Here is a 57671-nt window from a genome sequence, read left to right on the forward strand (position 1 = left end):
GAGATAGGTGGCAGCCACGGCGGTCATAAACGTCGCCGGTACCGTGGCGATCCAATGCAGCTTGCCCTGCTTGATCAGATAGGCGGCAGCCGTCCACAACACGATGGTCGCCAGGGTCTGGTTGGCCCAGCCAAAGTAACGCCAGATGACACCGAACTCCGCTTTGGAGATCAGGAAACCAATGGCAAACAGGGGAACGGCCAGCAACAGACGACGTCCGGCCTGACGCTGTTCCATATTAAAGAAGTCGGCAATGATCAGACGGGCACTGCGAAACGCCGTATCCCCCGAAGAGATCGGCAGAATGATAACACCGATCACCGCCAGCAAACCACCAACAGGGCCAAGCAAGGTGGTGGAAATTTCGTTCACCACGTGAGCCGGACCACCAACGGCCAAAGCCTCATTGAGAGCACCGGGCTCGTGGTAGAAGGCCATGCCGAGGGTTGCCCACACCAAGGCGATCAAACCTTCGCCGATCATCGCCCCATAAAACAGCGAACGGCCATGACGCTCGTTAGACACGCAGCGCGCCATGAGCGGCGACTGAGTGGCATGAAAACCACTGATGGCGCCGCAGGCAATGGTGATAAACATCAGCGGCCACAGCGGCAGCTCTTTAGGATGCACGTTGCTCAGGGTCAGTTGCGGATAAAACTCATAGCCCTGCACCATCAGGGCAATGGTCAGACCGACAGCCATAAAGATCAGCACCGCACCAAACACCGGATAGAGGCGACCGATGATTTTCTGGATCGGTAGAATAGTGGCCAGGAAGTAGTAGCCAAAAATAATGGCCACCCAGGCGGTGACATTGAGACCGGACATATTGCCGAGAAGTTTGGCCGGGCCGAGGACAAAGACAATGCCGACCAACAGCAACAACACAATGGAAAACAGGCGCATGAACTGCTTGAAACCGTTACCGAGCTGAACGCCGACCACATCGGGAATGCTCTTGCCGTTATGACGGATCGACAGCATGCCGGAAAAGTAGTCATGCACGGCTCCGGCAAAGATGGAGCCGATGACGATCCACACCAGAGCCGATGGGCCATACAGCGCCCCGAGAATCGGGCCGAAGATCGGGCCGAGTCCGGCAATATTAAGCAGTTGGATCAGGAAGATTTTCCTCGGTGAAATCTCGACATAATCAACACCGTCGGCCAGGGATTGGGCCGGAGTCGGACGATTGGGGTCGGGGCCGAAGACGTTATCGACAAAACGGCCATAAAAAACGTAGCCGAGAATCAGAGCGAGTACACAAGCAAAAAAATACAGCATGGCGAGCCTCCTTGTCGTCATGCGGTTCCAGTCACGTCAGCGCGCCGGACACCGCTGTTACCATAAGGATAATCAAGGAAAACAAGGAAGAGAAAAGGTTCCCGACGAGTGGTTTGATCTGTCGGGTAAGTGGTTGTCCAGGCCGGGTAAGTGGTCAGGGGCGGAACGACCCTCCCGCCCCCGAAAGAAACCGGTCACGGGTTAATGGTTCTGCGCCACAAAACTCAGGGAAAGGATGTACCGGGTTTTATCAAAAGGAATGTCTTTGACCGTTCCGGAGCGATCCAACACCGAAGAGGTCAGCAGCAGATAACGGCCGTGTACTTGGGTGTCAATAACAACCCGTCCCGAATCGTCCGTGGTGTAAACCTGCTTTGTTCGCTCGGGATCATACACGGTAATTTTGGTCTTGGGCAGCGGCTGTCCTTCGAGAAGCAGCTTAAACGTATTACTGTCAGGCGCCTCAGGCACCAGATCCAGATTCAATAACGCAACGGTTTGCCCATTGCCGCAACGGGCCATGAAGATATTTCGCAAAATTTCCTGTTTGGTCCGGCTTTTGCGCGGCAGCATCGCCTCTTCCAAGGCCACATCACCGGCGTGGCCGACCGTTAAGGCAATATGATCCTGCAGACGTTGCCGGGAAACCAGCGCTCCTGACGGCAAAACGGTTTCAGCTTTGATGATATCCAGCCGTTCCCCGGTTTTCTCAACCATACCGTTGTCGTAATGACCAAAATACACCCTCACCGGGCCTTGCCCATCACGTTCCAGCCACACATTGTGGGCATACACCTGCGATGTTGCCATGAGCATTATGAACACACTAAAAAAAAGACGCATTGAGATTAATCCTTCCACCAACAGTGTTAAACACCACGTGAACAGAGTGACCTCCACCCTGATCCGCTTAACCATGGCCGGGGCAATATCACCTTTTCCCCCACCATGGTACATCGTGCTGACACGTTATTACCGTGTCAGACGAAAAGACGCCGTGACGACAATCACGATTTTGATTATTGTTTTCATAACGCTGAGAACAACTTGTTTTGGCAGGATTATTTTACGGCAACAGAACACTGCAACAGAGGAAAAGGCAGGAACAGCAACGTGCCGCCTTCAGAGAGTGGCACAACCACGCCGCATCTTCGTCAAAAAGAAAGCTGTTCTTTGAGCAAGCGCAGATAACGGCGACTGACCGGCACGTCATGACCACTGCGGGTCAGCACGGTTGCGGTGCCCCCTTCATGGAGCTGTACTTCGTCGATAAACGTAAGATTGATCAGATATTGCTTATGGCAGCGCACCAATGGCGTACGTTGTTCCAATACTTTGAGGGTCAGGTCGGTGCACAGATCACTGTCCGCTGTAAGCAGATGGACACCGCTGAGATCGGTAAACACACATTCCACCTTATCGACGTCCACCAGTTTCACCCGGCGGCCACTACAACAGGGAATCCGCTGTAGATCTGGCGTCTCATAGCGCGGCACCTGTCCCTGGTGTAAGATCCGTTTCAATTTTTCCAGAGTCAGAGCCAACCGCTCCGGCTCCACCGGCTTGAGCAGATAGTCGAGAGTCTTCTCCTCAAACGCTTTGAGGGCAAACTCATCGTAAGCGGTAACAAACACCACGTGCGGCATGCGCTCCTCATCAACCATACTCAACAACTGAAACCCATTAATCACCGGCATCTCAATATCAAGAAACATCACCTCCGGGCGCTGTTCATTGATCATTTTGACCGCATCAAAACCGTTGGCGCACGGAGGCAACAGCTCAAAAGCACCGGTCTCTTCCAACAGCGCCTGCAGCTCTTCACGAGCCATCTGCTCATCATCGACAATCAGGGCACGAATCATTGCTCTGCCTCCTTCCCCTCCGGCGCTGGCAAGGTCACCGTCACTTGAGTTTCTTCGCCGGGAAGACAACTCAATCTGACGCCGTATCCCGGGCCATAAAGGTTCTTGATCCGTTTATCAACAATCTGCAACCCGAGGCCATCACTGTGTTCATGGTCGGCACAGGTGCCGGCATTATCGCAAATGACAATCTCGACATCCTGCTTTATTCGCCTGCCGGTCACCGCAATCTCCCCCGGTCCGATAATGTTCGAAATCCCATGTTTAATCGCATTTTCGATCAGCGGCTGCAGGGTGAACGCTGGCAACTTGAGAACCATCAACGTTGGATCAACATCCATGGTCACGGTCAAACGGTCGCCAAAACGCGCCTCCTCGATATACAGATACGAACGCACATGGTCCAGCTCCTCTTCGAGAGAGGCGATATCACTGGTGCGCTTAAGGTTCTTGCGAAAAAAGCGCGACAGATGCAACAGCAGATCACGGGCACGGTCCGCATCCTTGCGCAACACGGCGACAATAGTATTCAGCGCATTAAACAGAAAATGGGGATTGACCTGGGCCTGGGCCAGCTTCAGTTCCGACTGGGCCAACAACGTCTTCTGCTCCTGATAGCGGCTGTGGACCAGTTGCTCCGACAACAGGGCAGCCAAGCCCTCGCCCAGAGAACGGTTGATATTGAGAAACAATTTGCGCCGCGGCTCATACAGTTTAATGGTGCCGATCACATCCCGATCCACACGCAACGGCACCACCAACGCCGAGCTCAGCGGGCACTGATCACTGATGGAGCAATGATAGTGCTCGCGCCCGCCATCGGCAAACACGGTCTGATTCTGGTCAATGGCACGCCTGGTCAACGGCGACATGATCGGATTCCCAGCCAGATGGTGATCTTCACCAAGACCGACAAACGCCAGCACCTGTTCACGGTCGGTGATGGCCACCGCACCGACCCCGGTCCAGCGATGAATCAATTGGGCCATCTCCAGCGCACTTTTATGGTTGAGGCCATCGCCGAGAATCTCCAACACCCGCTCGGCCAACTCAAATGCCTTGGCCGAGAACAGTGCGCCGAAATGATCATACATGCGCCGTTGATCGCGGATAATACTCATAAACAACGCCGCTCCGGCGGAATTAGCCAAGATCATCGGCGCGGCAATCGCTTGCACCAGTTGCACGGCGTCTTCGGTGGGCGTTGCCAGCAGCAGAATGATCACCATCTGCATCCCTTCGGCGACCAGGGTGGTCAACAAGGCAATACGCGGATTAAAGCGTTGTTCCGCCTGCCCACGGCGCAGCAGCACCAGACACACCAGACCGCCGATCAGCCCTTCAACGGTCGTCGACACACCACAGGAGAAGGCGGTAAATCCGCCGAGAAAATAGCGATGAAGTCCACCGGTCAGGCCTGTGGCCAATCCGAGCACAGGCCCGCCAATAAGACCCGCCAGCACCGGGCCAATGGCACGGGTGTTGGCAATGGCATCCTGCACCGGCAGACCAAAATAGGTGCCCATAATGGAAAAGGTGGAAAAAATGACATAGAGAAGCAGCTTATGACGATGGCTGAGGCTTTCACCGGTCAGCGGGCGGAACGCCGGTGACTTCGTAAAAATATAGGCGATGACCAGAAACACGGACATCTGCTGCAACAGATCAATAATCAGCCCCATACCGATCCTTTCATTTCGGGGAGTTGTGTCTTCCAGCTATTTTAGCCATTAGCACCCCCGGTTGCAAATGCTCCAACCGGCAACAAAAATGCCCTGCAACACGACCATCGCGTTGCAGGGCAAGGAGAAAACGAACTATTCCTTTTACTTAGCCGGACCTTTTACAAAAAGCCACGAACGACTTTTTGCAAAGAATCAGCCGAGATATTTGCGAACCAGGGCGCCATTTTCGTAACAGCGCGATCCATCGGAACGCTCAAGAATGGCACAGTCTGTCGGTGAATGAACACGCAAACCGGCAACCTTATAGGTGAAATTACCCCGTTCAAACGATTTCCCCAACCAGTTGGCCTGCATACCGAAGCTCTCGGCGTAACAGACGAAATCCTCTTCCTCTTTCTGGCTGGCCACGGTTTTTTCCCGCTCCGGCACCGAAAACTCACTGCGAGCAACCATTAACGTGCCATCAGGATAATGGCTGCTGTGCAGTAGCTCGAATTGCAGGCCGTATTCCTCGGCAATGGGTTTCATTGCCGCAGCAACTTTTTTTTCGATTTCGGCGCAGACTTCTTCGGTAAGATTTTTGACAGCGGTCATGAGCGTTCTCCTTTCTGAGTGTAAGCAACAGCACACACAGAGAATTCAGTGGAGGACGTCATTGGCCGCCAGCAGGTTCCACACCGGAGTGGTTGACACCCGGGTCAAGGCTCCGGGTTGAGATCGGCTGCCATAGCCGAAAGTGGAACTGAGTTCTCAAAAACAATCTTTTCCAGTAAGCCCCCAAGAGGGCCATCTGTCAAGGGTAAACAGGGGCTTTTGTTGGTCATTCTCAATGGAATAGGACTCCTGCTGATGAGTAATTCCTCTTTGCATTTACGCCATGACTTTTTTTAATTTTTGAAATTCCCGAAAGAAGCGGCTCCAGTAACCTGCAACGGTCAAACGCCCCTCACTCCACTCGTCGTCTCAGCCACGTTCTTGATCCGTTTCAAAAAATGGCATCAGAAACCACTCAGATAGACCTCCGTGCTGATGAATAGGAAAGACTCTGTCTTGCGTGTGTAATTAAAAAATTACGGTATATTTATTTGTAAGTTGCACACGGCAACAATTTTGGTGCTTTTCGCCCGACACGCTCAAGGCGTCACGAACCACCGACGATCACTTCAGGAAAATTTTACGATCCTGAATTTGCAACGCACGGGCTCTACTGCGACGCTTTTGAACTGAATTTTAAACATCCCGCTAAAAATGATCAGAGAAGCGTTCACAACCGAAAGTCTTACAAAAGTCATCACTGAAAAACCGAGCAATTAAGGCGTCCCCCCCCCCCAAGGAAGGAAGGCGATCATGTTCAGAAATTTAAAACTACGCAATAAGATACTGATTCCGACAATGCTGGTGGTCATGTTCTCTCTGACTCTAGTCTCCGTATTGCTCGTCTATTGGGCCAGTATGTCTGCCATTAAAGAGGCGAAACAACTGGCACAAGAAACCGCTTCACATAATGCTGTCGTGGTCAAAGATTTTATTAACCCGATTATGGAGCAGGCAAGAAGTCTGGCCAGCATCTACGTTGCAACCATTGAGAACGGCCACACCCTTGATCGTGCAGTTTTTGACGACTTCCAAACGGGCATGCTGAAACACGAACCTGAATTTCTCGGAATCTGGACTGTCTTTGAACCAAATGCTCTGGATGGAAAGGATAACGAATACAGCAACGCCAACGCTCACCATGATGCCACAGGGCGCTATGAACCCTATTTTTTCCGCACCAGTGATGGTCTCGGATCACGCCCGTGCAGTGAGGCGGAAGACGGTCTATGGTACACCGTTCCCCGCGCCACCAAGAAGGATTACCTGACCGCGCCCTATTCTTATGACGTCGACGGACGGCTGGTTCTCGGCATTGACTCTGCCATTCCGATCATTGTCAACGGCAAGTTTGTAGGCTCGACAGGAATCGATTACGAAGTCACTGATTTTGTTAAACTTTCTCGTTCCATTACCCCTTTTGAAACAGGCCAAGCTTATATTGTTGCAGATGATGGTCAATTTGTCGGCCATCCCTCCGACGAATTGATCACCAAAAAGCTGGCGGACGGGCTGGGACAGGCCATGGCTTCCGAGATCTCAACCGCGATAAAAGCGGGAACGATTTTTCAAAAAGAAGTTGAAAACGAAGAGGGCGATATCTACCGAATTTTTGTTCCCGTCCCGGTCACGGAAACTCAGAACTGGGCTCTGGGTATCGATATCCCCATGGACAAGGTCCTGGCAACAGCGCATAGCATGTTCTGGCGCAGTTTCTGGATCGGTCTTTGTGTCGTGGCAGGACTGGCCGTTATTCTTTTCTGGCTGGCACACTCCATTGCCGCCCCACTCGTCAGGGCGACCGAACTGGCAAAAACGATCGGCAATGGTGATTTGTCTCAGCGTCTTTCGGTCGACACTAAAGATGAAACCGGAATGCTGGCAGGTGCTCTGAATGCTATGGCCGACAACCTGGAGAAAAAAGCCGAACTGGCAAAAAATATTGCCGCCAACAACCTGACCGGAGACGCCGAGGTTGCTTCAGAAAAAGACACCCTCGGCATCGCACTCAGGCAAATGACAGAAAACTTGAACAATGTGCTGAATTCCGTACGTGGAGCCGCCGAAGATGTGGACAGCGCTTCAGGACAGGTTTCATCAGCAAGTGACGCACTGGCTCAAGGAGCAACAGAACAAGCCGCAAGTCTGGAGGAGATTTCCAGCTCGCTCGCTGAAATCACCTCCCAAACCAAAGAGAATGCCACCAGCGCCGCCAAAGCCAATCGGATGGCCGGTGATGTACGTGGCGATGCTGAGAAAAGCAAACACGACATGGATGCCATGACCAACGCCATGGCGGAGGTCAGTGATGCTTCTTCAGCCATTGCAAAAATCATCAAAGTGATTGACGAAATTGCCTTTCAGACCAATTTGCTGGCCTTGAATGCCGCAGTCGAAGCCGCACGTGCCGGGCAGCACGGTAAAGGGTTTGCCGTTGTTGCTGAAGAGGTGCGCAGCCTTGCCAGTCGCAGCGCTAAAGCCGCGCAGGAAACCGCCGATCTGATTGAAGGCTCGGTAAACAAGGTGGACAACACCAACCGTCTGGTGGGACAGGCAGCTAACAGCCTTGAAGGCGTGGTAAAGAGTATCGACGATATGGCCACTCTGGTTGACGCCATCGCCCACGCCTCCGACACGCAATCGACGGGTCTGATTGAGATCTCCCAAGCACTGCAACAGGTTGACACGGTCACACAGCAGAATACCGCCAGCGCCGAACAAACCTCTGCTGCAGCACAAGAGCTTTCGGGGCAGGCATCGGCTCTAAACAGCCTGATCAGTACATTTGAACTTAAACAGATGAACCGGGTCAAACCCTTAGCACTACCGAAGAGTGACAACCCCATCTCTGGAGAGTGGGGAATGTCCTCCGGCCTTATCGCCTCTGACGATTAGGCACTTTAACAGTGCGTCCTCAAGAGCAGACGCCGGAGTGACAACCCGACGTCAACGCGTTAAACCACTGTAAACAGACACGGCCCAAGGGTAACAAACTCTTCCTTTGGGCCTTGTCTTGCACCAGCATATAACCACCCGCAAAACGTTTTCGAAAAAAACAATCTTGACAAGGTGCGCTTAAAACACGTAGTTTTTTCAGACACTGTTTACACTTTTAATGCAAAGGCTTTCCCTGATGCTCAACACTACCCTCAACAACATTGCTGCCGTTTCTCTGAGCGCAGTCGTGGTGTGTGTGGTGGTCGTGAGCGTGGTCGTGGTGATTTAGCGCCAACGGGGGAGAGTCAGACACAGTACTTTCAAAGCCCCGTCGGCGCATACCGGCGGGGCTTTTTTGCATTTGCATCAGTGCCTCCGCCGTTGTGCCCCTCGGGAACAACTCAAGGAGGAACCAATGCACCACATGAACGGAGCCGAGCTCACCATCGCCCTGCTCGAACGCCAGGGGATCACCACCATCAGCGGTATTCCCGGCGGCACTAATCTGCCGCTCTATACCGCGCTGTCCCATTCCCAACACATTCGCCATGTCCTGGCCCGCCATGAACAGGGGGCCGGATTTATCGCCCAGGGCATGGCACGCTCCACCGGTCAGGCCGCGGTCTGTTTTGCCACCTCCGGTCCGGGTGCCACTAACCTGCTCACCGCCATTGCCGACGCCAAACTCGATTCGACACCCATCGTCTGCATTACCGGCCAGGTGCACAGTGACATGATCGGCACCGACGCCTTTCAGGAGGTGGATATCTACGGCATGTCCATCCCCATCACCAAGCACAATTTCCAGGTGCGCAGTGCCGCCGAACTGCTTGAGGTGATTCCGCAGGCGTTTGAGTTGGCCCTGTCCGGTCGGCCCGGCCCGGTTCTCGTTGATATCCCCAAGGATGTTCAGACCGAAATTCTTGAGTTTGCCGACTGGCCGGTTCCGGGACAAGCCGCTGCCATCGCGCCATGCAACGCACGGGCGCTTGAAAATGCGGCGCGCATGATCGCTGCGGCCCAGCGGCCGATTCTCTATCTGGGTGGTGGCGTGGTCAGTGCCGATGCGGGTGCCACAGCCTGCACTCTGGCTGAGAATAATGACATCCCCATGGTCACCACCATGATGGCCCTTGGTGCCATCCGTTGCGATCATCCGCTTAACCTGGGTATGTTCGGCATGCACGGCAGCAAGAAAACCAATTTGCTCATGCAGGAGGCCGATTTGCTCATTGTTGCCGGGGCCCGTTTTGACGACCGCGCCACCGGTAAAATTGGCGAGTTCTGCCCCCAGGCCAATGTCATCCACATCGACATTGATGCCAGCGAAATCCATAAACTGCGCTCCGCCCATATCGGTGTCCATGGCGATGTCGGAGAAGCCTTGACACAGCTCAATACCCTGCTGCCCCAGCACTCCCGCCCCGAGTGGATCGGTCAGGCCAAACAGGCACGCCGCGACACCTCCACGGTGGTGGCACTGACCGGCAAAGACCAGATCCGGCCGTTTGAACTGATTCGCGACATTGCCGAACACGTTGGCGAACAGGCGTTTATCGCCACCGATGTCGGCCAGCACCAGATGTGGACGGCTCAGCATTACCCGTTTTGTCGTAACCGGCACTGGCTTACCTCCGGCGGACTCGGCACCATGGGCTTCGGCCTGCCCACCGCCATTGGCGCGGCATTGGCCAACCCGGAAAATCCGGTGGTCTGCTTCAGCGGCGACGGCAGTTTCCTGATGAACATTCAGGAACTGGCCACCCTGGCCCAGGAACAACTCAACGTCAAAATCATCCTGCTCGACAATCAGGCTCTCGGCCTGGTGCGTCAACAGCAGAGCCTGTTTTACGACAACCGTCTGTTTGCCTCCGAGTTCGCCCAGGCCATTGATTTTGTCGCCATTGCCCAAGGGTTCGGCATCAAGGCCATGCGCCTGACGACCACCAATGCCGACACACTGGCGGAGACGTTGCAACAACCCGGCCCCTGTCTGATTCATGTCCCCATCGACCGGCGGGAAATGGTTTTCCCCATGGTCCCCCCCGGAGCCGCCAACACCACCATGCTGGAAGGAGAGTGCCATGCCTGCGCCTGATACCCGTCGTGAAACCGTTCTTGAATTGAGAGTGAATAACCACCCCGGCGTCATGTCGCACGTTGTCGGCCTGTTTGCCCGACGTCGCTATAATGTCGAGGCGATCCTCTGCCTGCCCGTGGATGATGGGGCGCAAAGTGATATCTGGTTGCTGGTCAATGAGAGTGATCGGCTGTCGCAGATTATCAGCCAGGTGGAGAAGCTTGCCGATGTGCGTACGGTTGTGCGCCATGCGGAGGATAGTTGCCTGTTTGCTGATTTGCGGCAGCAGATGTATGGAGGTGGGGAGCTTAAAGAGAGTGCTTAGATGATGAATCTGTCGGGGCTTGAATTGTTTGTTGAACACGATGCAATTCTAGTCCCGACCTTATCTTTTATCATGGTCGCGTTGAGGGACTTCATCCGTTTTCGTGGATTGGTACGCACGTGACGTGGGCTTCCGCGCCCACACGTCGGGCTACTTTTGCGTCGACAAAAGTAGCGCAAAATCGACTCCCAAGGGCTGTCATCAATCAGACTTCACGGAGGCATTGCAGATCTTTTCCGCGCCAGCCGCGTTACCCCTCTTCGCCATAGAACCACTATGGCTCATCACTCTGCCTTGCTGACTCAAAAAATCTCTCGCAATATCTCTCGTTCACCTGATTAATAACAACCCCGGTGCGCCCTTCGGGTTCCCTCTCTGCGGTCACGAACACCGCGATGTCGGCAAAAACTCGGCCTGTGTGCCACAGTCCTCAAACAGTTTGCCGACGATCATCCCGACGACGCACCTTGCGTTCGGTGCTGCTGAACGCAAGGGCTGGACGCTAAATAACACACGAACGTAGGGTGGGCACCGTCCCACCCGTTTGATCGGTGCCACGAAAAAGATAGAAAGCAGCGTCAAGCAGTTATCAACGTTTTACGCCAGAGATGATGGAAAGCATGATTTGCCGAGCTAAAGGGAGGCAAGCCGAATCCGTAACGCATATCGGAAACAGACCCAGTGTAGGTTGATCTAGGGTCAGGAGAAGTTCAGCCGGTTTTTGCATACTTTTGAGCGGCCAGTCAAAAGTATGTCGCCTGCCGGGGCGATTCCCGGCGGTCTTGATTTTCAAAGGTACATCAAAGGCAGACCCCTTTGACTTTCTCAATTGATAAAGAGATCAATTTAATTTTATGCAGAATCCCATTCGTTTTGTATCCGGCCAAGAAGCCCCCTGCCAAAATGAGACTTAAATGGAAAAGGATTGCAGGCATTAAAATGATGCCCATATTAAAATCCTCCTTGTCATAGATATTCTGGTAAATGAGATCTTTTATGAATCCATGAACCTCAAGCTACCTAGGCCGAAGCTAATGATCAAGGCCAAAATCTAGGACCCTCCATGGACAGTAAAGAAAGATCAGACCAACTCAGAAAAGGTGGATCGTCTCACGATCAAAAAATCAACGACATTTCATATTTTCAAACCTTTAAGACCCTACCAGATCGACACAGCTAAAAACAGAAATAATAAAAAGCTATTGACAGGAAACTTTCAGCGTGCGAGAAAATTAACTCTTTGCAATATATGTTGGGTTCCTGCACCAAATCATTAGAACCGTCTTCAGCAATACACCTATTAAATAAAAGCGACTCCCCACTCCAAGAGAGGACTTCTGGCACGATGAATAAAAAGGAAATAACCGCGAAAGTGCATGAACTATTGGCCAGCGGCATGCATAAATCAGATGTCTTTACTCAACTCTCCGGCCAAGGGGTTAAGGACAGTTATCTAGCTCATGCCATCGCCTCTTACCCCAACCCAATCCTTTGCTCGAGGCATGGGCTCAAAGTCAGTATTCTCGTCACGATTATGGTTATTGAGGCGGGGCTGGGGCTTTGGCTAGGATATAGCATCGGAGCCCTGATTGGCCCTAACGCCAAGTGGATTGCAGGCTTACTGACCGCAGCAATTCCTTTGCTTTTCGCCTGGGGGTTTTATAACCACTTTGCCAAGGCTTACAATATTTTCATCATCCTGACGATCGTACAATTTCACAATGTGCTTCGGGGTTTTACCGAAGAACCAATCTCCACCTCCATCGCCGTGGTCATTAATATTGGCGTGTTAAGTTACGTCTGGTATGTCCGGCAAAAACTATTTCCTGATTTTGCCTTTATCACGCCCAAAAAGGTTCAGGGTGAATATGTGTTTAAGGAAGAGCCCTTCAGCACGCAACCGGAGCACTCCTGATATTCGCCCCAAAATACGATAATCAGTTCCCAACATTTTGGAGAAATTATGTTTGAGACAACAATGCTATGTCCCTACTGTGGGACGATGAATTCTATTTTTAGTGAAAACTTACCCTTCCACTCGACATCAATTTTATGCCAATCCTGCAACAAGCAGCTCCACTTTACTGCTCCCCCTAAAGACGAGGAGGAACAATTTATCGCTGAATCTGTCCACGAAATTGAGGGGAGCTTCCCTGAAGAGTTCAAAAGAAAAAGCTGGTTCGGAAGTGTTTTCTTAATCGCATTTTCTCTTCCCCTACTCAAAACCGCCATTTCAAACGCTATGTTGGCATTGCAGCCAAATATCCACGGTGCCGGCAGCAAAGCTTTGTTTTTTGCTCTCTTAGGCGGTATCCCTTTTTATTTCGGCGTTAAAGGGTTGATAAAGAGAAATAAGCAGTGACATTTTAAAAAAGCTCAATAAATCTTGGTGCTTTTGAGCGGCCAGTCAAAAGTAAGTTGGCTGCCGGGACGAAACCCGGCTACCTTGGTTTTAAAGGTACGTCAACGTAGATCTGACATCTTTAGCTGTCTCTCTACCTTACAAAGCTCTATCAACATCTGCTCCTAAAAGTTCAGACTCTTTTGAACTGCTCGAGGTTTCAACATGAAAGAATTAAACGATTGGAGATTTTTCTGGCCAAAAATCAACTCTGTCGAAACCGCCAGAAACGCAGCGGGACAAGGCGTGGCAGCAGCGATTTTTGCCGCTTGTGCCGCTCCAATTCCTTGCCTACTTTATTTAATCCGCCAGGGGCAGCAACAACACTTTTATCTCATATTTGCCCCAACTCTCTTCTTTGGCCTGTTTGCTTTCTTCATTTATAAAATGTCTCGGACAGCTGCAGTCAGCGGATTGATTCTTTACCTGCCCATCGTTATTAGCATTCTCAATAGACCAGGCGGAGGCAGATATTCAGGTTCGTCCTTTTTTTATTTTCTTGCGCTTGCCTTCGTTCTTGCCTTCATCAATTCAATTCGAGGAACTTTTTTCTACCACAAAATAATAAAGCAAGATGGGGTTCAGTAAAATTTGCCCTCTTTTGCTGGTAGATAAAAAAATTCTCTCAAATGACAAATCCGCCATCCCCAATATTCCCGTACGGGAAATAACCTTTTCATTTCAACCTTCTAAAAGGCATAAAACTCACGTACGTGAACAAAACGTGGAGAACATATTGTGGCGCAGGTGAAAAGCACACATTCAGAGGGATTGGGCAAACTATTGAGAAAATAAGCGCAAAATCCCAAAGTTAATCGTGTGCTAAAGCGGATTTTTCAAATAGCGATAGTAGCTGTCATACTGGTAAATCGCGGCCAGCGGGTTATGTGCCAATAAGCGATCTTTACTCGCCAGAACCGTACTGTAGCCTTCGGCATATTTGAGAAACAGGGCATCGTGACCGACGCAAAGACCGAACAGGACGTTGAGGTCGGACTGATGGTGATTGGCGGTCAACGCCTGCAGGATCGGATTGCACATCGCTTCAAAATTCGTCACATCGATCTGCTGCTCGCGTAACAAGCCGATCTCCTCTTTGGAAACCGCCCCCGCCTTGCACATCACTGAAATTGTCTCAAAACCGTTGTCTTTAAAAATCCGGTGAATAATCTCGGCTTCCTTACGCATGCCGATGCAAAAAATCAGGCAGATGCGCTTGAACTTCATCTTCTGGGCAAACTCGATGGTTTCCTGAATACGCGGTTTGATCGGGCGAATGTTGGCGTAGCCCTTGTCGCGGTCACCGTAGGCTTCCCCCTCCTGAATCGACGCCTGACGCACCATCTCCATCACGTCCGGGTCTTTCATAATTTCCAGAGTCTCGCGCAAAATTTCCGGGGAACGGGTTGTCGGGCAGTTGGCCGGTGCTTTGCCCTCTTCCTTGCGGCAGATGCGTTCAGGGACTTCCACGGGGCAGACCGCACAGGTCGGCAATGGGTTTTTCTCGGTCATGGTTGTTCTCCTCTCTCATTACATTCAAAGAGCATCTTCGCAGTTTCGGCGAGCTTGCTCCGATAGCAGAATCACGGCAAAACTCTATAAGAGTTGCCAGTAGATTGCCAACAGTTATGAGAAAATATTTTGCGCTGAAGAAGACCTCAAGACCAAGGGAGGCAGGATTCATCCGTTCTCGTAGCTTGTACGCACGTGATGTTTGACCCCGATGAACGGGAGGGCTGAGGTACAAAACAACAGACAACCGAAGGGTGGGCACCGTCCCACCCGTTTGATCGGTGCCACGAAAAAGATAGAAAGCAGCGTCAAGCAGTTATCAACGTTTTACGCCAGAGATGATGGAAAGCATGATTTGCCGAGCTAAAGGGAGGCAAGCCGAATCCGTAACGCATATCGGAAACAGACCCAGTGTAGGTTGAGCTAGGTCCAGGAGAAGTTCAGCTGGTTTTTGCATACTTTTGAGCGGCTAGTCAAAAGTATGTCGGCTGCCGGGACGAAACCCGGCGACCTTGACTTTACAAAAAACAAGTCTGAATTGAATTACATCCCTCCAGTAGCAACAGCGATGAAATCCCGCAGCTCTGTGATGATCGCTTGGTGCTCTCGCGTAAAAAGTTGTGTCCCGTGAGCATCGCCAGGGTAGAAAAGCAGCTCTTTTGGTTCTGCAAGCAACTGGAACATTTCGCGAGTATCGTCGGCACCATCATCTAGTTCCGAATTGATCAACAGCTTGGGCATTTTAATTCGGCTCAACTCTTCCTTGCTGTAAAAAACGATCCCCTCATATTCAATGGGAGCAGAAAGCGCCACAACGCCGAGAATACAATGGTTATCTTTTGTATTTGCTGCAACTTTAATCGATGCAACACCACCCCGGCTGGCGCCAACCAGGATGACGCTCTTTACCCCGGCAGTGCAAACAAATGAAATGACATCTGCCAAAATTGATGACTGGTCATCCTGCTGCTGCAGATAATCATAGGTAACAACCATCCTGTCATTTGCAACAAGCTCCTCAACAACCGCATCCCACTCCGCCTGGTCATTGGTGTCCATATTGGAAAGGATAACAGCCGTTTTACCCGAACCATACAGACAGCCATTTGTCGTGCTATTCCCAGAGGTAGACGGTTTAACAGGTATGCTTACCGCTTGCGTGATCACGGATTTCATAAGCGCTCTTCCTTTTAATGTTTGTAAAAATAAGTCGTTTCAGAAGTAGTTAACGAACTGATTATTTCTCAATGATGAGCAATGGGCAACGTTCAATCGTTCACAAGCTTCGTAAGGGAGAGGCCGGGGCTAAATAACACACGACTGTAGGGCGGGCACCGCCCCGCCCGTTTAACTGGTGCCACACCAAAAATAGAATGCAGCGTCAAACAGTTATCAACGTTTTACACCAGAGATGACGAGTTGCATGATTTGCTGAGCTAAAGGGAAGCAATCCGAATCCGTAACACACATCGGAAACAGACTCATTGCATGTTGATCCAGGTTCAGGAGAAGTTCAGCCGACTTTTGCATACTTTTGAGCGGCCAATCAAAAGTATGTCGGCTGCCGGGGCGATTCCCACGGTTTTGATTTTCAAAGGTTCCTCAAACGTAGACATGACCCCTTTGCCAGACACGGAATTCTTTTAGGCGATGAGTGAATTAGTTGGGTCTTGAATTCCCTTTGTCGTAATTCAAGACCCAGCCTTTATTTCTTCATGGTAACGTTTGCAAGCCTCATCCGTTCTCGTAGTTTGGTACGCACGTGACGTGGGCTTCCGCGCCCACACGTCGGGCCACATTTTGCGTCGACAAAAGTGGCGCAAAATCGACTCCCGACCATTGCGCCCTTCGGGTTCCCTCTCTGCGTTCACTAACACCGCGATGTCGGCAAAACTCGCTAACGCTCAAACAGGTTGCCGACGACCATCGCGGTGACCGTTCTCTTCGTTCGGCGCTGCTGAACGGGAGGGCTGAAGTGCAAAATAACAGACTACTGTAGGGTGGGCACCGTCCCACCCGTTTAATCGGGGCCACACCAGAGATAAAGAAAGACAAAACTGTGTTATCAACGTTTTACGCCAGAGTTGATGAGTTGCAAGATTTGCCGAGCTAAAGGGAGGCAAGCCGAATCCCTGGGTTAGTGCGAAAACAGACTCATTGTAGGTTAACCTAGGTCCAGGAGAAGTTCCGCCGGTTTTTGCATACTTTTGAGCGGCTAGTCAAAAGTATGTCGCCTGCCGGGGCGATTCCCGGCGGTTTTGATTTTCAAAGGTGCGTCAAACGTAGACCTGCCCCCTTTGGCGTCACTAGCTAGGAATCACCCCCCCTTTAATTTTCGAATAATTCCAGGCAAATCGATTTCGAACCCATTTCCACTGTATTTTGTTATGGAAATAACCCCTCCCAGCAACTCCTCTTTGTCCTCCTTTTTTCCTTCAACAACAGAGTATTCTACAGCATCCAACAAAATTACTGATTTATCATTCTCTGGATTGGTTTTGTGTATATCGTTATTGGAGACACAATTGCTGAGTAACAATTGTGATTTTAAATGTAATATTTGTGCCTGAAGCCTCTGTATATTTCTTTCAGAATAAACTGACCCAATTTGACTTGAATAGTCGTATGAAGGCAACTGTAAAAAAATATTAAGTGCTAGCCTGACTTTTTCTATTGCTTCTTTCTTACAGTCCGGCACAACTGAAAACAACACGTTATTGCCTATTTCACTTATTTCTGAGTTCGCATTTATCCCAATATCCTTTAGAAACTCTCCAAAATATATTAAATATTGCTCACAGCTATTCTTGATACTCTCTGGAAATTCGAACCAAGTAACAAGTGCATGAGGCCTTGACTTAATAATAAGCTTCTCTCTTGCACTTTTTAATACATTGTTTATTTTTGCCATATCTTTATTTACAAATTCATTAAGCGACCCAGAAGGGATATTTGAACGGTAAAAATGTAAGCCGTTTGAAACAAATTCATCATCTTCTTGAACTATAGAAAAACCAATATTTTGATTATTTTCTATATATTCAATTAATTCATTCGCATAGTCCTGAATACTCCAAGGAAAATTCCATGTCTCTGAATTAAAATAGATCGCATATCTAACGCCATTCTCCTTGTATCCCCCATCTAGTGTAAGCTCTACATAATAAACCTCACCGTTTATTTTATTAAAATAATGAAGCTGAATTTCACATATTTTAGATTCAATTCGATTCGTTGATAATTTTTCTAAAGGTATAATGCTTCCATATAAATTTACATATACTCTATTGTCTCTCAAGCTATAAGCATAGACTTTGCTATCGTTAATCACCTTATTATCCCAGAGGATTTTGTAGCGATCTGAGTATGATTCTGCTTTGTTTTTTATTAACGAACCAACAGTAAGCACGTTTGTTGCTCTCCACATCCATAAAGCCAGAAATAAAGAACTCCAGAGAAGCTGGCGTTCCAGCGCCGAAGGCATTACTTGATTGCCTTGCCAAACATTACTTCACCATCATATAAGCGATGATAGTTGCGCCCCAAAAACACACGAAGAAAAAAAGACAACACCATCATTTGGTAGCTGACGGAAGACTTTTTTCAAAACCTGCCTATCTAGCCATTTTGGGAAACCTTTGTGCTCGCTTCTAGCAAGATTTAACTCAACATCACGCTGAACTACCGATTTACTGGCAAAAAACAATTCGGACTCTGGGGCGACCTCTTTTTCATACTCAGATGCCCGATGCTCCCACCACGATTGCCAGTACTTACCACCTAAGTCAACAAAGAACCAGAGCAGGGACACTATAGCGCCGAGTGCGGCAAGGAGAAGCGCATACGGCTCGGCCTTTTGGGAGAAGAAACCTATAGCGACTGCGGTATTGAGAACCATGAAATAGTTCGAACGTTGCCAGAACATTCCGATTTCTAAATTACGGGTTTAAATGGCGATTTTGCAAAGTTCTTCCTTGTCCATTTTTATGCCTAACGGGGCCGGACTGTTGAGCCCCAAGGCTCGCAGGACCGGAAAATGGGTTCATATTTTACGGGCCGAGAACCGAAGACGGCCGAACGCCATTGATAGGTGAAGCGCGTAGCACGGGACCTCTCAATGGTGTGAGGTACGACAGCCCGGCCCCAACAAGTGAAGCGCGGAGCAATCCACTTACCAGAAGATTCATGGGAAAACATGGAAAGAGGTGTAGACCTCTCTTAGTTGCAACACAACAAACCGCAGCCTACTTAAGCCACCATTAATAATCAAGGGATTAATTCGAAGATAAGAAAGCGAAGAAACAAAAACGCCGGGCAACCCAATAAAGGGTTGCCCGGCGCATGACAACAAATTGAACGTCGAGAAATTACTTGGTTTTCTCCCAATCCGCCAAAAACTTCTCAATCCCAATATCCGTCAAAGGATGCTTGGCCAACTGCTTAATCACCGAAAACGGAATCGTACAAATATCAGCACCAATCAACGCAGCATTCAACACATGCATCGGGGTACGAATAGACGCGACGATAATCTTGGTGGTGTAACCGAAGTTATCAAAGATGGTGCGAATCTGATCAACACCGTCCATCCCTTCCTGACTGATATCATCCAGACGCCCAACAAACGGCGACACATAAGTAGCCCCGGCTTTAGCAGCCAGCAGTGCCTGCAACGGCGAGAAGATCAACGTCACGTTGGTCTTGATCCCTTCGCCACTGAAAATACGCGTGGCCTTAAGACCTTCCTCCGTCATCGGCACTTTGATGACGATGTTGGGATGAATCTTGGCCAGCTCGCGCCCTTCAGACACCATGCCCTCGGCATCCAGCGCAATCACCTCGGCGGAGATCGGGCCATCAACAATGCCGGTGATCTCAGTGATCACCTCTTTAAAATCACGACCGCTTTTGGCGATCAGCGACGGGTTGGTGGTGACTCCATCGACCAGACCCAGTTCACTGGCCTGTTTGATTTCGTCAGTAATCGCGGTATCGATAAAAAATTCCATGTTGCCTCCTTGTGGCGTCGATCCAGAATCGACCATTTAGGATTTCGGGGTTTATTTATTTCTTTTTCTTATAGGCGTTAAGACACTCTTTGCTGCAAAAATGAAGCGTTTGTCCGCCCATACGTTTTTCAATCATGTCGGTTTCCGGCACATAGGTGTCACATTGCGAACAGGGCATCATACGATCCGGGTCAGCCTGTTTATTTGCAGGAGGCGACGCGCCGCCACCCAAACTGCGCAACAGGGCAGTGAAGATCGTGTAGCCGAGAAAAGCCAGAATACCTAATAAAACGAGCCGTACAATCATTACCATTGCTCCTCAATGCAGTCTACCCCTTGATCGTCGGGAAGCTGCTTTAACAGAAAAATCATGCTCTGGTGAAGACGGGGATGGATCAACTCAGGTGCCAGACGGCACAACGGTTCAAGAACAAAACGGCGCAGATGCATGTGCGGATGGGGCACCTGCAAACGTGGCAGGTCAAGGCATTGATCGCCATAGAGCAGCACATCAAGATCAAGCGTACGCGGCCCCCAATGGATATCACGAGTGCGCCCGGCCTGTTGCTCAACAGCTTGACAGCGATCCAGCAAGGCCAGCGGTGACAGCGTGGTCGAGATTTCAACCACGGCATTGTAATAACGCGGCTGATCAGCAGGGCCACCCACCGGATCGGTACAGTACAACGGCGAACTGGCCGTCACCGTAACACCATCTCCGTCAAGCTGCCGGCGCGCCTCAAGCAACGCCTGACGGCAATCGCCAAGGTTGGCCCCCAATCCAATGTAGGCGGTCACCGCCTGTGCGTGTGCCACGCGCTCTACTCCTTACTTCTTTTATTGTGGCATGTACTGCCGCCACAAGGCATAATCAGCCACGAAAAAGTCAGGCTTGCAAACACGGTTCGCGGCTGAAGCCGCTCCTACAGTAAACAAATGACAAATTCGTGCGTATCGATGTACAAGTTTGCGTTTAGCAACCAAGCCCTCCCGTACTGCAGCTTCATCAGAAGGGTTCAGTCCGGGAACCCGTAGGGCGCGTTGGGGTTGTTATGAATCAGATAAACGAGTGGTGTTGCTTGAGATTTTTTGCGTCAGCAAGGCTGAGGGAGAAGCCATAGTGGTTCTATGGCGACGACCGATAACGCCGCTGACGTGAAAAAGATCTGCAACAACTCCGTGAATCGGATTGATGACAACCCCTTGGGAGACGTTTTTCCGTCTCTTTTGACGACGCAAAAGGGACCCGACGTGTGGGCACGGAAGCCCACGTCACGTGGGTTCCAAGCCACGCAAACGGAAGAAGCCTCGACCAGAAAACGACTGATTATTTTAATCTCTGCCCTTAATCGAAAGACCCAACAATGAGCCTAATCCTCACTCTGGCCATCGACGACCTCGACCGCAGCGAATCCTTCTACCGCGATGTCCTCGATCTGCCGGTGCAACGCTTTCGCCCCGATGACGCCGCCCACGAACTGCTGATGTTACCGCAGGGCGATACCACTGTGCTGCTGCGTGAAGCCGAGGTCCTCGAAGCACGTCACCCGGCAGCGTTTCAGCATCTTGACCGCCAGAATCGCGGCGTCGGCCTGTCACTCGATTTTCAAGTGACGGATCTGAACCTCATCCACAACAACCTGCGCCGCCGCGAACACACCTGTCTGTATGAATCAGAGGATCAGGAGCACGGCATCCATGAGCTGTGGCTGTACGACCCCGACCACTACCTGCTTATTCTGACTCAGGTGACGCAGCCGGGGTAGATCCGCTCGGCTTGCGCCTTCTGCGCCGAGGCCTGCGCTTACGCGGCTGTTTTTTCGGTTCCGGCTCTTCACCGTCCAACGCCTGCTGCCAGAGTTTCAACAACTCGCGATCCCCTTCGCAGGCTTCCACCCACAAACGAAACAGTTCAAACGCTTCCGGCGTACTCGGATGGCGCAAAAAGCGCTGTTCGCCACGACGCCCGCGGCCACGATAAAAGCGGTAAAAACCAATCAACAATTCGCGCGCCTGATGCTTGATGCCATTGGCAATGCTGAAAAAGCGACAATGCGGTGCCAGCACCAGATTGGCCAGCTTGTGCACGTCACCAATGTTCATATCCGGATTACACTGACGGACAAACGGTCCGACATACATGGCGGCCAGAGCAAAATATTCGCGGATACGTACGCCGCTGGCCGTGCGCATATCGAGTTCGCGCAGCAAGTCAAAATGGGCGCGCTCGGCGACAAAGTTAGGAACCAGATAGGACAACAGGCCGTAACGGTCGGCTTTCTGCAACACTTGTCCAGCCACTTTATGGCGGAACAGCTCCATGATCTCTTCGCGAATACGCGCCGGTGAAGCGGTCAGCAGCAGCTCGCCGCAGCGATCCATGGCCGGAATAATGCTTTGCTCCAACTCAAAATCAAGGCGGGCGGAAAATTCCAAAGCACGTAGCATACGCACCGGATCTTCGTGAAAACGTTCGTCGGGATCACCAATGACACGAATGATGCCATCGTGCAGATCCTGCAGACCGCCGACATAATCGACGATGGAATAGTTTTCAATATCGTAAAACAGCGCGTTGATGGTGAAATCGCGCCGAAAGGCATCCTCTTCAGGGGTGCCGAAGACGTTCTCAGCAAAATGATTGGGACCATCCTCTTCGGCGTCGGGAATTTCATCCGGGTCGGGCTTGCGGCGAAAGGTGGCCACCTCAATCAGACAATGGCGACCAAACATGATATGGGCCAGGCGAAAGCGACGACCGATGAGACGACAGTTACGAAACAGTTTGCGCACCTGTTCGGGAGTGGCATCGGTGCCGACATCAAAATCTTTGGGCTTGCGCCCGAGCAACAGGTCGCGGACGCTGCCGCCAACCAGATAGGCCGTATAACCGTGCTGACGCAAACGGTAGAGAACTTTCAGGCTATTCTCGTCCATCATCGAACGGGAAACACAGTGTTGATCACGAGAAATGATAACGGGTTCAACAGGCATGGAGTCGGTAAACTTTCATTTAGCAGACTATCAGGATCAAAATTCATGGCGGCAAAAAGGAAATGGCACGCTGCCAACCATCCCCCAACATACACCAAAAACACTCAAAGAGGGCAACTTATCAAATTCACACCGGGAAGAGAAGGTGCAAAGTAGTTGCCTTTGTTGTGTTTTTTTCGTTTTCAGACTATAGTGAGGGGCTATTGTAAAAACCGTCCATAGCTTTTTGCAAACACACTTTGAAAAAATGTCATTTTCCAAAGCTCACAAAATCGCCGGATTGTAAACGGAGCCGACTGTTTTGGTCGCCCATCCATAGGCTCCATGAGCCTTTTTGCAAAAGACTCGAAAGAAAAAAATTTCATTCTCTCGGATTCATTTATGACATCGTCAGCAACAAATCTGGTCGTTCTGCTCGGCGCAACGGCCACCGGCAAGACCCGACTGGCTGTGGAGGCCGCCCGCCTGCTTCAGGCGGAGATCATCTCAGCGGACTCGCGTCAGGTCTATCGGGGCATGGATCTCGGGACCGGCAAAGATCTGGCGGAGTACGAGGAGATCCCGTACCATCTGATTGATATTGTTGATCCGGGATACGAGTTCAACGTGTTTGAGTTTCAACAGCGCTTCTGTCAAGCGTTTGAAACTATTGAACAACGCGGACACCTGCCGCTGTTGTGCGGCGGCACCGGCCTGTACCTCGATGCAGTGCTCGGCGATTACCGTCTGGCCCAAGTACCGCATAATGACGCCCTGCGTCAGGAACTGGAACCGCTCGACGATGAGCAATTACGTGACCGGCTGGTGCAACTGGCCCCGAATCAACACAACGACACCGATCTGCAGGAGCGCGAGCGCACCATCCGTGCGATTGAGATTGCCAGCGCACCACCAGCCGAGCCGCATCCGGTGTTGGAGAAATTGCAGCCGCTGGTGTTTGGATTACACTGGGAGCGCAGTGTGATTCGCAAACGGATCACCGCACGGCTCAAGCAGCGACTGGATGAAGGGATGATCGACGAAGTGGCCCGGCTTCACGAACAGGGAACCGCCTGGGAAACTCTGGAATTTTACGGTCTCGAGTACCGTTTTATTGCCCAACATCTGCAGGGCAAGCTGAATCGCAACGACATGGTGCAAAAGCTCAACAGCGCCATCCACAAGTTTGCCAAACGGCAGGAAACGTGGTTCCGCCGGATGGAAAAGCGTGGCTGCACCATTCACTGGCTACAAGGGGATCAACAACCGTTGGCGCAGATGATGGAGATCATCAGCCGCGATAACGAGAGTCCTGAACGGGACAGCAGGTAAGGAGTCAACATGAAAGATCAGGAGCAACCGGAGCAGCCAACGGCAGACCAGCGAGCCAAGTTGCGTGCGCCGCTGATGATCAAACGTATTCGCCTTGATGATGGTGAAAAAGCCTTTTTTGGCTATTCGACCAACCTCAGTTGCAGCGGATTGTTTATCTCCACCGTAAATCCGGCGGATCCGGGTAGCCGCTTTCAGATCGAAATTCCGCTGCCGGAACCGATCAACCGCGATGTACGCTGTCAGTGTGAAACGGTATGGAAACGCAGCTATTCTCCCAAGAGCCCCTATGAGCCGGGCATGGGACTGCGCTTTATTGATCTATCGGAAGAGGATAAGCAGGAGATTGACACCTGGGCCAAGGCCCAACAGGCGGATAACGATGAGAGGGATTAAACCTTAGACGCGGCCTACAGACCAGCCATTAAAGACTCCCAGAAACAATTGAGGGCGGCTTGTACGGCTTTATCGCACACGGCACGACCGGCTGAAGAATCCACCACAAGTGCTTCAACAAAGTGCTCACGCAACACCTTTAAGCGCTCATCGAGCACCTTGTCGCTCATCTCCTGATGAAACCACTCCGTCGCCAACTCGCGTAACGCATCGCGCTGCGCCTCCATGACATTGGCAAAGGGCTGCTCGAGTGCGCCCCAGCGCTCATCAGCACTGGCCTGCGCCGCTTCGGTCATCTCTTTAAACGCCTGTCCACTGTTAAAAGCCACCGGCTCTCCTTTGCCAATCACCCTGCAACAACGCGGATGACGGGATTCATTTTCTGGACACACCCTGAATCAGTGCATCAGATCGAAAAACGACCACCGTTTTTACGGCAACAGTTTTCCATTATACATACCTTCCGGCGAATCCAAAAGGGGCGTTATTCGCCTCTGTTTGCGGCTTACCGGTTTCGTCCGACGTTAAAATCTGCTAGATTATCAACCGACAAAGCATCCGAAACCCCGGCCCCATGCGGGCCTGAAGCTGTTAACCTACGAGGATCCCATTGAAAACACTCAAGTCTTTTTTCATGCTCATCATTGTCGCTGCATTGATCGGTGGCGGCTATTATTATTTTCGTGATACAGCAGCACCGGAGCTAAGCCTCGACCCGCCGGCCGGTTCCATTCAGAAAAATTCGGTCCTCACCCTAACGTTAGATGATGCGACCAGTGGTCTGGCTCGCGTTGAAGTGAAGATTCTCCAGCAGGGCAAGGAGATTCCGGTTCTGAAAAAAGACTATCCTCTGGAAACCTTCCAGGTCCGGGAACAACTCCCCATGGGCAATCTCCTGCTGGAAGACGGACCACTCACCGTTGAGATCACCGCCGCTGACCGGGCCATCTACCACTTCGGTAAAGGCAACATCGCCACGGCCACCATCAGTCTGACTCGCGACAGCCGTCCGCCGATCATTTCGGTGCACAGTGTCGCGCACAACCTTAACCAAGGCGGCGCCGGACTGATCGCCTATTCGGTTTCCGAGCCGGTCACCCGTAGCGGCATTCAGATCGGCGAGGCGTTTTTCCCCGGCTATGAGCAACCATCAGGTGTCTATCTGTGTCTGTTCGCTTTTCCCTATAATGTCGACAGCGAAGAGGTTCCGCGTCTCATCGCTGAAGACCAGGCTGAGAACATCGGTATGGGTGGTTTTTATTACCACCTCAATCGCAAGAATTTCCGCTCGGATAAGATCGGCATAAGTGACGGATTTCTCAATCGCAAGATGCCGCAATTCCAGCACCTGTTTCCCGACGCCGCAACGCCTTTGGACGTGTTTCTAAAAGTCAACCGCGAGCTGCGTCCCAAGAACCGGGCGCGGCTGCGCGATATCGGTCACGATACGGCAACACAATTTGTCTGGACAAAATCATTCCTGCGTCAGCCGAACGCAGCCAACCGGGCCATGTTCGGTGACCGTCGGGCTTACATCTACAACGGCAACAAGATTGACAACCAGACCCACCTCGGCATCGACCTGGCCTCCATTGCCCGGGCCGACGTGCCGGCCAGCAACACCGGACGGGTGGTCTTTGCCGACTTCATGGGTATTTACGGCCAGTGCATCATCATCGACCACGGCCTCGGCCTGCAGAGTCTTTATGCCCACCTCAGCCGCATGGATGTTCAGGTGGGTGACCAGGTGGAACGCGGCCAGATCATCGCCAAGACCGGGGCAACCGGGTTGGCCGGTGGCGACCATCTCCATTTCGGCATTGTCATCTCCGGCATTCCGGTCAATCCCATCGAATGGTGGGATCACAACTGGGTGACCAACAACATCACCAGCAAGCTGGATTTAACCAAACGCTAAAGCCTCAACCATCAATGAAAAGGGGGAACGGCTCATGATTTTATCGGGAAAAGAGATTGAACGACGTCTCGGCTGTGACATTCTGATTGATCCGTTCCGCCCGCAGCAGCTTAATCCCAACAGCTACAACCTGCGTCTGCATGACGAACTGATGATCTATAACGATCCGGTTCTCGACATGAAACAACCACCGCAGACGCAGTCTTTGATAATCCCTGAAGAGGGGCTGGTCCTTGAGGCCGGCCGCCTCTACCTGGGCCGTACGGTCGAGCACACCACCACCCACAATCTTGTCCCCATGCTTGAAGGTCGTTCCTCTATCGGCCGACTGGGCTTGTTTGTCCATGTCACCGCCGGATTTGGCGATGTCGGATTCAGCGGTTATTGGACGCTGGAAATTTTCTGCATCCACCCCATCCGTATTTATGCCGGTGTCGAAATCTGCCAAATTTTTTATCACACCATTGAAGGCGACCACACTGTCTACAACAGTGGTAAATACCAGAATAATACAGGAATTCAACCTAGTCTGCTCCACCGCGATTTCTCCTGACAGCGGCTGTAACTGCCTAAAAAATAGATTTTTCTCATGGACAGATCACACGACCAGGGATATTCTTGACGGATGTAACCGTCCCTCTTTTTTTGGTTTAATGCAGATGAAATGTAGTGTGGAACGATTGAGACATGGTGAGGGGCACCTGATCTCGTCTTCAGGATGGCCCGATTTTACTCAAAAGGCTTTTCGCGAACTGGAACAGCTCTGTCTGTCCTTTGGCCTTAAGTCTGTTCGTCTTGAGTTTCAAGACAATGCACCTCCACAAGACGCCCTGTGCGTCAACAGCCACCGGCAACAAGCCACGCTTCACCTGGCTTGGCCCAACAAAGGCAGCGTGATGCTCAGCGTCACTCCGGCCACGCAACAAACATCCCTGACCCAGCAGACCCTGCACGGCATCCAACAAACCTTTCAGCACCTGATCAACCAACATGCCCAAACACAGCAAGAGGCTCGCCAGGCCCAACGCTGGCAGCAGGCGCTATACAACTCTTTTGCCGTATGGGACTGGGAGGGCTCCACCAGGAGACTGTTCTGCTCAGAGGAGTGGACCAACCTTCTCGGACTGCCTCACGACACCATTCGCTCGGTGCGCATGATGCTGAAACGGATCCATCCCGAGGATCGACCGGTGTTCAAAAACACCTTAAAAAAACTGTTCGATGGCAGTGTAAGTAAACTCGATTGCGAAATCCGCTTCAAACATGCCTGGGAAGACTACATCTGGTTACGCACCCGGGCACGGGTGACGGACTGCACTGATGAAGGAACGGCGCAGCGCGTAATCGGTACCAGTGTTAATATTACCGCACGCAAAAAAGCCGAAGAGGAGATTTACGATCTCTGTCAGCAACTGCACAACTCGGAAGTGCTGTATCGCGAGCTGATGAAAAATGCCAGTGATGCTATCCTGATCGTCGATAAACAGGACGACCGTATCATTGATGCCAACCTCCATGCCAGCGACCTCAGCGGTTACAGCATGAAGGAGCTGATGGGTATGGAGCGCTGTCAGTTACTGAAGAATCCTGATGGCGGATCGATCCCCTGCCAGGACAAGGGACTGATTCGTGACATGCTACTGATCAGCCGCCACGGCCAGCAACACATCGTTGACATTAGCCGCACCACAGTCCATGTGTCGGGCCGCCATTTGGCACAATGTATTATTCACGATGTTTCAGAACACAAAGCGATCGAGAAACGCCTGCAACACCTGGCCCACCACGATCCGCTGACCGGATTACCCAATCGTATTCTGTTTCGCGACCGTCTGCAGCATGCTCTCCATAAAGCACAGCGGAACAATACCTTGCTGGCGCTATGTTTTTTTGATCTCGACCATTTTAAATCCATCAACGACTCTTTCGGTCATGACGCCGGAGACCGGGTTCTGACCTGTATCGCCGAGCGGCTGGAGAAAACCATCCGTGCCAGTGATACGGCTGCGCGGCTGGCCGGAGATGAGTTTGTGGTTATACTTGAAGATCTGGAACATCAGGACTTGATTCAGCCCATCGCCTCAAAGATTCTCAGCCGGATCAATCAACCGATCACCGTAGCCCGGCAACAGGTGCGGGTCACCTCCAGCTTGGGGATCAGCCTCTATCCCCTCGACACACTCGACAGTGACACCCTGCTCAATCAGGCAGATACCGCCATGTATCGCGCCAAGAAAAACGGCAGCGGTCTTGAGTTTTACACGATTTCAGAGGATCTGGATCAGGAGAGTCTCGACCTGTGGCCGATCACCCAAAAACGTTCGGAGTAAGCAGTTTGAGTGGACAACAAGAGAATAAAAAAAGGCGTCTGACGACGCCTTTTTTTATGTCTCAAATTGATCGGCGTATTAAAAAATCGACGCCAAACGTTCGTAGGATTGGCGCAAGCGCATCGACAGACAGAACAACATCCCCTTCATCAACTTACCGCCCAGTTCCGGGTAGTTCTGATTGATCTCATCAAACTTGGCCTTATGCAACAACAGCAGATGGCTTTCCTCCAACGCGGTTGCCGTCACCGGTCGCGGTTCATTGGACAGGATGCTGACAATACCGATCAGCGATTCATGGCTGTAAACACCCACCACCACCTGCTTACCGCGAAATTCAGTCTCTTTTTTGGTTTCAATGCGACCATCGACAATAAAAGCAACAAAACTGCTGCGATCACCCTCAAGCCACAGATTATCGCCCTGTTGCAGCTTACGGCATTCAAAATAGGGCGACAGCAGGGACACGTCCTGCTCATCGAGAAAGTGGAAGAAACGAAACTCCCGTTTCATCCGCAGGCATTGATCATCAGGGGTGGCGAGAATCATGCGGCATCCTTCTGCGCGACATCGGCACGTTGATGCAGACTGTCGAGTTTCTCCTTCATCTCCTCAAGCAGACCGTCCATCCCTTTGCGACGCAGAATGGTGGCATAGCTGCTGCGGTAGTTGCGGATCAGACTGACCTTTTCAATGATAACATCATACACCTGCCAGTCGTTGTTCTGCAAAAACAACTTGTAGGAGATGGGGATCTCCACCGACGCGGTATGGATCACCGTTTCAACCACGGCCCGATTCTGGCGAATCTCCTCCTCACCATAACTGATTTTCTCGTTGGTATAGGACTGAATCCGGCCAAGATAGGTCTCTTCGAGCAGCCCGGTAAACAGTTCGATAAACTTCCGGCGCTGTTCGGTGTTAGCCGACTGCCAACTACGCCCCAGAGCTCCCTGGGACATCAGCTCAAAATCGAACTGTTCACGGATCAGATCACTGATGGTTTGACGACGTTGCGTGCTGTCGGCAGGCAACGTACGCAACTGGTTCAGAATGGCATCCACCGTGGTCTGCACTTCAACCCGAGGACTGACCGGGCCGGGTTGCGCCACAGCAACGCCACCGACAAGCACGCTACAAAGAATCAAACACGCGATATATTTTATCATTTTCATCCTCATCAAACTGGGATCACCCTACTCCTCAACATCGGCGGCGCGGTTTTGCAGATAGGCGTCACGCACAAACAGGTAGGGATCAAGTTGCTCTTCGATAATACTCTCGTAGGTATCCTTATCCAGGGAGATGCGATTAACCACATCGGTTCCTTTGATCCCCCAGGCGGCTTCCTGGCGCACTGTCCAGAACACCGGATCGACATACATATCCGGGAACAGCGACAAGCCATCCCGCAGTGTCGATGATCCGAAAAAGGGCAAGACCAGATAGAAGCCCTCTTCCACCCCATAATAGCCCAGGGTCTGGCCAAAATCTTCATCTTTCTTCTTGATGGACCAGATGATATCCGCGGCATCGTAATAACCGAAAATACCCAACGTCGTATTGACCACCAGACGTCCCAGTTCTGTACCACAGTCCTTGAACTTCAACTGCAACAGCGCGTTAGCCGCCCGGATCGGTGATTTGATATTGTCAAGCATATTGCCCAGGCCGACACGAGCAGGCTCGGGAACAACGCGAAAACCGCGCGCAACCGGCTTAAGCAGATAAAAATACATCTTATCGTTAAACCAGAACACCCCCCGGTTAACCACTTCCAGCGGATCACCGGTAGGCGGCTCAGCGAGGTCATCACCGTAGAGATCACCGTACAAATCCAACGGCGGTGGCGGTTGTTCTTCCGCCGCGACAACAACCGTTGCAGTAGCCAGCAACAACATCATGAGCAAAAAAATAGCCACCATTCGTTTCATTCGATTCACCTTAAACATGCACACGGTCACGTGTGGTAACCGCTAATTATTTTCAAAAATATATTTGCTTAATAACTCTTCGAGGTTAATGGCCGATTCTGTTTCAAAAATTTCGCCACCCTCCTCAATCACCATCGGGGAACCACCCGGCAGAATGCTGATATAGCGATCACCGATAATGCCTGACGTGCGCACCGAGGCGATACAGTCATCCTGCAATTCGATGCCGTTTTTGATATCCAGCGCGACCACGGCATCATAACTTTTCGGGTCCAGCGAGATGGTCGCCACTTTGCCGATATCAACACCACCGATCTGGACACTGGCTCCGAGTTTCAGCCCGGACACGGATCCAAAACGCGCCTTGACCCGGTAATGGTCGTTATCAAACAAGGAGACATCGCCCAGCTTGACCGACAGATAGACCACGCTGGCAAAGCCCAACAACATAAAAAGACCAACAACGATCTCCAGGTTAAAGCGTTTCATAGAGCAGAGACTCCTCCGTTTCACTACTGTAAATGGGCCCCATGGTTTCGGTCACAAACGAGCGAATCAGCGGGTTATCAGAAAGCTGAAAAGCTTCCGGGGACATACATCCCTGCAACTGCCCCTCGGCCATCAGAGCCACATAGTCGGATAATTTAAAAATCTTCGGCACATCATGACTGACAATAACAGCGGTGTAATTGAGTCGTGCCTGGGTTTCAAAGAACAACCGGTAAATTTCGTTACTTTTGCTGACATCTAGACCGGTGGTCGGTTCATCAAAAAACACCACCTTCGGATTGAGAACCAGAGCCCGAGCCAGACCGACACGTTTCTGCATACCGCCGCTGAGTTGTGCGGGAAACTTATTGCCATGCCCCTCCAACCCCATCAAAGCGAGCTTTTCTTCAACGTTGTCACGAATCTCCGCTTCGTTATCATGGGTGCGTTCACGCAGCGGCAGGGCCACATTGTCATACACGGACATGGAATCAAACAGAGCGACATTTTGAAACAACACCCCAAAATAACTGCGAATCTGACGCAGCTTGTGTTTATTGGCCCTGCTGAGATCCTCACCGAATACCCTCACTTCGCCGGCATCAGGCTTCATCAGACCCAGCATGTGTTTGAGGATGACGCTTTTGCCCTGGCCGCTGGCGCCAACAATAACGGTGGTGGTTCCGGCTTTCACCTGCAGGGTCACGCCATCGAGGACCTTCTGTTCGCCAAAAGACTTTTCAACCTGATTCAGTTCAATAACAATTTCGCGCTCTGTCGTCATTGCATCACTCCCTTACAACAAAATCGCACTGATCAGGTAATCCCACACCAGAACAGAGACCGAGGCGAGAACCACTGCACTGGTGGTGGTGCGACTGACCCCTTCGGCACCAAAACCACCCCCGCGTTCGAGGTGGAGATAAAAGCCTTTGGCGGCGCAAATCCAGACCAGCAGGAGACCGAACACCAGCGATTTAACCAGGCCCATTTCAATATCAAGCCACACCACGCTGGAATACATGCCCTGAAAATACGACCCGGCACTGACATCAAACAACTGCACGCCGATCATAAAGCCACCGAAAATGCCAATGACATCGAAAATCGCCGTCAACAACGGCATGGCGATGAGACCGGCTACCAGTTTGGGAACAATCAGATAGCTGATCGGATCAATGGCCATACATTCCAACGCATCGATCTGTTCACTGTTGCGCATGATACCCACTTCAGCGCAAATGGCCGAACCGGCACGGCCGATCACCATCAGAGCCGCTAATACCGGACCCAGTTCGCGAATCAGGCTCAGCGCCACCGCCCCACCGAGAAATCCCACCGAGCCGAATTTCGCCAGAGTGTAGTAGCCTTGCAGTCCCAGAACCATTCCCGTGAACAGGCCGGTGAACAGGATGACAAACAGCGAGTTAGCACCAATGAAATGGATCTGACGCACGATCGGCTTCACCTTGTAGGGAGGCTTGATCATGGAATAAACGGAAACGAGCAGGAACATGCCGAACCGCCCGGCAGTTTCCAAGAAGTGCAACGTGTGATGCCCGAGTAGTGCAACAAATCTCATAGAAACTAAAAGCTCCCAGGGGACAACTTCCCCGATTTAATAAGAAAAGAGCCTCTTGCTAAAAGGCGCATAGAGCCCATGGATGGGCGATCAAAAAATCGGATTCGTTTACACCCCGGCGGATTTATAAGCACTTTGAAAATCATTTTTTCAAAAGTATGTGCGCCGAGCCCCTGGAAGGGGTGTTGCAATAAACCCGAAAAATCAAACTTCTATAGTAATACCTGTACTCAAGCCTTGTCGAGGGCTATTTGCCCGTGTTTATCGAAGACAACAAACAGAAGTCAAAAAGTTTTTCCCACAACGTTGCGCCAACAATTTCGACAAAAAAAGTAAACTTTTCCCACCTCATGGTCGAAATGAAAAACAGACGCAAAACAAGGCATGTTGGCCAATTTGCGAAAAAAAAGTTCAGTCATAACACGTGACGTCCTGTTTTTGGACAACATAAAAACAAACTAATCGTACAGCAAAACAACCATCACGGAAAGAGTTACATTATAATAACAGTAACTTAGAAATAAAAACATGCTTCACTGAACAAGTTGGCTCGGTTACTGCTTAACATAACCGTAATCGAATAACAGTTTTTCAACAGTTATCGACAGAGTTATCAACAGCGAATTTGACAAGAATAACCTTTTCGGTTATATTTAGCAAAACAAATCTGAAGAAAGGAGGACGCGCCATGTCAATTACCATTCCCTTAAAAAAAATCATTGGCAAGAAACCCAACACGGTTGCAAAATTGCTCAAAGAGCTTGGAATTGACACCGGGAAGCCGTACAACTATCGCATGAATGCGATAGAAGTGATCATCGAACAATAAGGCACCTCCCGTATCCAACGCTGATACAGCACTGTTCGCCCGGCCTGCGTCCACTGGACGATAACCACTTCACGCATTGGGCGATTAAAAATATAAGCAGCTACACCTGATTCAGGTGTGCTGCATTTTTTTTGCCTGCACCTATCCCTTCACCTCCCCCTCAGAGAAGAAAACGCCCCAAAGCGCATTTAAGGGATTCAAAACAGCCCCCCGCCAATGTTAGAGTAAGCGATTTGAAATGCTGATCGTATCTGTCCTCAAGGAGCCCTCACCATGCCCGTATTAACGCTTTTCACGATTGCTGTCCTCAGCACGTTGTTCTACGCCGAAGTCCCCGTTCAATTCCAACCGTCGATGCAGATGGCCGCACTGGCCCTGTTGCTGCTGCAACTGGTGCAGTCGTTGCTCAAACTGAGCAAGAACAATCGCCCTGAGCAGCAGCCCGAACCGGAACCTGTCGAGGTACCCCAACCTGCTGCCGCGGTCCAATATGACAGCAGTGATGACTGCGATGCCGCTGTTGTCCAACTCATGGCGCGCCTCCAGGAGAAGGGACGCCTGATCGACTTTGTCATGGACGACATCTCCGCCTATGACAACGAATCAGTGGGCGCGGCAGCCCGCATTGTCCACCAGGGATGCTGTGACGTTGTTGCCGACTACTTCACCATTGCACCGGTTTACGATGGCGAGGAGATGGAAGAGATCCGCCTGGAAGAGAATTACGACAGCAGCCAGTACCGTTTGACCGGCCAGGTTCCCGACCAACCACCCTACGAAGGTCAGGTGCTGCATCGTGGCTGGAAAACCGCCTTGATCAACCGTCCGCAAATGGCCGATGTCGCTGACGCCCCCAGCCTCAAGGAGATCATTGCTCCAGCCGAGGTGGAAGTCACCCACTAGCGCAAATACGTTAAAGCTGTGAACAGCGGCACCATGCCGCTATTCACAACCCATCCTATCCATACGGCAATCCAGGTAGAGGGATCGCGTCATGACTCAACCTCGTTACTGCATTGGCATTGACCTTGGCACCACCAACTGTGTGTTGTCTTACGTCGATCGTCAGCAATCGCAACGCGGCTCACAAGTTCTCGCCATCAACCAGTGGGACAGTGCCACCACCCGCATCGAAAACCCGGCGCTGCCGTCGTTTGCTTACACTCCGACAACATCTGAGCGCCCCCAATTCAGCGCTACCGGCGATGCGGTGCCCGAACCGATTAGCGGTTGGATCGCCGGGATCTATGCACGTCAGCAGATGGCCTTCAGCCCCGGTCGTGTCATCCATTCGGCTAAATCATGGTTATGCCATGCCGATATCGATCGCACAGCAGCGATTCTACCCTGGCAATCGGAAGAGATCGCCGAAACGGATAAATGCTCTCCGGTACAAGCCAGCGCCCTTTACCTGCGCTGGCTCAAAGAGATCTGGCAACGACGCATGGCCAATCAGCAGAACAGTGATTTCGACGGACAGGATATCGTCATCACGGTTCCGGCCTCCTTTGACGAAGTGGCCCAGGAGCTGACCCTCAAAGCGGCTAAGCACGCCGGCTACCCAAAAACACTGCGTCTGATCGAAGAGCCGCAGGCAGCCTTTTATTTCTGGTTGGGGCGCGACCAAAACCTCAGTCAGCTTCACGACCTTCTCGAACAAAGCCCACGCAGCAGTCTGCGCATTTTGGTATGTGACATCGGCGGCGGCACCACCGACCTGAGTCTGTTTGACGTGCGCACCGACAAGCAGGCCCGCACCGGTCTGGCCCTGGAACGACTCGCCGTCAGCGACCATCTGTTGCTGGGCGGTGACAACATCGACCTGAGTCTGGCACACACGCTGGAATCACGTCTGGTGAAGCCCGGGAAAAAGCTGACCGGGCGGCAATGGAATCAATTACTGGCTCAGGCTCGCGACCTCAAGGAGCGCATCCTCGGCGGTGAGGAACAGCACAGCCAGGTCGCCGCAGATCAGACATTTACGATAACACTGACCGGTTCCGGTTCCGGGCTGTTCGCATCCACCCTGTCAACACGAGTAAAGGCCGAAGAGATTCAGCGCACCATCCTCGACGGGTTCTTCCCTCAATGTTCAAGCAGCCAGCGCCCGGTCCGTTCACAACAGGACCACAAAGAGTGGGGCCTGCCGTATGCCGAAGATTCGGCCATCTCCCATCATCTGGCCGAATTTGTCGATGGACAACCCATCGATGCCGTGCTGTTCAACGGCGGAACCGTGACCCCCGTGCTGCTGCGTGAGCGTCTTCACGACCTGATCCGCTCCTGGCAACCCGAACAACCGCCGGTCGTGCTGCACAACGAATCGATCTCCATGGCCGTCGCCCGCGGCGCAGCGCGCTACGGCTGGATTCTGCGCCAGAATGAACAGGAAAGCCGCATTCGCGGTGGCCATGCCCATGCCCTATACCTTGAAGTGGTTCATGGGCGCAAGAAAAAGGAACGGTCATTAGTGTGCATCCTGCCCAAAGGGCTTGAAGCAGGCCAGACAGTGCGCATCGACGCAACCTCCTTTGACCTGCTGGTCAACCAACCGGCCCGTTTTCAATGCTGGTATGCCTCAAAACGCAACCAGGATCGGGCCGGCACGGTTCTCGACTGGAATAACCGGGAATTTCATGCCCTGCCGCCCCTGCAAACCGCCATCCATCTGCCGCCGGAGTATCCGACGCCGGCCAACAACCGGTTACGCGTCAGCCTGGAAGCCTCTCTCAATGAACTGGGCCTGCTGCAACTCTATTGTGTCGATCAGCAGGACAATGGCCGCTGGCGTCTCGACTTTAACCTGCGCAAAGGGGTGGACGAGCAGCAGGAATCCACGCCTCGCACCACGGAATTTAACGCCGATCCACACTGTGAACAGGCCATGCCGTATATCACCGCAATCTACGGCAAGAAAAAGCGCACCGACCTGCCGGACATTCCGGCCAAACAACTGATCAAGTCACTGGAAAAGCAACTTGGCGAGCGCGACCAGTGGAACAGCGTCACCCTGCGAACCCTGTGGCCGGAGCTTGGCGCTGGCATGACCCGAAAATCACGCAGCCTTGACCACGAAGTGGCTTGGCTGTATCTGGCCGGATTCACACTGCGACCGGGATACGGCGTTCAACACGATGAGTCGCGCATGGAGGAACTGTGGCGAGCCTGGACCCTCGGCATGGCGTTTCCCAAGGAAAAACGCAGCCAGAGCCACTGGTACCTGCTGTGGCGCCGTGTCGCCGGTGGCCTCAACGCAGCACGTCAACAACAGGTCCTCGATAAAATCCTGCCGGTGCTGCGATCCAGTGGTGACCCCATGCCGGAGATGGTTTATCTGGCCGCCGCCCTGGAACGGATCTCCCCGCAGATCAAGGTGGAGCTGATTCAGCGCTTTGCCACCTGCCTGCTCAAGGAGAAGATTCGCCACAAATCCCCCTATATTTGGGCGCTCAGTCGCCTGCTCAGCCGCACTCCTCTGTATGCGGGAGTGGATCGCATTGTCCACCCGCGTGAAGTGACAACCCTGTTCGACAAGGTGAAAGATAAGAACTGGCGTGAGGAGCCATGGAAAGGGCTGAGTGGCCTGTTTGCCATGGCGGCACGCTGTACAGATCAGCGTGACATTGACCTCGACAACAGCGAACGCCAGCTCATTGTTGCCAAACTGCGCGAATCAAAAGCGGATAAGTTGGCCATTGATCAGGTTGCTCATTTTGTGCCGTTGAGCGATGATGATCGTGAGGTGCAGTTTGGGGAGGCGTTGCCTGCGGGGCTGATTTTGATTGGGGCACCTTAGGCCAGAGCTCAAAGAGGCCCCTAAACAACGACGAGACGTCACCCTATCGAGCTTCTTCCATTTACGCAGCTTGGTACGCACGTGACGTGGGCTTCCGCGCCCACACGTCGGGCCCCTTTTGCATCGACAAAAGGGGCGCAAAATCGACTCCCGACCATTGCACCCTGCGGGTTCCCTCACTGCGTTCACTAACACCGCGATGTCGGTAAAACTCGCCCAGTCGGCATCAGTCCTCAAACAGGTTGCCGACAATCATCGCGATGACCGTTCTCTTCGTTCGGCGCTGCTGAACGGGAGGGCTTGAGTGCTAAACAACCCTCTGCCGCAGGGTGGGCACCGGCCACCCGTTTTATAAGTGCCACGGGGAAAATTGACTGAGGCGTAAGACAGTTATCAACTGTTTTACGCCATAATTGAAGAAATGCACAATTCGTCGACCTAAAGGGCGACGAACCGAATCTGTGAAACAAAACGGAAACAAACTCATTGTCGGTTAACCTAGGTTCAGGAGAAGTTCAGCCGGTTTTTGCATCCTTTTGAGCGGCAAGTCAAAAGGATGTCGCCTGCCGGGGCGAGTCCCGGCGACCTTGACCTTAAGACCTTGATCGTCGCCCCAAAACAAGAACGGAGGAAAGCATGACACCACACGTACTGATCACCGGAGGCAACAAAGGGATCGGTCTCGAATGCAGTCGCCTGTTTCTCGCCGCTGGCTACCGGGTCACAGTGATCGCTCGCTCAACTGAACTCGTGGAGGATCATCCCAACCTGACCCTGCACCCGTTTGATTTATGCCAGATCGACCAGATCCCGGCGTTGATCAAACAACTGCCGACTATCGACGTGCTAATCAACAATGCCGGAGTGATGTTTTCTCTGCCCTATGACAACTATCCGGCCGACAAAGCCGCCACACTGATGAAATTGAACATTGAGGCACCCGTGGCCTTGATCCGTGAAGTCAGCCGTGGCATGATCCAGCGCGGTGGCGGACGGATCGTCAACAATGCGTCAATCGCCGGCCAGATCGGCCATCCCGACATCTGGTACGGCATCAGCAAAGCCGGACTGATCAATGCCACCAAAAGTTTTGCCAAACAACTGGGCGGTCAGGGCATTATCATCAATGCTGTCGCTCCCGGCCCGGTGGAAACCGACATGCTCGAAGTGATTCCCGAGCCGCGTAAAAAAGCGATCAAGGCCGCCGTGTACAGCGGTCGTTTTGCAACAGCTTCGGAAGTGGCTCGTACCCTGTTCTGGCTGGGAACCGACAGCCCCGATTACATCAACGGCACCTGCATCGACATTAATAACGGTGCCTTCCCCCGCTGAGACCCAAGTGGACCAGCAAAGGAGCTTTATGACTCGCGACACCATGACACAAACCGTCAACTGGCTCGGCACCTCCTATCAAGTTAAAATCAGTTGGGAAACCGAAGGAGACGAAGTGATCTTTATCCGTGGCCAGATTAACGGCAAAGAGATTGTCCGTTACTTCCACGGCCGCTGGAAAGACGCCAAAGGCAAGAAACAAGATCCCTCGGAATACTACCGCCTGAAAAAATGCTGTCAGGAGAAATTCCGTTATCCGCGTTACACATTGCAGGCCATCACCCCGATGTTTACCCTGCTGCTCGGTGAGCAGATGTAGCCCAACAGGAGCCCCCCATGTTTATTATTGAATTGACGTACATCCGCCCGCTCGATGAAATCGACTTTTTCATGAAGGCGCATCTCGATTTTCTCGACAGCCAGTATAAGCAAAACCGTTTTATCGCCTCTGGACGCAAAGTGCCCCGCACCGGCGGCATCATCCTCGCACGTGCCGACAATCGTGAAACCATTGAGCAGGTTGTCGCTCTGGATCCGTTTGTCAAAAACCAAGTGGCACGTGCCAACATCATCGAATTCAATCCGACCATGACCCTGGCGGAGTTTGACAACCTCAAGGAGCCACCATGTCATTAGTCTTTGACCTTGAAGGCCATGACTACATCGAGCTGAACAATCTACTGAAAGTCACCGGCTTGTGTCATAGCGGCGGGCTGGCCAAACGCCTGATCGAAGACGGTGAAGTCCGTGTCGACGGCCAGGTCGAATCGCGCAAACGGTGTAAAATTCGCAGCGGACAAGTGGTGGAGTTTTCCGGCGAACAGATTGATGTGAAATAGAATTGTCTTTCACTGCACTTCGTGTTTCAATAAATGAAATATTCATTGGTCGGGGCCAATTGTTGCTGCAATTGATTCATGAGATGTTGGAGTTGCCGTGAAACTTCAATTTAAATTCCTGGTTCCGGTTTTTCTCCTGTTCGGCGCTTTTTTCGTGCTGTTTTTTATCACGGACCATCGTCACAGCGAAAAAGCTATGGAACAGACCATCCTCAGCCAGGCCCGTTCCCTGGACCGCCTCATTCGCGCTAGCCGACTTGTCTATCACAGCGAATTTCTCGCCAGCGATTTTTCGGTTAATCAGCAAACTCAGGTTTTTCTGCCATCGCACACCATGCGAAAAATCTCGGAGAAACTGGCAGAACTTTCACCGGATAATTCCATCCGTTTTCGCAGCATCACCACAGTCCCGGTCAACAAACTGGCCAAGGCAACCCGCCCGGAGAAACGGGCCCTAGATTTTTTCGCCACCCACCCGCAGGCCGAGGAACTGTTTGAGCCGACCGTCAAAGAGGATCAGCTCTATTACCAATATTTTTCTCCCACCTATTTCCACGCCTATTGCAACACCTGCCATCCCAACACCACGGTGAAAGACGGTGACCTGAATGGGGTGTTAAGCATCACCCTGTCGGCCGAGCATCTACGCGTGCAAACGCTGCAGCGCCAAAACATGGCTCTGATTATTCTGCTGGCCAGCCTGGCACTGTGTGGATTTACAACCATATGGCTGTTCCGTCGCCTGATTCATCGCAAGCTCAACACACTGCGTGCCATTTCACAAAATACCGGTTCAGGCAACTATGACGCGGCTGTCAGTGTCGGCGGCAATGATGAATTGGACGATGTGATCCTGTCCATGAATCAGATGTCGGCAGCAATTGCCGAGCGGGAAGCAGAAATCCTCAAGTCCCATGAATTCTCCTCAGCCATCCTCAGCAACATCAGCGATGCCGTGTCTGTCATTGACTGTGAGTCCTCGAAGATTGTTGCTGCCAACCAAGCATTTCTTGACATGCACAATGTCACCTACAGTGAAGCCATCGGTCACCTGTGTCATGAGGTCACACGCTGTCAGAGTCTCGACAATGACTCCGCAAAAAGCTGCCCCGGCATGATCGCTGCCAGTACCAAGCAACCCTGCCGCAAAGAGCGCTTTCGCACCACCGGTGACACCATCAGTTACTTTGACGTATCTGCGTCACCAATCAACAATGCCAACAACACACCGGTTCAGGTGGTCCGGGTTGCCCGCAATATCACCGAAAACAAACAACAGGAAGCGCAAATCCGCAAACTGGCGTACTATGATGCACTGACTGGCCTGCCAAACCGCACCCTGTTTCATGACCGATTGAGCCAGGCATTGCTCCAATGTGAACGGGAAAACAGCCACGGTGCCATCGCCTTTCTTGACCTGGATCTGTTTAAAAGCGTCAATGATTCCTATGGTCATGCGGCCGGCGACATGCTGCTCAAAGTCGTTGCCAAACGCTTAATGGGTTGCGTACGCGAATCCGATACGGTTGCCCGCATCGGTGGCGACGAATTTCTTCTCATCCTGCGCGACCTCAAAGATCGCGACAGTGCCGTCATCCTTCTTGAACAACTTATTGAATCAATTCGTAAGCCCATCACGTTGAACACTGAAATCATCAATACGTCAGCCAGTGTCGGCCTGTGTTTCTACCCACAACATGGCACCACGATCGACGACCTGCTCAAGTGCGCCGATGGTGCCATGTATGACGCCAAACGTTCCGGGCGCAACACGTACACGATCTGCGATTAGCTGATCGGTAAAATATGGCGAGTGGAGCCCCTCCCAGGGGTTTTGGTGGCGAGTTAACGGAAAAGATTGATTGCATAACAAAAAAACGCCATGAGTCTCTCCGACTCATGGCGTTCCATAGCGTTACGCTCCCTTTTATCCGTTTGGTCAGCCCTGCTCTTTTATCGCCTCCACCAACTCCTTAAGGACCCGATCCGCATCAGCATAGGCCACCTGGCAGGTGCCAACGGCTCGATGACCGCCGCCGCCGTATTTAAGCATCAGAGAACCGACATCGACCATGGACGTGCGATTGAGAATACTGTAGCCAACAGAGATCGCAACAAATTCCTTACCACGTCCGTCAATCAGCCGAATGGAAATATTTGTTTCGGGAAACATGGAATAAACAAGAAACCGATTCCCCGGCGGCAGATCGCTCAAGCCACGAGCATCGGTGATCGCCACCGGACCATCAACCTGGGTATGCGTTTTGAGGAACTCCTTGCAGCGGGCATCATTTTCGAAATAGAGCTTGACCCGCTCCTGAATATCGGAACCGGCCATGATCTCTTTGATGCTTTGGGTACGTAACGCTTCCATCAGGTTTTTCATCAACTGCAGATTACTGATGGTAAAGCTTTTATGATAGCCCAGACCGGTGCGCGGATCGCAAATGAACCCGAGCAGCACCCAACCTGTCGGGTTGAGGATCTCTTCTTCGGTCAGATCGGCGGAATCGACACGATCGACATATTCGAGCATCTCGTCAAATTTGTTTAACCGGGCATCCTGATAATAATCGTAAATCACCCGGGCAGCACTGGGGGCCTGCTCACTGCGCCCTTCGTATTGCCCCTCAAGGGCCAACCGTTCCCGCTCACTGGAATGGTGATCAAACCACAGCCCGCAACCGGGAACATAGGGCACATTGGCTAAAACATCATCCTTGGTCACTGCAATTTTGCCATCCTGCAGGTCTTTGGGGTGGGCGTACTCCATATGATCGATCACCCCAAGCTCTTTGAGCAGAGCGGCACAGGCGATCCCGTCAAAATCGGACCGAGTCAACAAACGCATCAACAACCTCCATGGTATGAGTTTATTCCAGTAATCAATCTTAAAATACCCGGCTCTTTTTGCAAGACGCAGCGGTCAATACCGCTCGATTAAATCACTTTTTATCCGATCAGAACAACGGACATTCCGCACCGAGACACTCCTGATTGCGCACATGTTGATCACAAGGCAGCCATTCTGCGGCAACGAGGGGTAAAGGCAGATACTGCTGAGACAATTCAGCGGCTTTTTGCAACGACACCACGCAGTCACGGTTGCAGCAGCGCGCCGCTTTGAATTCCGCAAGATCCGCCAGCACCTGTTGCACCACGTTTTGCACCACCTGTCGTTGGTCGCCCTTGAGCGGATTGGCTTCGAGAATCAGACTAAAGGCGATCCCCACACCAACAGCGGCACCGCATGCACCGTTGTACGCGCAACTGCCGCCGATCACCTGCGCTCCACGACTCAAACCCGCCTCCAGCAGCGATTCTCCCATCTTGCCACCAATATTGCGGTAACAGGTCAGGATCACCGCCGGCACCAGAGCATGGTATTCCGGACCATGGAGCGGAACCGCCGGGTGCTGACGCAACTGATGAAACAGTTTGAACATATCGGTTTCCCGGCTGTGACGGCACATGGTTTCGATGACGGCCAACGCATCTTCACTGTGACAGGCATCACACACATAATGACCCTGCTCGCAACACGCCGAGGCGTCAAAATGGCGTCCGCAATAACTGCATTGATAACGCGTGAACACCACTTCATAGTTGAGCGGCGCACCACAGACCATGCAGCCGCTTTGCTGACGTGACACCGGCACATCATCCACGGCATCGTCGGGAATTTCAGGAGTGATGGCGCAATTGCAGCTCATGGTAAAAGTTATGTTGGTCACATGACCATCATCATCAAGCTGATAAAGTTGAGCTCCGGCACTACGGGCCAGGGGAACAGGAATCTCATCGATCTGTCCCGGCACCAGAATCCGCCCATCGGGCAGCCGGATACTGGGGAACGGGCCGGGGTACATCACCCGCACCAACGCCTGATCCTGTTCGGGCTTGCGGGCACTGAAAGTCAGCGAGAAGAACGAATGGTCCTGGACGCGGCGGTAGGGCACCCGTTTGTTACACATCACCCCTTCAAAGCCACTCTCATTGAGCAGGCCAACCAGATCTTTCTGGGTCAGGGCACCGGCAATGCATTCGCCGCGCAACACTTCATCGTTGCGAATAGCGGCATCGGGTTCTTTTTCACACACCACATCGGCCACCACCAGACGACCTCCCGGCTTTAACACACGGAAAATTTCGTTGAACAGCAGGCGTTTATCCGCTGAAAGGTTGAGAACGCAGTTGGATAGAATCAGGTCAATACTGTCTGATGCCACCGGCAGTTGTTCGAGGTACCCTTTGCGAAAGTCGAGATTGTTATAGCCGAGGTTTTCAGCTACACCCACCGCACCCTTGCGGGCCAGGTCGAGCATGGGATCAAGCATGTCAACGCCAATTACCCGCCCTTTGTGACCGGTAAGACGTGCGGCAAGAAAACACTCCACGCCACTGCCGCAGCCCAAGTCAAGGATGGTCTCCCCGCCCTGAATCTCGGCATCGAGCACCGGGCTACCGCAACCGTAACCGCGGAAGCGATAGGCGGGCGGGATATGATCGATCATGGCCGGTTCGTAGCACACCGGATTGAGAATATCTTCGTTTTTATCGCCAACGGCTTCGCTGTAGAAATCTTTGACCACACTGCGACTGTCTTCATGGGTGAGCGACAGCAGGCAGTTGGAATGGAGCAATGCCACCTTGCCATGGGCACCACAGCTCTCCAGCATATCGCCCATTTTGAGACGCAGCCCCGGCTCGTCGCGCTCGGGGAGCCGACCTGTGGCCTCGACAATCAGGTCGAGGGCCATCTGCTCATAGAGCGGCAGATAGGGATCATCGCCAACAAAGGTCTCAGCGTGAATGTAACTGTGGTCAATATCGCCGCCACCAAGCAGATAACGCCACGGCGAAGCCCAGTCACGACAGCTGCTGTGGCGAATCGCATCGAGCACACTGCTGTTCTTCCAAGCCTGTTGCAGAGAACCGCTCAGGGGGGTTTTGAGAGCGTCAACACCAACCAGGGCCGCAGAGGGATAGAGCTGGCCGTCCGGCCCGATGGCCGCAGATTCCCAGCCACTGCCACTGCCGTCATGAATGGTTCCAGAGGGGGCAAAGATCTGGGTTTTCAGGGCATCAAGGTTGTCGATGCTTATACCGCGCTGGTGTGCCCGCGCTGCGGCCTGATTGAGATAATGATGAATGGTCTCAACGGACGGCACCTGCGCCGATGCAGCGCGACCACGCACGAAGTACCACATGAAGTGAACATTACCTGCGCCACAATCCGCCGCCAGATCGACCACGTCCGCCATATCGGCAACATTGTCCTGTTCTACACACATCGACAACGTAAATGGGAACTGATTGTCACGCAACCACTCGAGTTGTTGTTGGAGACGGGAAAACATACCATCACCACGTAGATGATCGTGTCGCTCGGGCAACCCATCGACACTGATCTGCAAATGAAAACGACTGAGATCCCAGTCAATACCATTGAGCTGGTGGCTCAGGGTCATGCCGTTGGTGAGCACCGCCACATGGTGGCTGGGCGTGTTGAGGATGTGCCGGACAATGTCGGCAAAGTCGGGATGAACAAATGGTTCACCACCGGTCAGGGCAAACACCCGGCAGCCCAGCTCGGACGCCTCATCCACCCGGCGGATAATCTCGCCTGTTGCCAGTTCGTCCTGGCTGTTGGGTCCGGAAGTAAACAGACAATGGCGACAGCTCAAGTTACAACGGTTTGTGATATGCAACCACAATTCGCGAAGATGATCGGCTGCGAGCAAGGCGCCACGTCCCGGATAGGGGCTGACCACGGCATCCGGCAGGCGATTGAGAAAACGCTGGACGCGGGGCGTGTCGACATCAAGACTCCCCGTCCGTAACTGCTGAAGCAAGGCATCACCAGCCCGATTAGGAACAAACCAGGCCGGTTGATCGTCGCGAAGATAAATCGGGCAGGAGCGGTGCTCAAACCGCTGCCATAAAGAATGGTCAAAACTCATAACGTAAAACACTGGTGTCGGCCGAGTGATCCTCGGTCGGCCCTCCACAAATCGGATAGTATTATGGGCATTATTGGATTCGCCGAGGACTGTATCACCAATGGGTCAAAAAACTCAAGTCCGGGATTGACGCGTTAAGGCGTTTGCCGGGCAAGAATTTCCTCATAAACAGCCAGCACCCCTTCAGGGCGATAACTACAGCTGCGCACGCGCTCGCGGCCATTCGCCTCGGTCACCTGCCAGTCCATCACTTCAACTTTTTTGCGCCAATGACGGCTGAGTTTATCGCCTTGCAATGATTGCAATCTCTGCCAGAGATCCTCAAGTGTCATCAGGGTGAAGGTCTCAATTTTATCAATCTTCTCAAGGCGATGGCAGAGAAAGTAGTCGAGCAGTTCCACCTGGTCTGAACTGTGACCAGGCTCTGTCCAGGCGATAAAATCATGTTCCGGTTGACGTTGTTGCTCAATTTTCTCGTGAAGCTGTTGTACAGTCATGCGCTCCTCCATCATTGAATTGTATACAAAAAGACACTCCGGCCATTGACATGCCCGGCAAATCCTCATAGTCTCAGAAACACGTCATTTTACGAAAGGATTTAATTCATGTTTGTGGCAAAAAAAGGCGATACCATCAAAGTTCATTATACCGGCACCCTGAGTGACGGAACCGTTTTTGACACCTCGACGGACAAGGATCCGTTGTCATTCATTATCGGCAAGCAGGAGGTCATTGAAGGCTTCGACGATGCGGTCGTCGGCATGGTGCGCGGCGAAACCAAAACCGTCATCATCCCGGCAGAAAAAGCTTATGGCCCGACCAAGAAATCTCTGATCGAAACACTCGATCGCAGCAGCCTGCCGGACAACATCCACTACAAAGTGGGAAGTCAGATCGAGGTGACCAATAAAGACGGTTCTCTGTTTTATGTGATGGTGGCCGCAGCCACGGAAGAGGAAATAACTCTGGACGCCAATCACCCGTTGGCTGGCAAAGAGTTGACCTTTGAGATTCACGTTGAGGAGATCACGCCGAAAAAAGTCGTCGAAAACAACCCCCTCGACGAGATCCTGGGCCGACCGGACGTACTGCAATAACAGCGGATATGTTCAGTGGCATCGATTTGCCGCCAAGCGACTGTTGCTACTTGAGATTTTTTGAGCAGCAGCAGTTGCGCCCTTCTTTCTTGGCCTGATACAGACAACGATCTGCCGCGGCAATCATGCCATTGCCCGTCAGCATACTGGCGTGTTCCGGATCACATCCGGCCACGCCAAAGCTGGCCGTCAATCGGATGCTCTGAGGATCACAGGCAATCTCCTGATCGGCAATACTACGCCGCATCCGTTCAGCCACCACCAACGCCCCCTCCAGATTGGTTTCCGGAAGAACAATCACAAACTCTTCACCGCCATAGCGGGCCAGCCAGTCAACCCCCTGACGCAGGGATTGGGCCAACCCCTGTGCGACACTCTTGATCACCCGGTCGCCGGTTTGGTGACCGTAATGGTCGTTGATCAACTTGAAATGATCGATATCACACATGATCAACGACAAACTCTGCTGATAGCGTTGCGCGCGGCGTATCGCACCGGGGAACGTCTCGTTGAAGTAGCCACGGTTGAAACTGCCGGTCAAGGAATCGCGCACCGCCAGCTCGGCAATCTCGGCATTGCGTTTTTTGATGGTGTCGAGCGCTTCGTTAAGCTGCTCGTTCATCCGCTCCAGCTCACGCTTTTGCTGCAACGCCCCTTCGTAGGTGGACAGCAGCAAGTCGAGAATCTGTGATCGCTCCGAGTTGATCACATGTTTCTTGCCGGCAAAATAGATCTCCACCCCGTCATCGTTACGTTGCTGGCTGCGAATCTTCTGATTCAACAGAATATTGTGCACCTGAGAAACCAGCAGGCTGCAGTCAAACGGCTTGGTGACAAAGTGATCGGCACCGCATTCCAACCCACGAACGATATCTTCAGGTTCGGAAAGTCGCGTCAACAACACCACCGGCACATGACGGGTTTCCACATGCCCCTTGATCTGGCGGCACAGCTCAAAGCCATCCATATCAGGCATCACCACATCACTGATAATCAGCGCCGGACGATAGTTCTCCAGCCACAACAGAGCCCGCGAAGCGCCATCGGCACAGGCAACACTCAGGCCCTCTTCTTCAAACAGTTGCTCCAGTTTCAATGCCTGGGTATAACTGTCTTCAACGACCAGGATATCGACATTTCTGGCCTGCAATAAACTCATAACCCTACCTTTAACATCAAAAAGAATCTCGCGCTCGCGGCTAACGACAACACAGGTGAATCAACTGCTGGCCAATCCGCTCCGGACAAAGTTTATAGTTCCCGGCGCCGAGCTGTTCCGCTTCTCCAGGCATGCCGTATACCACACAACTCTCTTTATCCTGAAGCAGTGTTACAGCGCCCTGTTGCTGCAACGTCAACAATTCCGCCGCCCCATCACGCCCCATCCCGGTCATCAGAACCCCAACCACATCTCCACCGTAAGCACGGGCTGCAGACTGGAACAGATAGGAAACCGCCGGACGCACACTGTGCATCATCGGCCCCTCTTTAAGGACAATCCGTCCTGCAGATGTTACGCCCATATGCACATCATCCGGGGCAAAATACACGACACCCGGTTTGATGCTCTGACCGTTCTCAGCCACACATAAAGAGAGGGCACAGCCGTTTTGCAGCCACTGTACCATCCCCGGAACAAAACCGGGAGAAATATGCTGAACCACCAGGATCGGCAACGGGAAACTGGCCGGTATCTGACGCAGCATATTCTGCAGAGCCACCGGGCCACCGGTGGAAGCACCGACCACCACCAGCTTGTAACGGCAGGTGGCTTTTTTGTCAGAGGACTCTACAGTTTGTGTTGCGGAAGGTTGCGGGGGAGCGCAAACATCCAGACCGGCCACCTGACGCAGGGTACGCAACAGTTTATCGCGATCTTCTACCGCCGCTTTGCTTTTGGGGCCACTCGGTTTAGGCACCGCAGCCACGGCACCAGCTTCGAGAATCCGAAAAGTCTCCTGAGACGCGCTGCCATTGACCAGACTGCTGACAATAACCACCGGCGTCGGACAACTGGCCATGATCTGGCGCGTGGCGCTGCAACCATCAAGAACCGGCATATGGATATCCATGGCCACGACATCGGGACGCAGACGGCTGGTCAGTTCCGCGGCCTGCTCACCGTTTTCAGCGACGGCCACCACTTCCATATCCTCAGCGGAATCGACAATAAACTTGAGATAAGCGCGAGAAGAGGCAGAGTCTTCGGCAATCAACACCCGGATCATAACGTCACCCGCCGAACACAGTTGCGTCCAGCTTCCTTGGCCGCATAAAGCGCTTCATCCGCCGCCGCCATCAACTGTTCAACACTGAGCAGATGCTCCATGGACTCAGGCAGATAGCTGACAACACCAAAACTGGCGGTGAGAGCGATGGTCTGATCCTCCCAAGGGATGGATAACTGTTCAATGGACTGGCGCATCCGCTCGGCAACGGCCAGAGCCTTGTCGCTGTCAGTATCGGATAAAATAACGACGAACTCTTCACCACCGTAACGCACCAGCAAATCGAAGCCCTGACGCACCTGTTGCTTCAAACAGACGGCAAAATCCTGCAACACCCGATCACCGGCCAGATGGCCGAAGGTATCATTGACCTTTTTAAAATGATCGACATCGCAGATCATACAGGAAACCGGCTGGCGTGAGCGCACGGCACGGGCGATAAACGACGGACACTGGGTATTGAAATAACTGCGATTGTGCACTTCTGTCAGAGCATCGGTCACCGACAGATGGAGCACCTCTTCATTGCGCTTTTTCAGGGAACGTTCAAGATCGATCACCCGCTTGGCCGTATTGAGGCGTGCCATCAATTCCAGCTCAGAGACCGGTTTGGTCAGGTAATCGTCGGCACCGGCCTGCAGACCGGCGACAATATCATCGGGATCGTCCTTGGAGGTGACGAGGAAGATAAACACATAGCCATCGAACTTTCGGCTGCGGATGGCCTGACACAGCTCCACACCATCCATCTCCGGCATCACCCAGTCGGTGATAATGATCGGAAAATATTCCTGTTTGAGGCGATCAAGGGCTTCACGGCCATTACTGACCACCACCGCATCAAAGCCGTGCGCTTCCAGCATAAACTGAAATCGTAACGCCTGAGTACGGCTGTCCTCAACCAATAACACTTTGAACTGCTGCTGCATGTGTTCCCCGTTGTCAGTTCGACATCCTGCTAAATCAACCGCTGTATTGTATCAAGCAGATTACTCTGATCAAAGCTTCGTTTAACAATATAGGCATTGGCTCCGGCGACAATCCCTTTTTCTTTGTCTTCCGCCGACTCAAGGCTAGTGACCAGCACCACCGGAATCTCCTGCACACTCTCTGTCGCCCTGATCCGTGTGGTGAGGCCGAATCCGTCAAGCTGCGGCATCTCCACATCACTGACCACCAGATCAAACGCCCCAGCCGTCAGCTTGGTAAAGGCATCTTCACCGTCAATAGCAGTGGTCACCAGATAACCGGCAGCTTCGAGAATATTTTTGATCAACATGCGTGACGTAATGGAATCGTCAACCGCAAGAATCCGCCGTGGTGTCTGTTGATCGCTATTGTCATTGCGAATTCGCCCGGCACTCTCCATGGGCGCGGACAGCAAGTCGCGAGCATCAAGAACCGGCACCACCCGACCATCTCCCAACACGGATGCACCGGAGAAAAAACGGACATGGCGCAACTGTTCACCGAGTCCCTTGACCAGCAGTTCATATTCACCATCAACCTCATCAACGACAAAACCGATCCGTTGCTCACTGTCATGCACCACAACCACATGGATCTGATCCGTCTGAGTGATGGGGCGATCAGTGATCGCCAACAGCCCTCCGAGATTGACCAGAGACACGTTTTCACCATCAACACAGACCACTTCACGGTTTTCCACTGTGCGGATGGACTGGCGGGAGACCTTAAGCACCCGCTCCACCATAACGGTCGGCACAATCAGTTCAACGCCGCGGGCCTGAATAAGGATGCCCTTGAACACTGCCAGACTCACCGGGATATGCAACTTAAAGCAGGTCCCCTGACCTTGGCTCGTCTCAACATGCAGGTGGCCACCAAGATCCTCGACCTTCTCCTTAACAATCGCCATCCCCAAACCGCGCCCGGAGATCTCGGTGATCATGGAACTGGTCGACAGCCCGGAGTTGAATATCAGCCATGCCGCCTCCTCATCACTCAATTCGGCAGCAGCCTGCGCAGTGAGCAACTGCCTGTCAACGGCCTGAGCGCGCACCCGGTCAAGATCGATCCCAGCACCATCATCGCAGATTCGCACTTCGACGCGGCCACCCTGAGTCCGTGTCAGAGAGATCTGCAACCGCGCCTTGGCCGGCTTACCGGCAGCCAAACGGGTCTGGGGCAGCTCAATACCGTGATCAATCGCGTTACGGATCAAATGTGTCAACGGCGATGAGAGCATTTCGAGTATCCGCTTGTCAATTTCAGTATCATCGCCCTCCACCAGCAGATCAACCTCTTTGCCCTGAATCCTCGCCAGCTCACGCACAGTCCGGGGAAAGCTGGCCGACAAATTGGCAAACGGCACCATGATGATCTCCTTGACCTCTTCCAACAGTTCATCAATCAAGGTGGCGGTGGTGGCTTTATCCTGGAGCAAGCGTTGTTGCTGGCGGGCAACCTGGCTTTCGAGGTTCTGCAGAGCGTTGTGGGTCCGCTCAAGATAGCCGAGCAAGCCCTCCATGGCCCGTTGCGCATCTTCGCAGTGCAGATCCTCGGAACGGTTCTGCAAACGACGCAACTGGGGCGCCATCTGATTCCAATCTTTGTGCCAGAGCTCAAATACCTGGGCCATCCCCAAACTTTCATGATGGCGTTCGGACACGGTCAACTTCAGGGTAATCAGGCTTTCCGCCTTTTGCATCACACTGTCAAGGTGATGGGTGGCGACCCGTAACGTCCCCTCTTTGATTGTCGTGGATGGGGCCGTTCGATCGGTTGATTCGGCAGGGGCTGCAGGGAGAACTTCGGGCCCAGCAGCATTATCTGTCTCTGGCGGATCGGAAGTCTCAACAGCACTAGCTTCAACGCCAGACAGCGCCTGATCCTCGGGCTGAGAGACAACCGCTTTATCCGCTTTCCTGCAGGGTTCACATAACTGCTGCAACTGGCTGATGAGCGGAGCCACCTGTTTTCGGTAATCAGCTTCCTGGGTGGTGGAAAAATGGTCGAGAAACGCCTCCATCACCCGCACACAATTGTGCAACAGATCAAAATCATCCGTCTGCAGGGCACACTGACCTTTTTTAACCTGCGACAACACGCTTTCGAGGGTCTGGCACAACGACTCGATATCGCTCAGCGACACAGACCGCGCCGCGCCCTTGAGACTGTGCGCTTCACGAAAAGCCACCTCAAGAGGTTCGCTGTCAGCCATCCCATCCTCCACCCGCTCCAGTTGCACCAGGCAGGACGACAGGCTGGTCAGCCGCTCAAGGGCCTCCTCCTTGAAGGCCTCGCGGAGCATTATCAGCAGTTGCTGCTCATCCATCGTTCAATCCCACTACAGGGTAAACCGCTCGGAAAGCTGCTTGAGGTTGTTGGCCAGGGTCTCCAGGCGCTGAGTGGCATCTTCGAGCTGTCGGGCACTGTCCATATTCTGTTGCCCGGCATCCTTAATGGTCAACATCGCCTGCGCCACCTGTTCCACACCGGCCAATTGCTGCTGGCTGGATGAGGCGATCTGCATGGCAAATTCAGCCGAGGTATTGATATTTCCGGTCATCACCTGGAAGGTTTCTTCCGTCTGCGCCATCAGATCAACTCCGGCCTGCACCGCTTTAGTGCCGCGTTCGGTGGCCATCACCGCTGAGCCGGTGGCTTTTTGGATATCACTGAGAATGCGCTTGATCTGTTCCGTCGACTGTTTGGACTGAGCCGCAAGAGACTTCACCTCTTGAGCCACGACGGTAAAGCCTTTGCCGTGCTCGCCAGCCTTGGCCGCTTCAATGGACGCATTCACCGACAGCAAGTTCGACTGATCCGCCAGATCGGTCACGGTATCGACAATTTCACCGACATTCTGACTCTGTTCACTGAGTGAAACAATGCTCTCGGCGATATAATCCATCTCCTCCTTGATCACGCTCATGCCGGTGGCGGTCTTCTGTGTCGCTTCACTTCCCTGTTCCGAATGACGGCTGGCCTCTTCCGACGTAGTGGCCACATCCTGAGCACGATCACTGGACACCTGCGAGGTCTGACGCACTTCATCCACCGTGGCCGTGACTTCAGCCATGGAACTGGACGTTTCTGCCGCACTGGCAGCAAGCAGTGACGAGGTGGTGGAGAGCTGGCTGACAGATGCCGCCAACGTCGTGGTGCCGGAAACCAGCTCGCCGATGATGTCCCGCAGATTGGTAATCATCATCTTCAACGCCAGACCCAGCTCATCGCGTTCACTGCGCTCAACGATCTCGACACTTAAATCACCTTCCGAGATATGCCGTGCCGACACGGTAATCGCTTTAAGGCTGTCAACCATCTCCTGCATGGCCAGACCGGCCTTGTCACGCTCAGAGGCGATCTCCACTTCAACATCAAGGTCACCGGCGGCAATCCGGGTGATCTGTTCATTGCGCTGCCGGAAGCTGCGTAACATGCGAGCAAAGGCTTTCTGCATCCGCCCCAATTCATCGTGACAGGTGACATGGGCATCGGCCTGTTCCAGATCACCTTCGGCCAGATGCTCAAAATTGACCAGCATGCGGCGCACCGGCGCAACAATCTTGCCGGCAGCCCACCAACCGAACCAGCAGGCCAGCAGGGCAACCGGGAAACTCACCAACAAAATATGCAACCGCAGCGCAGAGACCGGAGCCAGGGCTTCATCCTCTTCAATCTCGCTGACCACCACCCATTCAAAACCATAGCCGCGCTCGTTAAAGCCGACATCGTCATAGGCACCCAGCACTTTCTTGCCAGCATAATTAGTTTCAAACCCGAGGCTGGCCTGATCGTTAATGGCCTGCTTAATAGCAGGTGTTGCCACCTGCTGCTTCAGCACCTGACCGGGAGCAAAGCGCAGCTCAGAACGGAGCATGGTATCGCTGCCGACGACATAGCTCTCTCCGGTGTCGCCAAACTGGCCATGGTTCTCAACAATCTCGTTGATGGCATCAATGCTTATCTTGACGGCAATCACGGCTCTGGGCTCGCCCTGCGCATCGAGAACTGGCACTGCGGCAAAAGCGATGGGCATGCCGCTCGGCTCGTAATCAACAAAATCGAGCACCACCTGTTTACGACCGTTCATCACCTGGTTCCAGACATCTGCCAAGGCACTGCTGCTTAACGAGCCGTTGCTGAGGTTGGCTCCAAAATCGCTCTCCTGTTCGACGCTGTACATCACATGGCCATGCGTGCCACAAATCAACAGCAGATCGTGATACTCATAATTGATCAGAAAATCACGCAGGAAAGGATCGATGCCCTTAGATATGTCCCGGTACGATGAGGAGGTCACGTCGAACGGGGCGTTGCCCTTCTGACCGGTACGTTGGTGATAACTTCCGAGCCGGTCCAGCGCCGTATCAACATCTTGCGACCGCGCCAGCACCTCCAGATCGGTAAACAGATCGTCAAAGTACTCCAGCAACCGCTCCCGGTTGACCTCATTGACCATCTGCACCTTCTCCAACGCGGCTTCATCAAGCGCATCGCGCGTTGCGGTAAAGCTGAGAAACTCCACAATGCCGATGGGAATCAGTGCCACAAGAAGGAACTGAAGCACCAAACGTTTTTTCAGGCTCGTACGCAAAAAATTCATGAATCCCTCCACCAGATTCAACAAGTCACACTCCGCCCAGATGCGTTGTCATCAGCGCGCCGGGCGGGTTTATTTATTTCAGGCCTGATCGACAATCAATCGCTCATCAGACAGGATCTTCGCCACATCAAGAACAATGGTTTGATCCGGTGACACTCCCTTGAGGTAACGCTCGCGCACTCCGGTCAATGTCGGCAAATTTGTTTGCAGGCGCTGTTCCTCCAGTTCGCGGACACCGAGAACCTCTTCAGCCAAAACCGCCATCTTCATGTCACGGTTCCGCAAGATAATCAACTTCTGGCGACTGTCATTTTTTGGCATCGGTAGTTCAAAAAAACTGCGCAGATCAACCACAGACAGAATCTGACCGGAAAAATGGGTGATCCCGGCGATAAAGGACGGAGCACCGGGCAACGCAACCAGAGCCGACACCGGCACTACCTTTTTAACCTGCACCAGTTCAAAGGCATACACTTCCTGAGCAAGACGAAACTCGACCACCGGCAACAGACGTCCGACCTCAATAGTATCGTCCGGGCGCGCCAATTGCTCGGCGCGTTGTTTTAAAATCCGTTGTTCTCGCGAATCAGCCATTGCTTCTTCCACTCAGGGTCAATTCTTTAGCGACAAGCGCAGATGCGACACTGTCATACCACCGGAATCGGGAATCACCTCATCGTCGGCCAACCGGTCAAGAAGCAGGTGGATGCGGGCAAACGATTTTTTTTGCTGCACCACATCACCACACTGGCCCTGAAGCATCCCCATGGTCAATTGGGCCATAATATAGTCCTCATCGAGATAGAGCGCTCGTTCAAGACTGTGTCTGGCCTGGTCGACATCGTGCTCTTCGAGGGCAATCACACCGCTGAGATAATGTGCGACCGGATTCATCTGATCAAGGCGCAACGCCTGTTCAAGATTTTCCTGCGCCAGATCGGTATGACCGATATTGGCATGGCACTTGGCCAGCAGCAGATTGATTCGCGCCTGCTCACGCCGGTCCGGTTGGCATTGAGCTAACAAGTTCTCTAACTGCGTCATCGCCTGAGCATACGCCCCTTGTTCAACCAGATCCGCGCAAAGCTCCACGCTCACCAACGGCTCATCAGGCGGCGCGGCAGTACGCGCTGGTTTCACCGCTGCCTTAGCGGCTTTGACTGGGGGCACAGATACCTTAGGCGGTGATTTTTCACGGGGTGTAACCCGCTTCGGCAGCACCGGACGAGAAACAGGCCGCGTCACCTCTCCAATCCCTTTTCGGTGTAACACCATGCCATTGATATGCACCGAATGCAAACCATCGACCGCAACCAGCCCCGCCTCACTCGGACTCACCACCAGCCAGCCGCCGTCATCGAGCATACGGGTCAACTCGGCAAGAATCTGCTCGCGCAGTTCACGCGAAAAATACATCAAAACGTTGCGACACAGGATAATATCACAGCGGCACCGTGCATCGTCACTGATACGAAACGGGGGTGCCGCCAGATTCAGGTAGCTGAAATCCACCCGCTGACGGATAACCTCCTTGAGCTGCCAGTGATGGTCATCAACAGCGTCAAAATAACGCTGCTGCATCGGTTCAGACAGCCCACGAAACGACCAGCGCGAATAGATGCCTTTACGAGCGTGGCGCAGTGACTTGACATTGACATCCGTGGCCAGCAGGTCAACTGACCAGTCACTGTTGATCAGCCCGTAATGGTCGAGCAACATGGCGATGGAATAGGGTTCTTCACCGGTGCTGCATCCCGCACTCCACACCCGTAATGTCTTGGCTTCTCTGGCCTGACGAACCCGCTGGGGAACGACCACTTCGCGCAACGCCGCAAACAATCCCGGATCACGGAAAAAATAGGTTTCACCAATCGTCAGGCTGGTCACCAGCGGTTCCAGCTCTTTGTCACTGTGCAGTGCCGCTAACACCCAGTCAACATAGGCTTGCGGATCACTAAAACCCGATTCATCACAAGCACGACTCACAGCACGCAACAGGTCGTTATGGCGTTCCGGAGGAAAGAACATGCCGAACCGTTTATGCACAAACGCACTGAGTTCATAACAGGTTTCCGGTGAAACCACTTGTGCACCATCCATCCATTTGTCCAATTACTGGTCTGTTATCGGCTTCGACGAGACACTCTCGCCCTTATGTCGCTTAATCAATTCGTGGTCAAAGTACAAAAAGGTTTCGGCATCGCATAACTGTAGTTTTTTTTCATCATGCCAGAGAATCGCCGTCACATAGCTGTCCATGTCCGGAAAAATTTCAGCGGACTGCTTCAGTTGGGCGTCGGATACCTCGATCACTGACTCCACTTCATCCGCTAAAAATGCCACAACCTGCTCATCACGATGGGCTAAAATAATTCTCTGATCCACACCAACAGGTTGGGATAGCCTGTGGAGGCGAAACCGCACATCTACAACCGGATAAGCGGTCCCTTTATAATCGATCAAACCCAGCAGACCGCTGGCGGCTTCAGGCAACGCAATCAACGCCACAGAACGCACCACCGTCTCCACCAGCTCAAGCGGCAGGGCATACCAGGTTTCGTCAATCCGGAAGGGGAAATATTTTCTCATAATACAGTTATCGTCAATTAAAACAGAAACTTCAAGCAAATAAACGCTAACTATAACCACATTTAGACGACTGTACAGCACAAATAAAAAAAGAGGCTGTGAAAATGAATTCACAGCCTCTTGGATTTTTTGGCTCCCCGAGCAAGACTCGAACTTGCGACAGGGTGATTAACAGTCACCTGCTCTACCAACTGAGCTATCGGGGATCAGTCTTTACGACGACGGGGAATATACTGTTTCCCCCCTCACCTTGTCAACAGTTTTTTAACGTTTTTATCGCCCACCTTTTTTCAGATCAAGAAGAACAAGTTTGGCAATGGCTTTAAGGGTTTCGAACACCCCAACCCCACTCATGGCGCAGGCCTTGAATTCAGGAACTTTGGTCGGATTGACAAACCGCTGCAGTTCTTCAATCGGGCTTAAATTGGCGAGATCCTGCTTGTTGTATTGCACCACATACGGCAGTTTATCGAGATCATAGCCCTGCTCTTCAAGATTATCGCGCAAGTTCTCAAGACTCTCGATATTGGCGTCCATCCGCTCTTCCTGCGAGTCGGCAACAAACACCACGCCATCGACCCCCTTGAGGATCAATTTACGCGAGGCATCATAAAACACCTGACCAGGAACAGTATAAAGATGAAAGCGGGTTTTGAAGCCACGCACCTCGCCCAGAGCCAGGGGCAGGAAGTCAAAAAACAGCGTCCGCTCCGATTCCGTGGCCAGGGAGATCATCTTGCCTTTGGAATCCGGCGCCGTTTTTTGGTAGACGTGCTG

The 57671-nt window shown here is 52.5% G+C and carries 52 protein-coding genes, 1 tRNA gene and 1 pseudogene (2 of these 54 cut by a window edge); 21 read left to right on the forward strand and 33 right to left on the reverse strand.

Features of this window, described 5'->3' with window-relative positions; all coding sequences use genetic code 11:
* The 5 genes from DACE_RS00245 to DACE_RS00265 form a co-directional block, all read right to left on the reverse strand.
* Positions 1 to 1284, reverse strand: partial view of a carbon starvation CstA family protein gene (locus DACE_RS00245; protein WP_005997383.1) — the 5' portion only. It extends 141 nt beyond the left edge of the window; 1284 of the gene's 1425 nt are visible here — the first part of the coding sequence; the start codon lies at positions 1282 to 1284; the stop codon falls past the left edge of the window.
* 201 nt (positions 1285 to 1485) lie between these two features.
* The gene (locus DACE_RS00250; protein ID WP_005997384.1) at positions 1486 to 2127 is read right to left on the reverse strand and encodes a hypothetical protein; all 642 of its coding nucleotides are present in this window, start codon (positions 2125 to 2127) and stop codon (positions 1486 to 1488) included.
* A 311-nt stretch (positions 2128 to 2438) separates the two neighbouring features.
* Positions 2439 to 3149: a two-component system response regulator BtsR gene (gene btsR, locus DACE_RS00255; protein WP_005997386.1), complete on the reverse strand. Its 711-nt coding sequence runs from the start codon at positions 3147 to 3149 to the stop codon at positions 2439 to 2441.
* Complete coding sequence (locus DACE_RS00260) at positions 3146 to 4831, reverse strand: sensor histidine kinase (RefSeq protein WP_005997388.1); 1686 nt, start codon at positions 4829 to 4831, stop codon at positions 3146 to 3148. Before DACE_RS00260 ends, btsR begins: the two co-directional genes overlap by 4 nt.
* Positions 4832 to 5026: 195 nt before the next feature.
* The gene (locus DACE_RS00265) at positions 5027 to 5428 is read right to left on the reverse strand and encodes a hypothetical protein (RefSeq protein ID WP_005997390.1); all 402 of its coding nucleotides are present in this window, start codon (positions 5426 to 5428) and stop codon (positions 5027 to 5029) included.
* 753 nt (positions 5429 to 6181) lie between these two features.
* On the opposite strand from DACE_RS00265, the gene DACE_RS00270 reads away from it, so the two are divergent.
* The 6 genes from DACE_RS00270 to DACE_RS00295 all read left to right on the forward strand — a co-directional run bounded on the left by DACE_RS00270 (position 6182) and on the right by DACE_RS00295 (position 13759).
* A complete protein-coding gene (locus tag DACE_RS00270) occupies positions 6182 to 8323 on the forward strand; it encodes a methyl-accepting chemotaxis protein (RefSeq protein WP_005997391.1) in 2142 nt (713 codons plus the stop codon).
* Positions 8324 to 8780: 457 nt separating this feature from the next.
* Positions 8781 to 10463 carry an acetolactate synthase large subunit gene (gene ilvB, locus DACE_RS00275; RefSeq protein ID WP_005997392.1) on the forward strand — a complete coding sequence of 561 codons (1683 nt, stop codon included), beginning with the start codon at positions 8781 to 8783 and terminating at the stop codon, positions 10461 to 10463.
* Positions 10450 to 10770: an acetolactate synthase small subunit gene (ilvN, locus tag DACE_RS00280; protein WP_005997393.1), complete on the forward strand. Its 321-nt coding sequence runs from the start codon at positions 10450 to 10452 to the stop codon at positions 10768 to 10770. Before ilvB ends, ilvN begins: the two co-directional genes overlap by 14 nt.
* A gap of 1345 nt (positions 10771 to 12115) precedes the next feature.
* A complete protein-coding gene (locus tag DACE_RS00285; RefSeq protein WP_005997394.1) occupies positions 12116 to 12685 on the forward strand; it encodes a hypothetical protein in 570 nt (189 codons plus the stop codon).
* A 48-nt stretch (positions 12686 to 12733) separates the two neighbouring features.
* The gene (locus DACE_RS00290; RefSeq protein ID WP_005997395.1) at positions 12734 to 13132 is read left to right on the forward strand and encodes an LIM domain-containing protein; all 399 of its coding nucleotides are present in this window, start codon (positions 12734 to 12736) and stop codon (positions 13130 to 13132) included.
* Between the two features lie 204 nt (positions 13133 to 13336).
* Positions 13337 to 13759, forward strand: coding sequence for a hypothetical protein (locus DACE_RS00295; protein ID WP_040365800.1), 423 nt, complete (start codon positions 13337 to 13339; stop codon positions 13757 to 13759).
* A gap of 234 nt (positions 13760 to 13993) precedes the next feature.
* Here DACE_RS00295 and DACE_RS00300 read toward each other — a convergent pair whose 3' ends face one another.
* The 7 genes and pseudogenes from DACE_RS00300 to folK form a co-directional block, all read right to left on the reverse strand.
* Positions 13994 to 14683, reverse strand: a complete 690-nt coding sequence (locus tag DACE_RS00300; protein ID WP_005997396.1) for a DUF1847 domain-containing protein — start codon at positions 14681 to 14683, stop codon at positions 13994 to 13996.
* 543 nt (positions 14684 to 15226) lie between these two features.
* Positions 15227 to 15859, reverse strand: a complete 633-nt coding sequence (locus DACE_RS00305) for an alpha/beta hydrolase (protein ID WP_005997397.1) — start codon at positions 15857 to 15859, stop codon at positions 15227 to 15229.
* A 1141-nt stretch (positions 15860 to 17000) separates the two neighbouring features.
* The gene (locus tag DACE_RS00310; protein WP_005997398.1) at positions 17001 to 18167 is read right to left on the reverse strand and encodes a hypothetical protein; all 1167 of its coding nucleotides are present in this window, start codon (positions 18165 to 18167) and stop codon (positions 17001 to 17003) included.
* 33 nt (positions 18168 to 18200) lie between these two features.
* Positions 18201 to 18617: pseudogene (locus tag DACE_RS00315) on the reverse strand (RipA family octameric membrane protein); the annotation flags it as partial.
* A 433-nt stretch (positions 18618 to 19050) separates the two neighbouring features.
* A complete protein-coding gene (gene fsa / locus DACE_RS00320; protein WP_005997399.1) occupies positions 19051 to 19692 on the reverse strand; it encodes a fructose-6-phosphate aldolase in 642 nt (213 codons plus the stop codon).
* A gap of 55 nt (positions 19693 to 19747) precedes the next feature.
* Positions 19748 to 19999: a PP0621 family protein gene (locus DACE_RS00325; RefSeq protein WP_005997400.1), complete on the reverse strand. Its 252-nt coding sequence runs from the start codon at positions 19997 to 19999 to the stop codon at positions 19748 to 19750.
* The gene (folK, locus tag DACE_RS00330) at positions 19999 to 20508 is read right to left on the reverse strand and encodes a 2-amino-4-hydroxy-6-hydroxymethyldihydropteridine diphosphokinase (RefSeq protein ID WP_005997401.1); all 510 of its coding nucleotides are present in this window, start codon (positions 20506 to 20508) and stop codon (positions 19999 to 20001) included. The genes DACE_RS00325 and folK overlap by 1 nt, the downstream gene beginning before the upstream one ends.
* A 548-nt stretch (positions 20509 to 21056) precedes the next feature.
* On the opposite strand from folK, the gene DACE_RS00340 reads away from it, so the two are divergent.
* The gene (locus tag DACE_RS00340) at positions 21057 to 21458 is read left to right on the forward strand and encodes a VOC family protein (RefSeq protein ID WP_005997403.1); all 402 of its coding nucleotides are present in this window, start codon (positions 21057 to 21059) and stop codon (positions 21456 to 21458) included.
* Here DACE_RS00340 and pcnB read toward each other — a convergent pair.
* Positions 21427 to 22686 (reverse strand): polynucleotide adenylyltransferase PcnB, encoded by a 1260-nt coding sequence (pcnB, locus tag DACE_RS00345; protein ID WP_005997404.1) that lies wholly within the window; start codon positions 22684 to 22686, stop codon positions 21427 to 21429. The genes DACE_RS00340 and pcnB overlap by 32 nt on opposite strands.
* 381 nt (positions 22687 to 23067) lie before the next feature.
* On the opposite strand from pcnB, the gene miaA reads away from it, so the two are divergent.
* Together miaA and DACE_RS00355 are read left to right on the forward strand one after the other, a co-directional pair.
* Positions 23068 to 23997, forward strand: coding sequence for a tRNA (adenosine(37)-N6)-dimethylallyltransferase MiaA (miaA, locus tag DACE_RS00350; RefSeq protein WP_040365836.1), 930 nt, complete (start codon positions 23068 to 23070; stop codon positions 23995 to 23997).
* Positions 23998 to 24006: 9 nt separating this feature from the next.
* The gene (locus DACE_RS00355) at positions 24007 to 24393 is read left to right on the forward strand and encodes a PilZ domain-containing protein (RefSeq protein WP_005997406.1); all 387 of its coding nucleotides are present in this window, start codon (positions 24007 to 24009) and stop codon (positions 24391 to 24393) included.
* Positions 24394 to 24407: 14 nt separating this feature from the next.
* Here the strand turns inward: DACE_RS00355 and DACE_RS00360 are convergent, their stop codons facing one another.
* The gene (locus DACE_RS00360) at positions 24408 to 24722 is read right to left on the reverse strand and encodes a hypothetical protein (RefSeq protein WP_005997407.1); all 315 of its coding nucleotides are present in this window, start codon (positions 24720 to 24722) and stop codon (positions 24408 to 24410) included.
* Positions 24723 to 25003: 281 nt separating this feature from the next.
* Between DACE_RS00360 and DACE_RS00365 the strand changes: the two genes are divergently transcribed.
* From DACE_RS00365 to DACE_RS00375, 3 genes are all read left to right on the forward strand, one after another.
* Positions 25004 to 26311, forward strand: a complete 1308-nt coding sequence (locus DACE_RS00365; RefSeq protein ID WP_040365803.1) for a M23 family metallopeptidase — start codon at positions 25004 to 25006, stop codon at positions 26309 to 26311.
* A gap of 34 nt (positions 26312 to 26345) precedes the next feature.
* A complete protein-coding gene (gene dcd, locus DACE_RS00370) occupies positions 26346 to 26864 on the forward strand; it encodes a dCTP deaminase (RefSeq protein ID WP_005997409.1) in 519 nt (172 codons plus the stop codon).
* Positions 26865 to 26982: 118 nt separating this feature from the next.
* On the forward strand, positions 26983 to 28641 hold the full coding sequence (locus DACE_RS00375) for a sensor domain-containing diguanylate cyclase (RefSeq protein WP_162013572.1): 1659 nt from the start codon (positions 26983 to 26985) through the stop codon (positions 28639 to 28641).
* A 78-nt stretch (positions 28642 to 28719) separates the two neighbouring features.
* On the opposite strand, the gene DACE_RS00380 is transcribed toward DACE_RS00375, so the two are convergent.
* The 6 genes from DACE_RS00380 to DACE_RS00405 are packed head-to-tail and all read right to left on the reverse strand — an operon-like array spanning position 28720 to position 32646.
* Complete coding sequence (locus DACE_RS00380; RefSeq protein WP_005997411.1) at positions 28720 to 29190, reverse strand: Crp/Fnr family transcriptional regulator; 471 nt, start codon at positions 29188 to 29190, stop codon at positions 28720 to 28722.
* Positions 29187 to 29810 (reverse strand): MlaC/ttg2D family ABC transporter substrate-binding protein, encoded by a 624-nt coding sequence (locus tag DACE_RS00385; RefSeq protein WP_162013573.1) that lies wholly within the window; start codon positions 29808 to 29810, stop codon positions 29187 to 29189. The genes DACE_RS00380 and DACE_RS00385 overlap by 4 nt, the downstream gene beginning before the upstream one ends.
* A gap of 27 nt (positions 29811 to 29837) precedes the next feature.
* Positions 29838 to 30575 (reverse strand): MlaA family lipoprotein, encoded by a 738-nt coding sequence (locus DACE_RS00390; protein WP_005997415.1) that lies wholly within the window; start codon positions 30573 to 30575, stop codon positions 29838 to 29840.
* A gap of 42 nt (positions 30576 to 30617) precedes the next feature.
* Positions 30618 to 31064: an outer membrane lipid asymmetry maintenance protein MlaD gene (gene mlaD / locus DACE_RS00395; protein ID WP_005997418.1), complete on the reverse strand. Its 447-nt coding sequence runs from the start codon at positions 31062 to 31064 to the stop codon at positions 30618 to 30620.
* A complete protein-coding gene (locus DACE_RS00400; protein WP_005997420.1) occupies positions 31051 to 31848 on the reverse strand; it encodes an ABC transporter ATP-binding protein in 798 nt (265 codons plus the stop codon). Before DACE_RS00400 ends, mlaD begins: the two co-directional genes overlap by 14 nt.
* A 12-nt stretch (positions 31849 to 31860) precedes the next feature.
* Positions 31861 to 32646, reverse strand: coding sequence for an MlaE family ABC transporter permease (locus tag DACE_RS00405; RefSeq protein ID WP_005997423.1), 786 nt, complete (start codon positions 32644 to 32646; stop codon positions 31861 to 31863).
* Positions 32647 to 33334: 688 nt separating this feature from the next.
* On the opposite strand from DACE_RS00405, the gene DACE_RS18025 reads away from it, so the two are divergent.
* The 8 genes from DACE_RS18025 (at position 33335) to DACE_RS16870 (ending at position 41234) form a co-directional block, all read left to right on the forward strand.
* Positions 33335 to 33475, forward strand: coding sequence for a hypothetical protein (locus tag DACE_RS18025; protein WP_155808918.1), 141 nt, complete (start codon positions 33335 to 33337; stop codon positions 33473 to 33475).
* Positions 33476 to 33748: 273 nt separating this feature from the next.
* Positions 33749 to 34378: a DUF2760 domain-containing protein gene (locus DACE_RS00410; RefSeq protein WP_005997425.1), complete on the forward strand. Its 630-nt coding sequence runs from the start codon at positions 33749 to 33751 to the stop codon at positions 34376 to 34378.
* Positions 34379 to 34469: 91 nt separating this feature from the next.
* Positions 34470 to 37271 (forward strand): hsp70 family protein, encoded by a 2802-nt coding sequence (locus DACE_RS00415; protein ID WP_005997427.1) that lies wholly within the window; start codon positions 34470 to 34472, stop codon positions 37269 to 37271.
* A gap of 636 nt (positions 37272 to 37907) precedes the next feature.
* Positions 37908 to 38603 carry an SDR family NAD(P)-dependent oxidoreductase gene (locus tag DACE_RS00420; RefSeq protein ID WP_005997430.1) on the forward strand — a complete coding sequence of 232 codons (696 nt, stop codon included), beginning with the start codon at positions 37908 to 37910 and terminating at the stop codon, positions 38601 to 38603.
* Positions 38604 to 38631: 28 nt separating this feature from the next.
* Positions 38632 to 38922: a hypothetical protein gene (locus DACE_RS00425; RefSeq protein ID WP_005997432.1), complete on the forward strand. Its 291-nt coding sequence runs from the start codon at positions 38632 to 38634 to the stop codon at positions 38920 to 38922.
* A gap of 17 nt (positions 38923 to 38939) precedes the next feature.
* Entirely contained in the window at positions 38940 to 39239 is a 300-nt protein-coding gene (locus DACE_RS00430; protein WP_005997434.1) for a YciI family protein, read from the forward strand.
* Complete coding sequence (locus tag DACE_RS00435; RefSeq protein ID WP_005997436.1) at positions 39230 to 39442, forward strand: RNA-binding S4 domain-containing protein; 213 nt, start codon at positions 39230 to 39232, stop codon at positions 39440 to 39442. The genes DACE_RS00430 and DACE_RS00435 overlap by 10 nt, the downstream gene beginning before the upstream one ends.
* 97 nt (positions 39443 to 39539) lie before the next feature.
* Positions 39540 to 41234 carry a diguanylate cyclase domain-containing protein gene (locus DACE_RS16870; RefSeq protein ID WP_005997438.1) on the forward strand — a complete coding sequence of 565 codons (1695 nt, stop codon included), beginning with the start codon at positions 39540 to 39542 and terminating at the stop codon, positions 41232 to 41234.
* A gap of 147 nt (positions 41235 to 41381) precedes the next feature.
* On the opposite strand, the gene DACE_RS00445 is transcribed toward DACE_RS16870, so the two are convergent.
* From DACE_RS00445 to DACE_RS00455, 3 genes are all read right to left on the reverse strand, one after another.
* A complete protein-coding gene (locus DACE_RS00445) occupies positions 41382 to 42293 on the reverse strand; it encodes a hypothetical protein (protein WP_005997441.1) in 912 nt (303 codons plus the stop codon).
* Positions 42294 to 42402: 109 nt separating this feature from the next.
* Positions 42403 to 45405 carry a DUF5714 domain-containing protein gene (locus DACE_RS00450; RefSeq protein WP_005997443.1) on the reverse strand — a complete coding sequence of 1001 codons (3003 nt, stop codon included), beginning with the start codon at positions 45403 to 45405 and terminating at the stop codon, positions 42403 to 42405.
* A gap of 134 nt (positions 45406 to 45539) precedes the next feature.
* Positions 45540 to 45902: a hypothetical protein gene (locus tag DACE_RS00455; protein ID WP_005997445.1), complete on the reverse strand. Its 363-nt coding sequence runs from the start codon at positions 45900 to 45902 to the stop codon at positions 45540 to 45542.
* 108 nt (positions 45903 to 46010) lie between these two features.
* On the opposite strand from DACE_RS00455, the gene DACE_RS00460 reads away from it, so the two are divergent.
* Positions 46011 to 46502, forward strand: coding sequence for an FKBP-type peptidyl-prolyl cis-trans isomerase (locus tag DACE_RS00460; RefSeq protein WP_005997447.1), 492 nt, complete (start codon positions 46011 to 46013; stop codon positions 46500 to 46502).
* A 46-nt stretch (positions 46503 to 46548) separates the two neighbouring features.
* Here DACE_RS00460 and DACE_RS16875 read toward each other — a convergent pair whose 3' ends face one another.
* From DACE_RS16875 to DACE_RS00510, 10 genes are all read right to left on the reverse strand, one after another.
* Complete coding sequence (locus DACE_RS16875; RefSeq protein WP_005997450.1) at positions 46549 to 47661, reverse strand: diguanylate cyclase; 1113 nt, start codon at positions 47659 to 47661, stop codon at positions 46549 to 46551.
* A gap of 40 nt (positions 47662 to 47701) precedes the next feature.
* A complete protein-coding gene (gene cheB / locus DACE_RS00470; protein WP_005997451.1) occupies positions 47702 to 48730 on the reverse strand; it encodes a chemotaxis-specific protein-glutamate methyltransferase CheB in 1029 nt (342 codons plus the stop codon).
* On the reverse strand, positions 48727 to 49659 hold the full coding sequence (locus tag DACE_RS00475; RefSeq protein ID WP_005997452.1) for a diguanylate cyclase: 933 nt from the start codon (positions 49657 to 49659) through the stop codon (positions 48727 to 48729). The genes cheB and DACE_RS00475 overlap by 4 nt, the downstream gene beginning before the upstream one ends.
* A gap of 29 nt (positions 49660 to 49688) precedes the next feature.
* On the reverse strand, positions 49689 to 52028 hold the full coding sequence (locus DACE_RS00480; protein ID WP_005997453.1) for a hybrid sensor histidine kinase/response regulator: 2340 nt from the start codon (positions 52026 to 52028) through the stop codon (positions 49689 to 49691).
* A gap of 12 nt (positions 52029 to 52040) precedes the next feature.
* Positions 52041 to 54305: a methyl-accepting chemotaxis protein gene (locus DACE_RS16880; protein ID WP_005997454.1), complete on the reverse strand. Its 2265-nt coding sequence runs from the start codon at positions 54303 to 54305 to the stop codon at positions 52041 to 52043.
* A gap of 78 nt (positions 54306 to 54383) precedes the next feature.
* Positions 54384 to 54899, reverse strand: a complete 516-nt coding sequence (locus tag DACE_RS00490; RefSeq protein ID WP_005997455.1) for a chemotaxis protein CheW — start codon at positions 54897 to 54899, stop codon at positions 54384 to 54386.
* Positions 54900 to 54917: 18 nt separating this feature from the next.
* Positions 54918 to 56405 (reverse strand): CheR family methyltransferase, encoded by a 1488-nt coding sequence (locus DACE_RS00495; RefSeq protein WP_005997456.1) that lies wholly within the window; start codon positions 56403 to 56405, stop codon positions 54918 to 54920.
* A gap of 12 nt (positions 56406 to 56417) precedes the next feature.
* Positions 56418 to 57008, reverse strand: coding sequence for a chemotaxis protein CheW (locus tag DACE_RS17735; RefSeq protein WP_081449893.1), 591 nt, complete (start codon positions 57006 to 57008; stop codon positions 56418 to 56420).
* A 16-nt stretch (positions 57009 to 57024) separates the two neighbouring features.
* Positions 57025 to 57100 (reverse strand) — tRNA-Asn (locus DACE_RS00505).
* 67 nt (positions 57101 to 57167) lie between these two features.
* Positions 57168 to 57671: the 3' portion of a GTP-binding protein gene (locus DACE_RS00510; RefSeq protein WP_005997460.1), read on the reverse strand. The gene runs 87 nt beyond the window's last position; the window shows 504 of its 591 coding nt (coding positions 88-591); its start codon lies beyond the right edge, outside the window; it ends in the stop codon at positions 57168 to 57170.

This window comes from Desulfuromonas acetoxidans DSM 684, from assembly GCF_000167355.1.
GTDB lineage: Bacteria > Desulfobacterota > Desulfuromonadia > Desulfuromonadales > Desulfuromonadaceae > Desulfuromonas > Desulfuromonas acetoxidans.

Bases quoted from the DNA above. Each gene is read 5' to 3' on its own strand.
- DACE_RS00250 (WP_005997384.1), bottom strand. From the start codon at position 2,127: ATGCGTCTTTTTTTTAGTGTGTTCATAATGCTCATGGCAACATCGCAG.
- btsR (WP_005997386.1), bottom strand. From the start codon at position 3,149: ATGATTCGTGCCCTGATTGTCGATGATGAGCAGATGGCTCGTGAAGAG.
- DACE_RS00260 (WP_005997388.1), bottom strand. From the start codon at position 4,831: ATGGGGCTGATTATTGATCTGTTGCAGCAGATGTCCGTGTTTCTGGTC.
- DACE_RS00265 (WP_005997390.1), bottom strand. From the start codon at position 5,428: ATGACCGCTGTCAAAAATCTTACCGAAGAAGTCTGCGCCGAAATCGAA.
- DACE_RS00270 (WP_005997391.1), top strand. From the start codon at position 6,182: ATGTTCAGAAATTTAAAACTACGCAATAAGATACTGATTCCGACAATG.
- ilvB (WP_005997392.1), top strand. From the start codon at position 8,781: ATGCACCACATGAACGGAGCCGAGCTCACCATCGCCCTGCTCGAACGC.
- ilvN (WP_005997393.1), top strand. From the start codon at position 10,450: ATGCCTGCGCCTGATACCCGTCGTGAAACCGTTCTTGAATTGAGAGTG.
- DACE_RS00285 (WP_005997394.1), top strand. From the start codon at position 12,116: ATGAATAAAAAGGAAATAACCGCGAAAGTGCATGAACTATTGGCCAGC.
- DACE_RS00290 (WP_005997395.1), top strand. From the start codon at position 12,734: ATGTTTGAGACAACAATGCTATGTCCCTACTGTGGGACGATGAATTCT.
- DACE_RS00295 (WP_040365800.1), top strand. From the start codon at position 13,337: ATGAAAGAATTAAACGATTGGAGATTTTTCTGGCCAAAAATCAACTCT.
- DACE_RS00300 (WP_005997396.1), bottom strand. From the start codon at position 14,683: ATGACCGAGAAAAACCCATTGCCGACCTGTGCGGTCTGCCCCGTGGAA.
- DACE_RS00305 (WP_005997397.1), bottom strand. From the start codon at position 15,859: ATGAAATCCGTGATCACGCAAGCGGTAAGCATACCTGTTAAACCGTCT.
- DACE_RS00310 (WP_005997398.1), bottom strand. From the start codon at position 18,167: ATGCCTTCGGCGCTGGAACGCCAGCTTCTCTGGAGTTCTTTATTTCTG.
- fsa (WP_005997399.1), bottom strand. From the start codon at position 19,692: ATGGAATTTTTTATCGATACCGCGATTACTGACGAAATCAAACAGGCC.
- DACE_RS00325 (WP_005997400.1), bottom strand. From the start codon at position 19,999: ATGATTGTACGGCTCGTTTTATTAGGTATTCTGGCTTTTCTCGGCTAC.
- DACE_RS00340 (WP_005997403.1), top strand. From the start codon at position 21,057: ATGAGCCTAATCCTCACTCTGGCCATCGACGACCTCGACCGCAGCGAA.
- pcnB (WP_005997404.1), bottom strand. From the start codon at position 22,686: ATGCCTGTTGAACCCGTTATCATTTCTCGTGATCAACACTGTGTTTCC.
- miaA (WP_040365836.1), top strand. From the start codon at position 23,068: ATGACATCGTCAGCAACAAATCTGGTCGTTCTGCTCGGCGCAACGGCC.
- DACE_RS00355 (WP_005997406.1), top strand. From the start codon at position 24,007: ATGAAAGATCAGGAGCAACCGGAGCAGCCAACGGCAGACCAGCGAGCC.
- dcd (WP_005997409.1), top strand. From the start codon at position 26,346: ATGATTTTATCGGGAAAAGAGATTGAACGACGTCTCGGCTGTGACATT.
- DACE_RS00380 (WP_005997411.1), bottom strand. From the start codon at position 29,190: ATGATTCTCGCCACCCCTGATGATCAATGCCTGCGGATGAAACGGGAG.
- DACE_RS00385 (WP_162013573.1), bottom strand. From the start codon at position 29,810: ATGATAAAATATATCGCGTGTTTGATTCTTTGTAGCGTGCTTGTCGGT.
- DACE_RS00390 (WP_005997415.1), bottom strand. From the start codon at position 30,575: ATGAAACGAATGGTGGCTATTTTTTTGCTCATGATGTTGTTGCTGGCT.
- mlaD (WP_005997418.1), bottom strand. From the start codon at position 31,064: ATGAAACGCTTTAACCTGGAGATCGTTGTTGGTCTTTTTATGTTGTTG.
- DACE_RS00400 (WP_005997420.1), bottom strand. From the start codon at position 31,848: ATGACGACAGAGCGCGAAATTGTTATTGAACTGAATCAGGTTGAAAAG.
- DACE_RS00405 (WP_005997423.1), bottom strand. From the start codon at position 32,646: ATGAGATTTGTTGCACTACTCGGGCATCACACGTTGCACTTCTTGGAA.
- DACE_RS18025 (WP_155808918.1), top strand. From the start codon at position 33,335: ATGTCAATTACCATTCCCTTAAAAAAAATCATTGGCAAGAAACCCAAC.
- DACE_RS00410 (WP_005997425.1), top strand. From the start codon at position 33,749: ATGCCCGTATTAACGCTTTTCACGATTGCTGTCCTCAGCACGTTGTTC.
- DACE_RS00415 (WP_005997427.1), top strand. From the start codon at position 34,470: ATGACTCAACCTCGTTACTGCATTGGCATTGACCTTGGCACCACCAAC.
- DACE_RS00420 (WP_005997430.1), top strand. From the start codon at position 37,908: ATGACACCACACGTACTGATCACCGGAGGCAACAAAGGGATCGGTCTC.
- DACE_RS00425 (WP_005997432.1), top strand. From the start codon at position 38,632: ATGACTCGCGACACCATGACACAAACCGTCAACTGGCTCGGCACCTCC.
- DACE_RS00430 (WP_005997434.1), top strand. From the start codon at position 38,940: ATGTTTATTATTGAATTGACGTACATCCGCCCGCTCGATGAAATCGAC.
- DACE_RS00435 (WP_005997436.1), top strand. From the start codon at position 39,230: ATGTCATTAGTCTTTGACCTTGAAGGCCATGACTACATCGAGCTGAAC.
- DACE_RS00445 (WP_005997441.1), bottom strand. From the start codon at position 42,293: ATGCGTTTGTTGACTCGGTCCGATTTTGACGGGATCGCCTGTGCCGCT.
- DACE_RS00450 (WP_005997443.1), bottom strand. From the start codon at position 45,405: ATGAGTTTTGACCATTCTTTATGGCAGCGGTTTGAGCACCGCTCCTGC.
- DACE_RS00455 (WP_005997445.1), bottom strand. From the start codon at position 45,902: ATGACTGTACAACAGCTTCACGAGAAAATTGAGCAACAACGTCAACCG.
- DACE_RS00460 (WP_005997447.1), top strand. From the start codon at position 46,011: ATGTTTGTGGCAAAAAAAGGCGATACCATCAAAGTTCATTATACCGGC.
- DACE_RS16875 (WP_005997450.1), bottom strand. From the start codon at position 47,661: ATGAGTTTATTGCAGGCCAGAAATGTCGATATCCTGGTCGTTGAAGAC.
- cheB (WP_005997451.1), bottom strand. From the start codon at position 48,730: ATGATCCGGGTGTTGATTGCCGAAGACTCTGCCTCTTCTCGCGCTTAT.
- DACE_RS00475 (WP_005997452.1), bottom strand. From the start codon at position 49,659: ATGCAGCAGCAGTTCAAAGTGTTATTGGTTGAGGACAGCCGTACTCAG.
- DACE_RS00480 (WP_005997453.1), bottom strand. From the start codon at position 52,028: ATGGATGAGCAGCAACTGCTGATAATGCTCCGCGAGGCCTTCAAGGAG.
- DACE_RS16880 (WP_005997454.1), bottom strand. From the start codon at position 54,305: ATGAATTTTTTGCGTACGAGCCTGAAAAAACGTTTGGTGCTTCAGTTC.
- DACE_RS00490 (WP_005997455.1), bottom strand. From the start codon at position 54,899: ATGGCTGATTCGCGAGAACAACGGATTTTAAAACAACGCGCCGAGCAA.
- DACE_RS00495 (WP_005997456.1), bottom strand. From the start codon at position 56,405: ATGGATGGTGCACAAGTGGTTTCACCGGAAACCTGTTATGAACTCAGT.